The organism is Clostridium zeae (assembly GCF_017312485.1).
Lineage (GTDB): Bacteria > Bacillota > Clostridia > Clostridiales > Clostridiaceae > Clostridium_AR > Clostridium_AR zeae.
Map to the genome: position 1 here is coordinate 1,134,006 of NZ_BMBA01000002.1, position 57,671 is coordinate 1,191,676.

Annotated in this window: 50 protein-coding genes, 1 pseudogene and 1 other annotated feature (2 of these 52 cut by a window edge); of the genes and pseudogenes, 7 read left to right on the forward strand and 44 right to left on the reverse strand. The window is 31.7% G+C overall.

All coding sequences use genetic code 11. The annotated features are described in order from the left end of the window. From J3477_RS14280 to J3477_RS14325, 10 genes are all read right to left on the reverse strand, one after another. Positions 1-2,092, reverse strand: the 5' portion of a protein-coding gene (locus tag J3477_RS14280) for a glycoside hydrolase family 3 C-terminal domain-containing protein (RefSeq protein ID WP_206870613.1). It extends 356 nt beyond the left edge of the window; only the first 2,092 of its 2,448 coding nucleotides appear in the window; the start codon lies at positions 2,090-2,092; its stop codon lies beyond the left edge, outside the window. Positions 2,093-2,330: 238 nt separating this feature from the next. Continuing rightward, positions 2,331-5,222 carry a glycoside hydrolase family 3 N-terminal domain-containing protein gene (locus J3477_RS14285; RefSeq protein ID WP_206870614.1) on the reverse strand — a complete coding sequence of 964 codons (2,892 nt, stop codon included), beginning with the start codon at positions 5,220-5,222 and terminating at the stop codon, positions 2,331-2,333. A gap of 257 nt (positions 5,223-5,479) precedes the next feature. After that, positions 5,480-6,376: a LysR family transcriptional regulator gene (locus J3477_RS14290; RefSeq protein WP_206870615.1), complete on the reverse strand. Its 897-nt coding sequence runs from the start codon at positions 6,374-6,376 to the stop codon at positions 5,480-5,482. A 285-nt stretch (positions 6,377-6,661) separates the two neighbouring features. Then, a complete protein-coding gene (locus J3477_RS14295; protein WP_206870616.1) occupies positions 6,662-7,336 on the reverse strand; it encodes a response regulator in 675 nt (224 codons plus the stop codon). Next, entirely contained in the window at positions 7,329-8,936 is a 1,608-nt protein-coding gene (locus tag J3477_RS14300; protein WP_206870617.1) for an ATP-binding protein, read from the reverse strand. The genes J3477_RS14295 and J3477_RS14300 overlap by 8 nt, the downstream gene beginning before the upstream one ends. 577 nt (positions 8,937-9,513) lie before the next feature. After that, positions 9,514-10,488 carry a 2-keto-3-deoxygluconate permease gene (locus J3477_RS14305; protein WP_206870618.1) on the reverse strand — a complete coding sequence of 325 codons (975 nt, stop codon included), beginning with the start codon at positions 10,486-10,488 and terminating at the stop codon, positions 9,514-9,516. Positions 10,489-10,558: 70 nt separating this feature from the next. Next, on the reverse strand, positions 10,559-11,731 hold the full coding sequence (locus J3477_RS14310; RefSeq protein WP_206870619.1) for an NAD(P)-dependent malic enzyme: 1,173 nt from the start codon (positions 11,729-11,731) through the stop codon (positions 10,559-10,561). A gap of 366 nt (positions 11,732-12,097) precedes the next feature. Then, a complete protein-coding gene (locus J3477_RS14315; protein ID WP_206870620.1) occupies positions 12,098-13,735 on the reverse strand; it encodes a methyl-accepting chemotaxis protein in 1,638 nt (545 codons plus the stop codon). A gap of 190 nt (positions 13,736-13,925) precedes the next feature. After that, entirely contained in the window at positions 13,926-14,147 is a 222-nt protein-coding gene (locus J3477_RS14320) for a NifU family protein (protein WP_206870621.1), read from the reverse strand. A gap of 59 nt (positions 14,148-14,206) precedes the next feature. Continuing rightward, positions 14,207-14,641 (reverse strand): helix-turn-helix domain-containing protein, encoded by a 435-nt coding sequence (locus J3477_RS14325; RefSeq protein ID WP_206870622.1) that lies wholly within the window; start codon positions 14,639-14,641, stop codon positions 14,207-14,209. A gap of 391 nt (positions 14,642-15,032) precedes the next feature. On the opposite strand from J3477_RS14325, the gene J3477_RS14330 reads away from it, so the two are divergent. Further along, positions 15,033-15,845 (forward strand): DUF975 family protein, encoded by an 813-nt coding sequence (locus J3477_RS14330; RefSeq protein ID WP_206870623.1) that lies wholly within the window; start codon positions 15,033-15,035, stop codon positions 15,843-15,845. Between the two features lie 251 nt (positions 15,846-16,096). Here J3477_RS14330 and J3477_RS14335 read toward each other — a convergent pair whose 3' ends face one another. Then, on the reverse strand, positions 16,097-17,203 hold the full coding sequence (locus J3477_RS14335; protein WP_206870624.1) for an NADH:flavin oxidoreductase: 1,107 nt from the start codon (positions 17,201-17,203) through the stop codon (positions 16,097-16,099). 109 nt (positions 17,204-17,312) lie between these two features. Here J3477_RS14335 and J3477_RS14340 point away from each other — a divergent pair, with 109 nt between their 5' ends. Beyond that, positions 17,313-17,645 carry a winged helix-turn-helix transcriptional regulator gene (locus tag J3477_RS14340; protein WP_206870625.1) on the forward strand — a complete coding sequence of 111 codons (333 nt, stop codon included), beginning with the start codon at positions 17,313-17,315 and terminating at the stop codon, positions 17,643-17,645. A 148-nt stretch (positions 17,646-17,793) separates the two neighbouring features. Here J3477_RS14340 and J3477_RS14345 read toward each other — a convergent pair whose 3' ends face one another. The 7 genes and pseudogenes from J3477_RS14345 to J3477_RS14380 all read right to left on the reverse strand — a co-directional run bounded on the left by J3477_RS14345 (position 17,794) and on the right by J3477_RS14380 (position 24,257). After that, positions 17,794-18,615, reverse strand: coding sequence for an SDR family oxidoreductase (locus J3477_RS14345; protein WP_206870626.1), 822 nt, complete (start codon positions 18,613-18,615; stop codon positions 17,794-17,796). A gap of 280 nt (positions 18,616-18,895) precedes the next feature. Further along, a complete protein-coding gene (locus J3477_RS14350; RefSeq protein ID WP_206870627.1) occupies positions 18,896-19,261 on the reverse strand; it encodes a PTS glucitol/sorbitol transporter subunit IIA in 366 nt (121 codons plus the stop codon). Positions 19,262-19,297: 36 nt separating this feature from the next. Beyond that, a pseudogene (srlE, locus tag J3477_RS26125) lies at positions 19,298-20,268 on the reverse strand (PTS glucitol/sorbitol transporter subunit IIB). 39 nt (positions 20,269-20,307) lie between these two features. After that, positions 20,308-20,871 (reverse strand): PTS glucitol/sorbitol transporter subunit IIC, encoded by a 564-nt coding sequence (srlA, locus tag J3477_RS14365; protein WP_206870630.1) that lies wholly within the window; start codon positions 20,869-20,871, stop codon positions 20,308-20,310. 31 nt (positions 20,872-20,902) lie between these two features. Continuing rightward, complete coding sequence (locus J3477_RS14370; RefSeq protein WP_206870631.1) at positions 20,903-21,319, reverse strand: transcriptional regulator GutM; 417 nt, start codon at positions 21,317-21,319, stop codon at positions 20,903-20,905. Positions 21,320-21,322: 3 nt separating this feature from the next. Next, positions 21,323-23,287: a BglG family transcription antiterminator gene (locus J3477_RS14375; protein ID WP_206870632.1), complete on the reverse strand. Its 1,965-nt coding sequence runs from the start codon at positions 23,285-23,287 to the stop codon at positions 21,323-21,325. 184 nt (positions 23,288-23,471) lie between these two features. Then, positions 23,472-24,257, reverse strand: a complete 786-nt coding sequence (locus tag J3477_RS14380; protein ID WP_206870633.1) for a histidinol-phosphatase HisJ family protein — start codon at positions 24,255-24,257, stop codon at positions 23,472-23,474. 350 nt (positions 24,258-24,607) lie between these two features. On the opposite strand from J3477_RS14380, the gene J3477_RS14385 reads away from it, so the two are divergent. After that, complete coding sequence (locus J3477_RS14385; protein ID WP_206870634.1) at positions 24,608-25,312, forward strand: DUF421 domain-containing protein; 705 nt, start codon at positions 24,608-24,610, stop codon at positions 25,310-25,312. A 143-nt stretch (positions 25,313-25,455) separates the two neighbouring features. On the opposite strand, the gene J3477_RS14390 is transcribed toward J3477_RS14385, so the two are convergent. The 9 genes from J3477_RS14390 to J3477_RS14430 all read right to left on the reverse strand — a co-directional run bounded on the left by J3477_RS14390 (position 25,456) and on the right by J3477_RS14430 (position 35,351). Further along, complete coding sequence (locus J3477_RS14390; protein ID WP_206870635.1) at positions 25,456-25,989, reverse strand: ECF transporter S component; 534 nt, start codon at positions 25,987-25,989, stop codon at positions 25,456-25,458. A gap of 32 nt (positions 25,990-26,021) precedes the next feature. Further along, positions 26,022-27,167 (reverse strand): pyridoxal-phosphate-dependent aminotransferase family protein, encoded by a 1,146-nt coding sequence (locus J3477_RS14395; RefSeq protein ID WP_206870636.1) that lies wholly within the window; start codon positions 27,165-27,167, stop codon positions 26,022-26,024. Between the two features lie 199 nt (positions 27,168-27,366). Further along, positions 27,367-27,978 (reverse strand): ABC transporter permease, encoded by a 612-nt coding sequence (locus tag J3477_RS14400; RefSeq protein ID WP_206870637.1) that lies wholly within the window; start codon positions 27,976-27,978, stop codon positions 27,367-27,369. A 6-nt stretch (positions 27,979-27,984) separates the two neighbouring features. After that, positions 27,985-28,746, reverse strand: a complete 762-nt coding sequence (locus J3477_RS14405; protein WP_206870638.1) for an ABC transporter ATP-binding protein — start codon at positions 28,744-28,746, stop codon at positions 27,985-27,987. Positions 28,747-28,870: 124 nt separating this feature from the next. Further along, the gene (locus J3477_RS14410) at positions 28,871-29,773 is read right to left on the reverse strand and encodes a glycine betaine ABC transporter substrate-binding protein (RefSeq protein WP_206870639.1); all 903 of its coding nucleotides are present in this window, start codon (positions 29,771-29,773) and stop codon (positions 28,871-28,873) included. A 26-nt stretch (positions 29,774-29,799) separates the two neighbouring features. Continuing rightward, a complete protein-coding gene (locus J3477_RS14415; protein ID WP_206870640.1) occupies positions 29,800-30,441 on the reverse strand; it encodes an ABC transporter permease in 642 nt (213 codons plus the stop codon). A gap of 49 nt (positions 30,442-30,490) precedes the next feature. Beyond that, the gene (locus J3477_RS14420; protein ID WP_206870641.1) at positions 30,491-31,795 is read right to left on the reverse strand and encodes an O-acetylhomoserine aminocarboxypropyltransferase/cysteine synthase family protein; all 1,305 of its coding nucleotides are present in this window, start codon (positions 31,793-31,795) and stop codon (positions 30,491-30,493) included. 1 nt (position 31,796) lies between these two features. Further along, a complete protein-coding gene (locus J3477_RS14425; RefSeq protein WP_206870642.1) occupies positions 31,797-32,705 on the reverse strand; it encodes a 4Fe-4S binding protein in 909 nt (302 codons plus the stop codon). A 378-nt stretch (positions 32,706-33,083) separates the two neighbouring features. Then, positions 33,084-35,351: a glycoside hydrolase family 127 protein gene (locus J3477_RS14430; RefSeq protein ID WP_206870643.1), complete on the reverse strand. Its 2,268-nt coding sequence runs from the start codon at positions 35,349-35,351 to the stop codon at positions 33,084-33,086. Positions 35,352-35,571: 220 nt separating this feature from the next. Between J3477_RS14430 and J3477_RS14435 the strand changes: the two genes are divergently transcribed. Next, on the forward strand, positions 35,572-36,465 hold the full coding sequence (locus J3477_RS14435) for a helix-turn-helix domain-containing protein (protein ID WP_206870644.1): 894 nt from the start codon (positions 35,572-35,574) through the stop codon (positions 36,463-36,465). A gap of 81 nt (positions 36,466-36,546) precedes the next feature. Here the strand turns inward: J3477_RS14435 and J3477_RS14440 are convergent, their stop codons facing one another. The 11 genes from J3477_RS14440 to J3477_RS14490 all read right to left on the reverse strand — a co-directional run bounded on the left by J3477_RS14440 (position 36,547) and on the right by J3477_RS14490 (position 49,630). Beyond that, positions 36,547-37,104, reverse strand: a complete 558-nt coding sequence (locus J3477_RS14440; protein WP_206870645.1) for a hypothetical protein — start codon at positions 37,102-37,104, stop codon at positions 36,547-36,549. A gap of 136 nt (positions 37,105-37,240) precedes the next feature. Then, positions 37,241-38,206 (reverse strand): polyprenyl synthetase family protein, encoded by a 966-nt coding sequence (locus tag J3477_RS14445; RefSeq protein WP_206870646.1) that lies wholly within the window; start codon positions 38,204-38,206, stop codon positions 37,241-37,243. Positions 38,207-38,210: 4 nt separating this feature from the next. Beyond that, on the reverse strand, positions 38,211-38,741 hold the full coding sequence (locus J3477_RS14450) for a Gx transporter family protein (RefSeq protein WP_206870647.1): 531 nt from the start codon (positions 38,739-38,741) through the stop codon (positions 38,211-38,213). Between the two features lie 10 nt (positions 38,742-38,751). After that, positions 38,752-39,132 (reverse strand): NusG domain II-containing protein, encoded by a 381-nt coding sequence (locus J3477_RS14455; protein ID WP_228731282.1) that lies wholly within the window; start codon positions 39,130-39,132, stop codon positions 38,752-38,754. Between the two features lie 63 nt (positions 39,133-39,195). Further along, a complete protein-coding gene (locus J3477_RS14460; RefSeq protein WP_209016908.1) occupies positions 39,196-41,052 on the reverse strand; it encodes an FAD-dependent oxidoreductase in 1,857 nt (618 codons plus the stop codon). 259 nt (positions 41,053-41,311) lie between these two features. Next, complete coding sequence (menA, locus tag J3477_RS14465) at positions 41,312-42,250, reverse strand: 1,4-dihydroxy-2-naphthoate polyprenyltransferase (protein ID WP_206870649.1); 939 nt, start codon at positions 42,248-42,250, stop codon at positions 41,312-41,314. Between the two features lie 72 nt (positions 42,251-42,322). Next, a complete protein-coding gene (locus J3477_RS14470) occupies positions 42,323-43,369 on the reverse strand; it encodes an FAD:protein FMN transferase (protein WP_206870650.1) in 1,047 nt (348 codons plus the stop codon). A gap of 305 nt (positions 43,370-43,674) precedes the next feature. After that, positions 43,675-44,595: an exonuclease domain-containing protein gene (locus J3477_RS14475; RefSeq protein ID WP_206870651.1), complete on the reverse strand. Its 921-nt coding sequence runs from the start codon at positions 44,593-44,595 to the stop codon at positions 43,675-43,677. Between the two features lie 31 nt (positions 44,596-44,626). Next, complete coding sequence (locus J3477_RS14480; protein WP_206870652.1) at positions 44,627-45,592, reverse strand: tRNA dihydrouridine synthase; 966 nt, start codon at positions 45,590-45,592, stop codon at positions 44,627-44,629. Between the two features lie 207 nt (positions 45,593-45,799). Beyond that, complete coding sequence (locus J3477_RS14485) at positions 45,800-47,848, reverse strand: methyl-accepting chemotaxis protein (RefSeq protein ID WP_228731283.1); 2,049 nt, start codon at positions 47,846-47,848, stop codon at positions 45,800-45,802. A 363-nt stretch (positions 47,849-48,211) separates the two neighbouring features. After that, positions 48,212-49,630 carry a glycoside hydrolase family 1 protein gene (locus tag J3477_RS14490; RefSeq protein WP_206870653.1) on the reverse strand — a complete coding sequence of 473 codons (1,419 nt, stop codon included), beginning with the start codon at positions 49,628-49,630 and terminating at the stop codon, positions 48,212-48,214. Between the two features lie 357 nt (positions 49,631-49,987). After that, positions 49,988-50,251: a binding site (T-box leader), on the forward strand. A gap of 172 nt (positions 50,252-50,423) precedes the next feature. Here J3477_RS14490 and asnB point away from each other — a divergent pair. Together asnB and J3477_RS14500 are read left to right on the forward strand one after the other, a co-directional pair. Further along, positions 50,424-52,013 carry an asparagine synthase B gene (gene asnB, locus J3477_RS14495; RefSeq protein ID WP_206870654.1) on the forward strand — a complete coding sequence of 530 codons (1,590 nt, stop codon included), beginning with the start codon at positions 50,424-50,426 and terminating at the stop codon, positions 52,011-52,013. A gap of 202 nt (positions 52,014-52,215) precedes the next feature. Beyond that, the gene (locus J3477_RS14500) at positions 52,216-52,461 is read left to right on the forward strand and encodes a DUF3243 domain-containing protein (RefSeq protein WP_206870655.1); all 246 of its coding nucleotides are present in this window, start codon (positions 52,216-52,218) and stop codon (positions 52,459-52,461) included. 89 nt (positions 52,462-52,550) lie between these two features. On the opposite strand, the gene J3477_RS14505 is transcribed toward J3477_RS14500, so the two are convergent. From J3477_RS14505 to J3477_RS14530, 6 genes are all read right to left on the reverse strand, one after another. After that, positions 52,551-53,330 (reverse strand): class I SAM-dependent methyltransferase, encoded by a 780-nt coding sequence (locus J3477_RS14505; protein ID WP_206870656.1) that lies wholly within the window; start codon positions 53,328-53,330, stop codon positions 52,551-52,553. A gap of 210 nt (positions 53,331-53,540) precedes the next feature. Further along, positions 53,541-54,395 carry a transporter substrate-binding domain-containing protein gene (locus J3477_RS14510; protein ID WP_206870657.1) on the reverse strand — a complete coding sequence of 285 codons (855 nt, stop codon included), beginning with the start codon at positions 54,393-54,395 and terminating at the stop codon, positions 53,541-53,543. A gap of 42 nt (positions 54,396-54,437) precedes the next feature. Continuing rightward, positions 54,438-55,184, reverse strand: coding sequence for an amino acid ABC transporter ATP-binding protein (locus J3477_RS14515; protein ID WP_206870658.1), 747 nt, complete (start codon positions 55,182-55,184; stop codon positions 54,438-54,440). A 28-nt stretch (positions 55,185-55,212) separates the two neighbouring features. Further along, the gene (locus tag J3477_RS14520; RefSeq protein WP_206870659.1) at positions 55,213-55,896 is read right to left on the reverse strand and encodes an amino acid ABC transporter permease; all 684 of its coding nucleotides are present in this window, start codon (positions 55,894-55,896) and stop codon (positions 55,213-55,215) included. Then, on the reverse strand, positions 55,877-56,539 hold the full coding sequence (locus J3477_RS14525; RefSeq protein WP_206870660.1) for an amino acid ABC transporter permease: 663 nt from the start codon (positions 56,537-56,539) through the stop codon (positions 55,877-55,879). The genes J3477_RS14520 and J3477_RS14525 overlap by 20 nt, the downstream gene beginning before the upstream one ends. A gap of 319 nt (positions 56,540-56,858) precedes the next feature. After that, entirely contained in the window at positions 56,859-57,392 is a 534-nt protein-coding gene (locus J3477_RS14530) for a 4Fe-4S binding protein (RefSeq protein WP_206870661.1), read from the reverse strand. A gap of 221 nt (positions 57,393-57,613) precedes the next feature. Between J3477_RS14530 and J3477_RS14535 the strand changes: the two genes are divergently transcribed. Further along, a protein-coding gene (locus tag J3477_RS14535) for a hypothetical protein (protein ID WP_206870662.1) crosses the window boundary here: on the forward strand, positions 57,614-57,671 show its start. It continues 104 nt past the right edge of the window; only the first 58 of its 162 coding nucleotides appear in the window; its start codon is at positions 57,614-57,616; its stop codon lies beyond the right edge, outside the window.

The following is a 57,671-nucleotide window of genomic DNA, read 5'->3' on the forward strand; positions in this document are numbered from 1 at the left end:
TTGATACAGGAACTTTACGTCCAATTAAAGTTTCAAACTCCTCTTTACCAACATTGTTCGCTTTTCCTGAATAATATGATGGAAGTAACTCTTTGTTATATGGAAGCGGTGCTCCAGTGCCCTCAATAAAAATACTGTCTATCAGTCTTATATCATCACTTGATGCACCAATCAATATTTTATAATCTGACTGTTCTACTTCCCATTTATTTGTTTTCACATTAAAATATCTGAAGGTCTTGTCATCAAAAGGTATTGTCACAGTTTTTGTTTCACCTGGGTCTATAAATACTTTTGCAAATCCCTTTAGTTCTTTTTTAGGTCTAAATATTTCCTTAGATCTGCATCCTACATATAATTGAGCAACTTCCATTCCAGGAACAGTTCCAGTGTTTCTTATCTTAAAAGTAACCTTATCTTTATTAACTTTAATATCTGAATATTCGAAGGTTGTATAACTTAGTCCATATCCGAAAGGGAAAAGAACATCTATATTAGCTGTATCGTAGTATCGATATCCTATATAGACAGCTTCCCTATACTCTACGCTTACTTCCTTTCCCGGAAAATTATCAAAGGAAGGAGTATCTTCATAATGTAATGGATATGTCTCAGCTAATTTTCCTGAAGGATTTACCTCACCTGACAGAACTCTAAGCATTGCACTTGAACCTGCTTGGCCACCTAAATAACCATGCAATACTGCCTTTACTTTTTTTATCCATGGCATTTCTATAGCAGAACCACAGGATAATATCACAACGATATTTTGATTAACTTCATATAAAGCATTCAATAGATCTATCTGATTATCTGGAATCTTCATGTCTTGTCTATCTAGTCCCTCAGCTTCAGTAGCCTCATCTAAACCAATATATAAAAGGATGACATCTGCTTTTTTAGCAAGTTCACATGCCTTCTCTATTTTTTTCTTACTCTTTTTCCCATAACGTTCAAAACCTGATTCATATCCAACACTTATAAATTCTGATTCCTTAAAGCAATCCAATGAATTATGCAACATAGTAGGATTCACGATAGATGAACCTGCACCTTGATATCGTGGTTTTTCCGCAAAGTCCCCTATTATAGCAACTTGCGTTCCTTTTTTTAGAGGTAATATGTTTTCATCATTTTTTAGAAGGACTATTGATTCTTCTGCAACTTTTTGAGCTATCCTATGATGTTTTTCTTTACTAAACTCACTACTAGATTCCTTATATATTTCCTCTGTAGTAAAAATAAGATCAAGTAATCTATCTACACATTGATCTAATACTTCCTCTTTCATTCTTCCACTTTTAATTGCCTGAATTATTTCTTCATTAGTCTCACCTGCAGTTGTAGGCATCTCCAACTCATTACCAGCTATTAATCCCGCTACACGATCGTTGCTTCCGCCCCAATCTGTAATCACTACTCCATTAAAGCCCCACTCTCCACGAAGTATGTCATACATAAGATGGACATTTTCATTTGTATAGGTACCATTTAGCAGATTATAGGAGGACATTATAGATTTGGTCTTACCTTCTTTAACTGCAATTTCAAATGCAGTTAAATATACTTCTCTAAGGGTCCTTTCATCTACAACAGTATCAATTGCCATACGTCTTTCTTCCTGATTATTTACACAAAAATGCTTAACGCAGGCTGAAATTCCTTGAGATTGAATTCCTCTTATGTATCCTGCTGCTATCTTACCAGCAAGATATGGATCTTCACTAAAATACTCAAAATTTCTTCCACATAAAGGATTCCTCTTCATATTAATCCCTGGCCCCAAAAGTACATTAACTTTTTGTGCAACCGCTTCTCTACCAAGATACTCTCCAATCTCTTCTCCTAAAGCTTCATTCCAACTATTTGCTACCGTTGCTGAAGTTGGAAAGCAAGTTGCTGGAATACTTGGATTAAGCCCAAGATGATCTGCAGCTGCAGCTTGTTTTCTAATACCATGTGGACCATCAGACAGAAACATGCTACCTATGTTTAAACGTGCAATATCCATGGATTGCCAAAAATCCTTGCCGGATGTTAGTGATGCTTTTTCTTCTAAAGTCATGCGACTTATTATTTCTGCATATTTCATATCTCACCTCTATATATTGATGTACCACTTCATTATAAAATTTATATTTTGGATTGAAGTGTTTCATCTTTAATATAGATGAACCACTTCATACTTAAATCTATATTTTCAAATTCTCCTCTCAGAACCCAGAAGAGTTTTGAAAATAGATTTCGGATTGAAGTGTTTCATCTTTAGCCGAGACTGCCTTAAGGCAGTCTGGCTGTTTAATTTTTTTATATCAGGAATTTATAAAATTCTAAACTGCAACTTCTTCTTTCTTATTGCTTTTCTTGAAGCTAACAACTAAACCTGCTAATATTGCTAAAACAAGTACAACATCAACACCAATAGTTATCTTAACCCATGTTGGAGTATCTGTGCTTAAACCAGCTGTAATAGCTCCACTATTTGCAACAGTATATAACATATTGTGAGAAGCTTCTCTTAGTGACCATAAAGTATCATTACTCTTAGTATTAGCAGAAGGTACTCCCATTGGTGCTACACCAGTAAGGTAAGTATCATTACCTGCACGAATACCAAGTTCAAACACCATGTATGGATATGAGCTTATGCCTCCCCCATTCATATAGAAGTCAGTGTCTATCATACCTTTAAAGCCCCATTCATTACGAAGAATCTGTTTAATCAGACCTGAACTTGCACCAGCCCAAGTATTACCTACACTGTTGAAAGAAGACATAACTGCTTTAGCTCCACCTTCTTTAACTGCAAATTCAAAAGGCTTTAAGTAAATTTCACGAATAGTTTGTTCATTAGCCCAAGTTAATACGCCGAAAGTACGGTTAGTTTCTTGATCATTTAAAGCAAAATGCTTCATATAAACATATCCGCCCTTACTTTGATATCCCTTAGTAACAGCTGCTGCCATCTTACCAGCAACAAGTCCATCTTCAGAATAATACTCAAAGTTTCTTCCACCAAATGCTGTACGGTGAGTGTTCATAGCAGGTGCGTACCAACCAGTAACGCCATAACTATTAGCCTCAGCCCCAATACATTGTCCCATAGACTCTGCAAGCTTAACATTCCATGTAGAAGCTACTAAAACTTCTGAAGGGAATGAAATACCAGATACCTTTGTCTTAGCAATAAATGAGCTAATAGCTGAAGGTCCATCATAATCAAGAGTTGCAGGCTTACCAACTGAAGTAAGTTCTACTGTCTTATATCCTCCATGTACTACTAAATTAACCATATCGTCAACAGATAGTTGATCAAGTAGAGCATCCCAGCTCTTGTCATTAATATCAACACCAACATAATCTTTTAGCTTCTTGCCATTTTTTGCATCAGTAGTAGGCGCTGAAGTCTTTGTATCAGCAGGTACATCATATCTCTTACTATTAACAAATTTAACAAAACTTGAATCCACTAAAGCACCTTTTACTTTAGATGTAGTCTTACCATCTGCTGATTTAATAGTGTAAGTTTGATTCTTGTCAATATCCTTAAGATTTGCAAAGCCATTTGTTCTTGAAAGATATGTTGTTATACTTCCTTCCCCTGTAACATTGCTATCTAATTGATTTACAGCTGTTTGCTTATCAGTAGAACGAGCTGTAGAATCATAAACAACTTGAGAAAGATTCTTTGAAGCAACATTAGCTATCTTTTCATGAGAGTTATTCATAAGCATAAGCTTGTATTCACCTTGTTCAAGAACATATCCACCTTTTGCAGTGTAAGCTTTATTAGAATCATATGACGCCATATCTTCTACTTTAAATGAAAGTGTAACAGTCTCTGATTCTCCTGCCTTTATTTCACTTGTTTTTGCAAAAGCACCAAGGACAATTGAAGATTTCTCTAACTTTCCAGTATAAGGTGCAGAGTAGTATAATTCTACTACATCTTTTCCAGCAACTGATCCAGTGTTTGTTACTTTTACCTTGACAGATATATCTTTATCATTCCATGATAAACTGTCTGGAACTACTTCTTGCTTAAAGTTTGTGTAGCTCAAACCATATCCAAATGGATACATTACCTTTTCGTCGTAGTTTATTGCGCCTTCTGATGCAGCAGTTTCATAGTATCTGTAGCCTACGTATACACCTTCTGCATAGTCAACATAATTTAGTCCAACTTTACCTGAATCAAATGCTTGTGAGTATGAACCATCTGCATTTTTAACAACATAATCGTAGTTTCCAAAGTTCTTCATTGAAGGTGTGTCTAAAAGATCTGTTGCATAAACGTCTACAGTTCTACCAGATGGATTAACTGTACCTGCAATAACTTTTCCAAGAGAGTTAAATCCGTTTTGTCCTGGACCTCCGATATTTAATACACTTTTAATTTGGCTGTAATTTTTAACCCAGCTGAGTTCAAAAGTATTACTGCTGTTAACAACAAGAATTACTTTATTAAAATTCTTTGTAACGGCTTCTACCATACCTTTTTCTCTATTACTTAGTTCAAGATAATGCTTGCTTGCATCAATATCATCCTTATTACCAAATCTTTGACCTGTTGGTCCTTGTTGGCCGCCTTTTTCATTAAAAGTATCAGCACCGTCTAAGCTAGTTGGAAGATCTGCCCCTTCTCCACCTGAGCGTGCAATAAATATAATTGCAGTGTCAGAGAAATCCTTAGCTTGCTTCATTCTATCTGTTGTATAAAATGATGTTTCTGGCTCAGGAATAGTCCAGTCTTGTCCATTCATACCTACTATTGGTCTTTGCATTTTTAATGCAAGATAATCATTATATAGAGTATCGTTTACTTGGAAGCCAGCAGCTTCTAGCCCTGCTTTTGGTGTAACTGCAGTAGATGTATCTGTTGAACCAGAACCAGTACCACCATAGATAGGATTTGTAAAGCTCCATCCAAAAACGTTTACTTTAGTCTTATTCGTAGTTGTTGTCTTTAAAGGAAGTGTCTTATCCTTGTTTTGAAGAAGAACTACTCCTTCATCTGCGATCTGCTCCACAAGTGTTTTTGATTTGTCACGTGCTGCAACAGATTCTTTGCTAGTAGTGTTCATTGTAGTAAAATAAGATGTAATAATTTCTCTAAATTGATATAATGCAATATTTACCCCGAATATAATTACAAGTAACCCTGCCAATATAGCTCTCGTTATTATACGAGATTTTTTCTTACTCATTTTTTTCTTTCCCATACCTTCTATTCCCCCTAATTATAAGATTAATGATGCAAAAAAACTTTACCTCCCATTAACTTAATCACGCGTTTTCTTCCCCCCCATATTTTTTACTAATCTCATATGATCCCTTACAAATCGCTACTTTGTAAAGCTTATCACCCTTACAAAATTAAATTTAGCACATTATGGTATCAACCTCAATCAACCAAAAGTTAGGTATGTTAACTTTTAGTTGAGCATAGAAAAAGTCGCTTTGATGGCGCACTCGCACATCAAAACGACTTGTTTCTTTCCTTGCTATATTGTTTTATGTAACTTCGAAACAGGGTTACTGTCTTAGACTGTATGTCCCTTTTCCTAGTAATCATATAAATATTTTGAGGTATTTTCTCTTTTAACCTTATTACTTTAAGTTTATCATTTTTAACTGCGTCTTCGATAAAGTCAACTGAAACTGCCACATAGCCATTGGCTTCGCATAATATATGCGCAGCTAATATATTTCCCATTTCATGCTTAACGTAAGGCGCAAATCCATATTCTAGACACTTATCAACTAAACTATGTTGTTTACCTGATTCTATAGACTTTAATACCAAAGGCATATTTTCCAATTCTAATATAGAAATTTCGTTTTTTACTGCCAATGGATGTTTTTTAGAAACTACTATTACTACTTCACCTGGAACAACCAGCTCATACTCACAATTTTCAATGTCCTCATGTCCAAGAACTAAGCCAACATCAGCCTGCTCTTCAAACAATTTATCAATAGGATATTCATCTGGAAATTCTCTTAATTTCATTTTTATGCTTGGATAAACACTAGAAAAACCAAATAACATGTCAGGAGGAACTGCAGATGTTGTTGCATATGTAACAACAACATTCAATAAAATATTTTTTCTACCGTTTATTATACTAATTTCTTTTTTTATGTCTTCCATCAGATAACAGATATGTTTAGCTCGAGCATATAACAATTCACCACATTCTGTAGCTTCCATTCCACGTGATCCTCTACAGAATAACTCAGCTTCCAAGTCCATTTCTAGCTGTTTTATTGTCTTACTTAATCCTTGAGGAGTAATAAATAAATCTTTGGCTGCCAAAGAAACACTTTTCTTCTCGTAAACTTTGATGAAATATTGTAACGCCTCTGTGTTCATACTTTTTCCTTTATACGCGTGTTAAGGGTTGAGATAGTTGATGTAAGTATAACATAAGGCATATGATTTTACAACATATGCCATGCTAATTGATACCAGCTTAATCTCTTTAATAGTCGTTACATTATTCTATAATTTTATTTACTCTCCATAATAGCTACTGCTGCAGCTCCTATTATTCCTGCTCTTGTTTTAAGTGCTGCTGGTACAACTTCACAGCTTTCACTTAAGACTTTAAAACACCTTTCCTTTACTACTTGCTTTACTTTATCAAACAGTATGTAGCTAAATCTTATGATATTTATATTGCGGTCTACCTACCTTACCGTATTCCACTAACTTCTCTATCTTATTATCTTTCTCCATATACTCAAGATATCTCCTAACAGTCACTCTTGCTATCCCTAGTTTCTCTGCGAGTTCTTCTGCTGTAACATCATCATAATTACTTTTTTCTATTTCATCCCATATTGCTCTATAAGTATATTTATTGAGTCCCTTTGCAAAATCATCTTCATTTTGAGAAACATTTGAACTAGCTATTAGCTTATCTAAATCTTTTTGTTCAATCTCATCATTTTTCTTGAACTTATAATACCTGCTCTTAAATTGTATAAGTGATTCCTTAAATCTTTCAAAGCTAAAAGGCTTTATGAGATAATCTACAACTCCATATCTGAAAGCATCCTGTATCCTTTCAATTGATTTATCTGCCGTAATCAAAATAACATCTATATCTATCTCTTCGCCTCTTATCCACTTCAAGAAATCAAGTCCATTTTCTTTAGGAAGATATACGTCCAGCAATATTAAATCTGGCTTCTTATGAGCTATATATTTTTTAGCCTCCTCAAGATTAGAAACTGCTTTATACAAATTAAAGCCTTCTATTCTTTTTAAAAACTTAGAATTTATTTCCCTAACCATCGGATCATCTTCAACAATCATTACCTCAATCAAGATTTCCACTCCTTGCCATAGGTATAGTTATATTCCAACTAACTCCATCCTCTACATTAAAGGTTATAACTCCGTTGTATTCATCAACTATTTTCTTTACAATAAACATGCCATGACCACGCTGTCCGTCCTTTGTTGAGAAACCTTGTTCATATATTTTTTCTCTATATTCTACTGGAATTCCTCCACCATTATCTTTAACTATTATATTTAGAAATCTTTCATTCTCAACTATTTTCACATATATTAATCCTGTACCATCATTTTTAACTTCATCTAAAGAATTTTCTATTAGGTTTCCTACAATAGATACAACTTCTTCAGAGGTCATGTGACTCGGCAGTTTTATAAGTTTTGAATCTTCATCAATTTTAAGTTTAACCCTGCTCTCCTCTGCCTTATTATACTTTGATAGTAATAGTGCTGATAAGGATGCATTTTTTATTTTCTCAGTTAATATATTACTTATATTACTTCTCACTTTAGCTATATCTGATATAAACTGAAGTGCTTCATCGTACTCTTCCAGCTGTATCAGTCCTGAAATTGTATGAAGCCTGTTCATAAATTCATGGTTTTGAGCTCTTAAGGACCAAGCCATTTTTTTAACCCCTGTAAGCTCTTCGGCAATTTTAGTTACCTCTGTTTTATCTCTAAAACTTGCAATAACACCTACAACCTTTCCCCTATTCGTTATAGGAATTCTATTAGTCATTATTATAGTATTATTTATTCTCTGCTCTTCTTCAAACTCAGATTTGCCAGTTTCTAATACAGTAATCATTCTAGTATTAGGAATAACTTCTTCTATATTTTTACCTATAATATCATCCTTATTTATTTTATCTTCAAAATGCAATATACTCAAAGCTGAATCATTTATAAGAGTAATCCTGCCTAGTTGATCAATAGCTACTAACCCTTCGTGAATTGCATCAATTATTCCCATTTTTTCATTATAAAGCTTTGTTATTTCCTCAGGTTCCAGCCCAAGTAAAGTCTTCTTTATGCTATTTGCAAGTAAAAATGCCCCTACTATTCCTGCTGTAAGTCCTCCAAACGTAATTAAAACTATATATATAATTGCAGTATGCTTAGCAGTTTCAATACTGTGAGTAAGAGTACCCACAGAAACAAATCCTATCTCTTGTTTACTTACAGGGTCATATATTGGAGCAAATGCTCTTAAGGCTTTTCCAAGTGTTCCTGTCGCTTCAGATATATAAGTTTCTCCTTTATGTGCTACCCTTTCTTCATCTCCTCCTACAAACTTTTTCCCAATCATATCAGGATTTGGATGAGAATATCTAATACCATCAATATCTACAACAATTATATACTCAATCTGATCTAAGTTTTTTAATTGCATATTAACGTATGGTCCGATCTTTTTGTTTGGATCTTTAATCTTTAATGAATCTACTATTTCGCTTGAATGTGCTACCATCTCAGCAACATTCATAATATTAGTTCTTGCCTTACTTTCAATATTCCCTGTCATCCATGAGGCTACAAAAAATATAATAATGGATATAGAAACACACACCACTGTAATAACTAATAAAGTAATCTTTGTCTGTAGTTTCATTGTTCTTTTCATATATAATCACCTAACCTAAAAATACTTAATTTAGTTATACATTACTTGCTAACAAGTCCATAAAAATAGACTATTAATTCTTCATTGTTTATTTTTATAAATACACTTCAATACATATATTCTACTTTAATGTGTAAATTATTAAAAAAGCTGATCTTAATTATACTGAGAAACTCACATAATATAAACTCAATTATAGCTTTTACACATACATCCAAAATAATCTCACTATAATTGCAAAATTAAAAGCGCAGAATCATAAAAGAACATTTATAACCTAGAAGAATTAACATAGGAATAACTACTTTGCTCCTATTATATAATACTTCTCTAATTATTGTCTTCCACTCTTCTGCACTTAATTTAATATTAGTCCAAAATGTCCAATTTATTCTATTTAACCTTAAAAACTTACCGAGTTATCTATATTATATATTTGTGGGTATATATTTTTATTTGTGGATTTTTTATACTACTGTTGAAATTAAGGTCCTTTTAGGGAGTGTAGGGTTAGGGTATACCTTAATTTCAACTCAATATTTTATCAGATTTAAGTTTTTTAAATTTACATTTACTATTATCCCGTGGCAACTTCGTTATTCATATTTTTCAGTTTCTTATTTCCAAGAACTTTAAATACATAAGATACAATGAAAGGACAAACTATAGCTGAAACTACACATGCTGCAGCAACTTGAGCTGTAGCTACTGTTGCAATTGCAGCTAAAGTTGGATCTGCTGCGGCAACAGCTGCAGGAGTTGCAACTGCATTTCCTGCTGTTGATCCTGTGGCAAGTCCAATTATAGGCTCTTCCTTAAATAATTTTAGAAGAACATAAGCACCTATTCCAGTAAATGCTGCTACAATACCTAATATTATTCCAGGGCCTCCTGCCTTCACAATAGTTTCAAGATTCATTCCTGCACCTAATGGGAATGAGAAGAATGGGATTAATAATAACTTACTGCTTCCAAGGAATTTTCTCATTTCAGAATCAATATTTCCTAAAATCATTCCGATTGCTATTGGTATTAATACTGCTAAAAGTGCTTTAAAAGGAATTTGAGCAAGTCCTGATGCACCTAATGCAACAAGAGTAAAGAATGGACCATCTTTTAAGGATAATAAAGCATAGGCACCTACATCAGTTTCATCTCCATATTGTGAAGCAAGTGATGCGTATAATCCACCATTACAATTTGTTAATGCTGCAAGAATTGCGAGTGGTGATAAGCCGAGTACACCAGCCGTTCCAAAAACTTTTCCTACGAATATACCTATTCCAGCACCTACTATGAATTTTCCTGTTATCAGCAATGCACCTTTTTTCAATGCTTTTGGTGCTAATTTAAAATTGATTTGTGAACCAATCAAAAACATAAAACAAGCAAGTATTGTTGATGATGCTGCTGGACCAAATAATGCTGTTGTAAATCCACCAATCTTCAAGAACTGTGGAAAAAACGTATTAACTAATACACCAAGAAATAATGGAACTACCATCATACCACCTGGTATTTTATCAAGGGTCTTCTTAATTGGAATTTGCATTTTTATACCTCCGTTTATTTTTTATATTTGTTCAAGATTTTTAAAAATTATTCTATTCCTACAGGAGATTCTATACTCTTGCTACTCCGCTTTCTCTTGCTGCCTTCTTTATTGCTTCAGCTACGTTAGCTGCAACAGTTCTGTCCAACGCATTTGGAATTACATTATTCTCATTTAAATCTTCATCTTTTATCATAGAAGCTATGGCATAAGCTGCTGCTATTTTCATCTCTTCATTGATTTCTTTTGCTCTAACATCCAATGCACCTCTGAATATTCCTGGGAAAGCTAGCACATTGTTAACTTGATTAGGAAAATCCGATCTACCTGTCCCTATAACCCTTGCACCTGCCGCCTTAGCTTCATCAGGCATTATTTCAGGAGTTGGATTTGCCATTGCAAATAGTATAGAATCTTTATTCATTGCTCTTACCATATCTTGACTTACTATACCTGGTGCAGAAACCCCTACAAATACATCAGCACCTACTAATGCATCAGCTAAAGTTCCTTTAATGTTATCTGGATTAGTTACTTTTGCAAGTTCTTTTTTAGCATCATCTACATTTTCTATTCCTCTATATAGGATACCAACCTTATCACAAGCGATTAGATTCTTCACACCTAAAGAAAGTAATAGCTTAGCTATAGCAGTTCCTGCAGCTCCAGCTCCATTTACAACAACCTTTATGTCTTCTATTTTTTTATCAACTACCTTCAAAGCATTTATCACACCAGCAAGAACAACTATGGCAGTACCATGTTGGTCATCATGAAATACTGGTATATCTAGTTCTTTCTTCAATCTTTCTTCAACTTCAAAGCATCTTGGTGCTCCTATGTCTTCTAGATTTATTCCACCGAAACCTGGTGCTATAAGCTTCACAGTTTTTACTATTTCATCTACATTCTTTGTATCTAAACATATTGGGAACGCATCAACATCTGCAAATGCTTTAAATAAAATTGCTTTACCTTCCATAACCGGTAGCCCTGCCTTTGGACCTATATCTCCAAGTCCTAGTACTGCTGTTCCATCTGTTACTACTGCAACTAGATTTCCTTTCGAAGTATATTTGTAGACGTTTTCTTCGTTCTCATGAATTTTCCTACATGGTTCTGCAACTCCAGGAGTGTAAGCTAAACTTAAATCCTCTCTTGTTTCAATTGCTACTTTTGATACTACCTCTATTTTTCCTATATTCTTTTCATGTAATTTTAAACTTTCTTCAAAATAATTCATCTTCTCTACCTGCCCTTCATTTTTATATCAAAACTCTGTAATCGTTTGCCATGAATACATAATAACATCGTGTTTGAAACATTAAAATATTATAAACTTTAAAAACAAATTGTGGTCATAAAGAATACTTTGTTATATATTTAACGTACTATTTCCTGATAAATCTCATCAAAATAACCGCCTTTAGCAGTCTTTTTGTAGATAACACTTAAAGTTTTTATGCGTTTGTAGATCCTCTTAAATCGCTGACATACACATTAAAAGAGCGCTTGATCTTTAACTATCAAGCGCTCTTTTATTAGCTTTAATAAATATATTCAATTTAATTATCATTTCTTTTATATATCACTTCTTTCTCATTTAGATTTATATATTGTAACCTTCAACGTTACTTTCTAGTACAGATGATATTCTAACTAGTTTCTTTGCTGTTATGGACATTTCACTTGTTATTGCTGCTTGCTCTTCTGTAGATGCTGTTACTTCTTCAGAAAGAGCTGCAATTTCTTGAGATTTAGCTGCTATACCTTCTACAGTATGTAATATTGTATTACTTGCCTTAGTTGTTTCTTGAAGAACTCCATGAACATCATTTATTTCTTTTGGAATGTCGTTTACTCTTGTGATAACTTCTTTAAAAGAACCAATGGTGTTATTTATATCGCTTCTGCTTTCTTCTACTATCTTAGTTACAAACTCTGTAGTATCATAAACCTCGTGAGTTGCTTGCATTATAGTGTTTACTAATTGAGTTATTCCCTTTGAAGATTTTAATACCTCTTCTGCTAATTTTCTTATTTCATGTGCTACAACTGAAAAACCTTTCCCAGCTTCACCAGCTCTGGCTGCCTCTATAGATGCATTTAATGCTAAGAGATTTGTTTGTGAAGCTACTCCATTTATAACATCAACTATTGAGTTAATCTGACTTATTGTTTCATCTAAATTTTCGACTTTAGTCTTAGCTAACTCAAAGGAATTCAACATTTCGTCTATACTACCAGATAGCTTGCCTATACTCTCTGTACCTTTGTTAGCATCTTCTCTTATGGCCTCGCCATCATTTGATAATAAAGTTAATCTATTATTCACATTGTTCAAATCTAGAGCAAACTTTTGCAAAAGGCTTACGGCTTCCTCTAGAGATTCTGCTTGCTTCATTCCCTCTTGGGATACACTTGTTACTGAAATAGCTATCTCTTCACTAGAAGCAGCTATTTGACCTCCGCCATTTGAAATACTTTTTGATATATTACTTAAACTTTCTGATATAACCCTAGTTTTTCTAACAAGTTCCTTCATATTATTTCTAGTTTTAGTACTTGCAGCTGCAAGCTTTCCTATCTCATCCTTACTTTTAATTTCATATTGTACTGTAAAGTCTCCATCCCCTGCTCTTTCAATAGCGTCTTTAACAATTTCTATTGGCTTTGCAATTCTTCTTCCAATAAATACTCCTGCAATAGCAGATAATGTTAAAACCAATATGGCACAAATTACACTTTCTATAATGGTACTTTTAATAGACTTTTGCATATTGTCAATAGATATTCCCACTGAAAGACTGTATACAACACTACTTCCATCTTTTATTGGAATTTCTACGTTGTATGCTGGAGTTCCCTTCCACTCAAACATATATGAACCTGTATTTCCTTTAAATACATTGTCTAATTCTGAGGAATCGATTTTTTCCCCAATAGAATCCTTTGAAGTTCCTGCTACAAGTGTTTTATCTGTTGATATTACACCTATATAACACAATTCCCCATCAGAGTATTTGTATGTTGAGTCTATTATACTTTGTATTGCATCTATATCTTTTATCCCTGCATTATCTATGCTTGCTCTTATATTATTCGCTAGGGTAAGTCCATCAGACTTCATTTGATTTTGTATCCCATTAATCATTTTATATGTAAGAAATGATGTACAAATAATTATTACTACTGCAGAAATTAAAACAAAATTGAAGATTAATTTTTTTCTTATAGAATTAAACATATTCTCCTCCTACACTCCACTGAATCTTTACTGTATATATTACAATTTTTTTACTGTACCCAAACTTATTTGTAGTGACTAATACTTAAGTTATACATACATTTCGTACGCGTACGAAACATATGTATAATAAACTTCCTTATAGTTAAATCTAATTCAATATATTAAATTTGTATTTAATATTTACTTATTAAACGCCTATAACTTCCTTAACTCCAGGAACCTCTTGCTTTAATCTTTCTTCAATTACCATCTTTATTGTCATCATAGCTCCAGGGCAATTTCCACAAGCACCTTGCATTTTTACGCTTACAACACCATCTTTGCTTACATTTACAAATTCAACATCTCCGCCATCCATTTGAAGCATTGGTCTTACTCTTTCTAGTGAATTAATTATTAATTCCTTCATATAAATCTTTCTCCTTTTTTTCGTACGCGTACGAATATTTTAATTAATAAAAAATGCCTCTAGAGCATTTTTATTATATTTTTAATTGCTTTATCTATATTATTCTCAAAGATTTTCCTTTGATCTACATCAAAATCACTTAATAGTAAATCTAAAAATTCTTTTTCTATAGCTTCAAGTCTATGTTTTATGCTTATAGCCTCAGGTGTTAAACTAATATATACACTTCTTTTATCTTCATTGCATATACATTTATTTACTAATCCTTGACTTTCGTATTTATTTATTATGTCAGACAAAGATGATTTAGATATTTTCCATATACTTGCTACTTCATTAAAAATCATTTTTGATCCATCATCAGGTAAAATACCAAATAATGCTGTGTGATTTTGTAATATAGGCAATCTCTCATCTTTTATTTTTTTTGTCAAAAACTTGTTGGATGCCTCATTAATTTTATTTATTTTACTAACGATGCATTTATTTTGCATTTTTACCACCTCATTCGTTCGGGTACGAATTAATTATAATATCATTATATAGTACTGTCAACATATTATTATTATATCCAAAAACTTATTTTATTAAGTAAAATAGCTGCTGAGCCCTCTTAAGTGACAAAAGAAAAACATAATAAAAGCTTTACAACTTCTTATAACTTAAAAACCATGAGAGAATGCAAGCAATTAAATGCAATAAAGAGATTCAATTTATCCTAAGGATTAAATCAATTAATATGAACGGATTTAATAATTTAATAAACTTGATAAACAGTAATAAATACCATATAATATTTTTAAAGAAAACTTTTAACACCGTATCAAGTTAATATAACTATCAATTATGTAAAATATTAAATTAATAATTTTAGTGGAGGATATCATGTGGACTAGAAAAGAATTAAAGGACAGAGCTAAGGCAATCTTAAGCAAAATATATTTAGGAGCACTTGGGGTTAGTATAGTAATAGCCTTGGCCGGAGGCAGTCCGAGCTGGAGTGGAAGCAGCTATCATTCAAGTAACACAAGAAATGATTTCTACTCAGGCATCAATAATGGTTTTTCAAATAATGTACCGAATAATTTTCATTCAACTATCTCTAATGTTTTTCCTATTCACTACCTGTTGCCATTTTTACTATTTGGACTTATAGCAGTATTAGGAGTAGCTGTTCTACGTATATTCCTTGGTTATTCTCTTGAGGTTGGCGGACGAAGATATTTTATTAAATCAGCCCAATATAAAAATAACAAAGGATGCTTTAGTTTTGGATTTAATGGATATAACTATGGTGGCATAGTAAAAACAATGTTAGTATCAAAAATCTTTATCTTCTTGTGGACTTTGTTATTAATAATCCCTGGTATAATAAAATCCTATGCATATAGCATGGTTCCATATATACTTGCTGATAACCCTAATATAGGAGTTAAGAAGGCAATTGCTTTAAGTAATGAAATGACCAGAGGTCATAAATTTGATATGTTCGTATTAGACTTATCCTTTATAGGTTGGTACCTCCTAGGTGCTTTAGCTTTCGGAATAGGTATAATTTTTGTACTTCCTTATCAAAATGCTACAGCTGCTGAATTATATTTAGTATTACGTAGAAATGCATTAAATAGTGGTTTTTGTACCTACGAAGACTTATTATTAGACAGAGCTGAACCATATGGTGCCGATAATATATGGTAATACAATAATTCATAAAGTATTTACAGTGAAAACCTTATTTATTTTAAAGGAGTGTATTTAGGAGAGCTACTAAGCTACTCCTATTACACTCCTTTTTATTTATATTTTAATACTATATCTATATTCATGCGTATCTTTTATTAATATTTTTGCTATTACTTACAATCAACTTTTTATATTCGCTATAATAAAAATTAATGTTGAATTTTAAGTGTAATTACTGAAAGTACTATTTACTATCTCTAATCTAACTATTTTTTCTGATCAAAAATGCATCTTCTACCATAAATTTTGTAACATTGATTACAAGAAACACATCTAGGTGCTTTGCAATCTCCACTTGCCCATTTATTTATAAGATCTGGTTCACTGATCATTGGACGACCTAATGCGAAGTACAGTATATTTGTACTATTCAGTATTTCATCCATAACTTCAATATGTCTGTTCCCACCAGTTAATATAACTGGAATATTTATTTCTTGAGCAAGCCGTGTGGCATGTTCTCTAAAGTATGATTCTCTATCTTTTGATATTGCTATTTTGGTTCTTGCTGGGCCTAATCCCTCTTTATTTACACTTAAATTTGATTCATCACCACCACTAACCTCTATTCCATCAATTCCTGCTTTCTCAAGAATTTTAGAAACTTCTATACTTTCCTCACTGGTTAGTCCATCTCTTGTAAAGTCCTCAGAATTAATCTTAATAAATATAGGAAACTCCTTTCCTACTACATCTCTAATTTCTTCAAATACTTCTAGAACAATTCTAGCTCTGTTTTTTATGCTACCACCATATTCATCTGTACGAACATTGTAATATGGATTTAAAAATTGGCTAAGCAAGTATCCATGTGCAGCATGAATTTCTACTCCATCAAAACCTGCTTGCTTAACTCTTGCTGCTGCTTTTCCATAGGATTTAACTAGATACCTTATATCCTCCTTACTCATTTCAACTGGTACAACCCCAGTTAACTCATTCTTAATATTAGAAGGCCCCCATATTATAGAACTTGGTGGAACTAAGTGGGTCATTGAACCTCCATATACAATTTGCATCACAATATTAGCTCCATTACTATGAACCATATTCGTTAGCTTTTGATATTCTTGTAAGAAACTATCATCATAAATTCCCATCATCCCTGGATTAGGTTGCTCATTCTTCTCAACAAATGCATAACCAGTAAATATTGTTCCTATTCCACCTCTCGCTAACTCTTCGTAAATATGAAATAATTCTTCTGTCATATGTCCATCTTCTGTGGCAAGGCCTTCCCATACAGCGGCTTTAAAGAACCTGTTTTTTAGTTTCATGTTTTTGATAGCTGTAGCTTCAAATAAATTCTTCATTATCTTCCCTCCAAATCTTGTACTTTTCATGAACCTATTGTATAATCAAACAAATTCAAAAGAAAGTATGCACTTTTTTGTTAGGTACTATCGAAAAGGAGAGTAATAAATGTTTGATAAAAATATTGTGGACATCGAACCATTTTCATATGCTTTGTCATTAATAGATGGCAAATGGAAAATGCATATTTTATTTTGGTTATGGAAAACAAATACCTTGAGATATGGAGAATTAAAAAGAGCTTTAGGTACTGTTACTCATAAGATGTTAAGTAACCAGTTAAAAGAATTAGAATCAGATGGTTTAATTATTAGGCAAGAATATCCTCAAATTCCACCAAAGGTAGAATATAGTTTATCTAACAAAGGCTTATCTCTAATGCCTGTTATGCAGGCACTTTGCAATTGGGGACACGAAAATATAGAAGATACACAACCATAAGTGCAAAAGATGAACCACTTCGATTCGAAATCTATTTTTAAAACTCTCATGAATTCTGGTGAAAAAATTTAAAAATATAAACTTTACTACGAAGTGGCTCATATACTTTTGTTTACTTTATGCGATTATTGTGCTCAACCTACTTAAATTATCCTCTAGTCTTTCCACCAGCAATATTATAAGTAACCCCATGTATATAGCTTGCCCTCTCTGATGCTAGATAGCAAACTAAATCTGCAACTTCTGATAATTTACCGGATCTTCCAAGTGGAGTAGTTGAAGTTTTGGCATATCCAGCTCGTAAATTATCTATTGTAATTCCTCTAGTATAAGATAGTGCAGTTTCATAATCTAAGGTTCTTAATCCAGTAGCTTCTAGTATCCCAGGTGCTACTCCAACAACTCTTATCCCTAACTTTCCTAGCTCCTTTGCCCATGATCTTGTGAAGGAATTTACGGCGTTCTTTGTAGCTGCATAAATGCTTTGACCTTCTGAGCCTTCAAGTCCACTTTCTGATGACATATTTATAATTACTCCTGATCCTTGTTGTAGCATTTCTCTAGCAGCTGCCTGTGCACAGAAAAACACTCCCTTAACGTTTACATTTACTATTTTATCAAAAACAGCTTCATCTAACTCGTACTTTCCATTAGCTTCTTTAGGATCTACTAATAATCTAGGTATATTTATCCCGGCATTATTTACTAGTATATCGATCTTCCCAAAGCTTTCTTTTGTATTTAAGATCATTGCTTTTACACTTTCAAAATCAGTTACATCTATTCTTTGATATAGTAACTTCCCGCTATTATCATTTAATTCAAATTCTGGTGCATTCACACTCATGTCACACACTACCACATTTGATCCGTTATTCAAAAATTCTTGTGCTACAGCTTTTCCAATCCCAGATGCTCCCCCTGTAACTATCACTGTTTTTTGTTCTATATTCAACCATGATTTTGGCATATTTATTCCCCCTATATTACGTCAGTATTACAAGTTTCATTGTTTTGCAGATTTACTAACCTTTTTTTAGTTTTCTCTCTACAATTTGCACTATAATTATATATTTATATCATTATTTAGCTGTCCAATTATAAAATTATATGAATCTTTGATTTTATATTTTAATGAAGTTTAAGCTACACATAATCTACTTGCAGTTCTTGCATAATGAGTTTTAATGCAAATCACTTTATCAATAATTGACTAATATCTTAAAACTTCTTATAATTTAAATAGATAATTAATTTCTGATTATTTTTATGATTGTACCAACGCCAATTGGTGCAATTTCTTTTTTTTCTAGATATAAAGTTCCACCTACCTTAGCTTCTGCTTCTCCTAGAAAGTTATAGGTTATATGGCCTAACTCATTTAAATTTGTATTTACCAATTCGCCTACTGCCTTTATTTTATATCCAATATCATTTAAATAAAGCATATCTTCTGGCTTGATTTCATCTATTAGATTATTTTCATAGTGGATAAAGCAGTATTCCTTCAAATCCTCTGGAGCATCTTCCTTAAAAGTTATAAACATATTTGCTTTAAGGAACTCTTGGGCCTTCTTACCTACATCTTCTATTCTTGTTCTATATATTACCTTCATAACCTTGTCCCTTTCTTACTTAATTCACTGTCATTGTTAACTATATAATCCAAAGCTCACAATCCATGCTATTACAACTGTTGGTGCACCTGTTAAGAATCTTGAATATAATACTGATGGAACACCTACCTGTACAGTATCTGCTTCAGCTTCTGCAAGTCCTAATCCAACTGGAATAAAATCTGCTGCTGCTTGTGCGTTTATTGCGAATAACGCAGGTAAAGCTAAATGTGGTGGTATACTTCCTTTTCCGATTTCAGTACCTATTAATACTCCAACTATCTGAGCAATAACAGCACCAGGCCCTAAGAATGGTGAAAGTAATGGAAATGAGCATATAAGAGATAACACTATTAATCCTCCAACATTACCAACTAGTGGTGTAAGTAGATGTGCTATCCAAGTACCAATTCCTGATTGATTTATAATACCTATTAGTACTGCAACGAATGCCATAAATGGTAATATTGTATGAATAACTGTATCAATAGTATCTCTTCCTGCTTGAAATAATGTACTACTTATATTTCCTAAAGCTATACCTATCTTTCCTACTATTCCACCGGTTTGTTGACTAATTTTCTTTTTTGTATCATAACCCATTGAATTTGCCTCCTTTATTCTAAATATTAAGTTTACTCAACTACTTGAACATCTTGTGGTCTTACTGCCGAAACATATATATCTTCTTTTATAAACATTGCCAAAGGGCCACTTCTACCTGTCTTCATAATATTTACTGTTGGAATCTTCTTCTGTGGATATATGCCACATCTTAATGTTCCTCCACAGTTAATTACGACACAAGCAATCTCATCATCTTTAACCCCTTTTGTAAATCCATCTACCAATTCACATCCTGTTAATTCTGCTATTTTCACAGCAGTTTCTGGCCTAGCTCCTCCAGTGATATAAACTACTTTGCTTCTTTTTTCTGTAGGTTGTATTACTAACGGGCCGCCCCATCCGCCAGATCCTTTACTTATCTTCACTTTTTTGTATTCCATATTGCTTCAACTCCTTTTCTTTTTTAATTCATTTTGATATTAATTACCTAGCTTTACTTCAGTACTTAATTTAACGCCTTGTTGTCTTTCTACATACGCAGTTGTAAAATCTGTTATCCAGCCTCTAAAGAAGTTGGTAACCATACCAACAAGTAGATATCTAATAGCTAAGTCTGTAGTTGAAAATCCTAATTTAGTAACACCTGCTGCAATTCCTAAGAATACAAATAGCTCTCCTGGGTTAATATGTGGAAATAAACCATTCATTGTGTGACAGGAAAAACTTGCTGCTGCATAATAGCTTGGTTTGTATTTTTCAGGCATAAATTTTCCTAAAGATAAAGTCATCGGATTGGCAAAAACAAATGTGCCTATTACTGGTAATATTAAATATCTTGTTACTGGGTTTTTAGAACATTTTGCTGCTAACCTCTCTATTTTTTCATCACCAATAAATTTTATTATTGCATTCATTGTTACAAGTAATGCTATTAATAATGGTACTATACCTGTTACAAAGGATACGAACTGGTTACCACCTGCTCTGAATAAATTCATGAAATTATCTGCGCCTTTTGCTAAAATCTCAAATATTTGTGACATAAATGAACCTCCTGATTTTTATATTTTAATGTTAACCAACCACTCCTGTATTCCCCTGACCTTCACTCACCTCCTTATTTTTAAACGCTTTATAATTCTTTACAGCATCTAAAATTGCTTTTTTGAGTGGTTTGTTAAAATCTCTTACATCGTTCTCATCGAGCTGCCCTATATTCTTGCCTTCCAATCCTTTAAACGCTTTAACTCTTGCAGCAACTGTTACACCTTGCATAATTCTTGACTCTTGAATTAGTCCATAATCATCTATTCTTATTAGCACTATGGCCCCAGATGTAAATCTTCCTTTCTTCCTTCCTATCGCTACCTTCCCCAACCTTCTAAGTTCCATATACTCTTTATTAAAATTTTTAATTTGTAATAATCCGAAGAGAAAATTTAATATCCAAACACTAATTCCTGCTACCATTAAAAAACGAACTGAATTCATTTGCTATCTCCTCCTAAAAACTTCTTCAAATTCATTGTAATTGTTAGTCTTAATCAGATTGTGAACTATCTTTTTGTTATTTGATAGGTTTATTATTTCCTCATAAGTCTTAACAATCATCTCTGTCCTATTTTTATCTTCTGTTGGTATTGCCATTAATATTATAAGTCCAACTTCTTTTCCATCTACTAGAATTAATCTATCTAATATACCATATGAAACTACAACTTCATTTACAATTTCATCTACTGCGTGTGGCAATGCTATATACCCGCCAAAGGCTGTTCCAGCTTTCTTTTCTCTTTCAATAACCCTCTTCTTAAAATCGTTAGATACTATACTTCTTTCTATTAATCTATCTAGCATAACTTGTATATTTTCTATTAACGTATTTTCTTTTAGGTAGAAAACAAGCTCTTTATCTAATATCCTGTCTAAGATATATCTTCCTTCATTAAAAGCCCCTTTATTACTTCTATATAAAAATACCTGACTTTCTATTTCCTCCTTTAGCTGGGCTTCATCAAAAATTGAGGTTATCTTCACTACAACCTTATCTGTTTGTATACTTAAATCTACAGTAGTAAAAATCATGTCATATTCCATTGCTATTTCTGATGAAAAGTCTCCGTCTGAGAATGAGTTAAATTCTATATTTTCACCTAACAGTTTTCTTAACTTTATAATCAATAGTTGAGCAGTACCAAACCCCGTACTACAGATAACTGCTGCTTTACTTATTTTGATAAACTTCTCATTAGCCTTCTCTATATAAGTACCAAAATGCAGTGCTAAATATCCTATCTCATCCTCTCCTACTTTAACCTCATATCTTTCTTCTATTACCATCACTGCTATCTTAGCAACCTCATAAGGAAGTTTGCATTTCTCTTTTATTTCATCTATCATTGGATTTTTATATTTTAAATTAAGCGCTAGCCTATTTAATGCATAGTGCAGATGATACTCCAATGCTTTAACCTGTTTTTCATCCTCTTCTAACCTTAAACCAGTAAATTCAGAAACTCGTTTAAATATCTCTTTTCTTAATTCTGTTATATTTTGTCCTACTGATGAAGTTATTAAGGAGTCATGATAAAGAGGAGCATTTCTCACTAGTAAGGGCATTACTATAAACGTTGTTTCTAAATCGTCAATTTTAGTATTTAAAGCTGCTTCAATTATGTTCTTTATGATTTCTCCAACAAAATACTCTTTAGATTCACTTATTATCTTGTATTGCTCCTTAACTAAACGTATCTTATTGTTATTATTTATTCTTAGCAGCATTACTACTATATATCTAACTAAATTATCTATTAACGCCTCAGTGAAACTGAACTTGATTTTTTTTAGATTGATTTTTATTTCATTTCTTATATTCAATATTTCTTCTTTAGATACAATGTTATTATTTTCCATTAAAATTATTGCATCCTCATATGACTTACATATATGTTCAAGTATTATTAGCCTTAAGTTAATTTCATCTCCTTCAATTTTAATCCCTGAGTTTGTTTTTCTTTTTAAAACTAACCCATATTTACTTAATTGCTTATCCACTTTCTTTAAGTCATTAACCAAGGTTGTCCTACCTACATTTATTTCTTCCGCTAGCTCATCAATCGTTACCATTTCATTAAGTGCAGCCAACCTATTAATCAGATATTCAATTCTTTCTTCAGGATTATTTAATTGAGAGAATTCTTGTTTTTTTCTTCTGTTTAAGTCTAATAACTCTTGAAACCTTTGTTGGTCTCTTATATTTAGCTTATATCTCGAGTTATCATCTTTTATTATCTCTACTACATTACTTGGAATATCATTCTGCAATTGTTTTAGATAGGTTCTAACACTTCTTGTACTTACATCTAGTTCTTCAGATAACTTTTCCAAAGCAATTCCTTTATTTTTAGCCAATATTTCAAGTATTGTAAATAACCTTCTTTCTAATAATACTGTAATCATTTTCATCCCCTCTTTTCACCTTACAAGTCTATATTAATACAATTATATCATCTATTTAATATATTATTTTTCATTGATGGTTTGAAAAAGTTTGTACTAAATTAATTGTAATATTTCTTCTAAAATAATAAAAAACCATCACTTTAAAAGTTATGGTTTTTCATTGCATAAATTCTTTTTATTTTTATAAATCATGAAAAATTGGTTTCATCTTCTCAAAGGTGCAAAATTGTTTGTATCCTAAACTTTTCAATTCTTCTCTTACAAGCTGAATATTATAACCAACATGTTCTTCTTTATGTGAGTCTGATCCTATAGTAATAATATTTCCACCTAACTCTCTATATAGCTTTAATATTTCTCTTGAAGGAGTTAAATCACATAACCCATATCTAAAACTTGAGGTATTAACCTCTATTCCTTTATCATTTGCTATTACATGTTTCAAAATTTCTATCACAATATTTTTTACTTTTTCAAAGGGATATTCTCCAATTTCGTCATATCTTTTAATCATATCCAGATGACCTAATATGCTATAGTCTTCATACTTCCTTATAACTTTTAGTATTTCTTCATAATACTTCTCGTTATATTCTTTTTGAGTTTTTCCCTTTTGAAAATCCTGAGTCCAAAATTCTTTATCATTTACCTGGTGACAAGAAAGTATAACAAAATCAAAATCATATTTATCAAAATCTTTTTGGCATTGATCAATTGTATGAACTTGCATTCCAAATTCAATGCCCAACTTTAAAGTAATTTCATTACTATATCTTTCCTTACACCTTTTGAACTCTTTTATATATTCTATATAATCACAGTTTAAATCCGTCTTTACTCCATAATCCACATGATCAGTAAAACATATCTCATCAAGACCCAAGGATATTGCTTGTTTAATCTCCTCTTCCATTGGATAAGTAGAGTCATCACTAAAACTTGTATGCATATGGTAATCCGCTAACATATGTAATCCTCCCCAAGTATATCTTTTTATATTGTAAAAATCCTTTAAATTTTGTCCACCTCTAAAACAGCTCTAATTTCACTTTCTCCTATCATAATAACATACATAATTCAATTATATCTTATAGATAAACTACTTCAATCCTTAAACTCCAAATAAAGATTTCTATGATTCTATGAATCTTTATTTGGATAAATTCTAATATGAAGTATTTTATTTAAATAAATGTTATGTGACCATAACGAAAAGAGTTTGACAACTTAAATTTCATAATTTTTTTGTCTATTATTGGTTAAAATAATTTAAGTCTAAATCGAGTTTCAAATTCTTAGAATAAAGGTGGATTACAAATGGACTTTTTATACAGCCAGGAATCACTTAGTGTTGTAGAGTGGATCTTACGTGCAATTATTGCTTTTTTCTTTTTGTTGGTTGTCGCTAGAACCTTAGGCCAGCGTGCTATTTCCCAGTTAAGACTCATTGATTTTGTTATTTCTCTAGTAATCGGAAATATTATTGCTCATCCATTATCCGATGAACACCTTGGACTTGAAGGTTCTATGATTACAACAATTGTATTGGTTTTACTTTATCTTGGTGGCATATTTAGTATGCTTGAATTTCCCTATATACGCAAACTTATAAACAGTCATCCAATCATAGTGGTTAAAGATGGTGAAATTTTTTATGAAGGCTTAAAAAAAGCGAGGATCTCTATTGATGTATTACTAGAAGAGTTACGAGAAGCAAAAGTAGAAGATGTGAAAAAGGTAGCTTTAGCAATTTGGGAGGCTAACGGCAAGTTTTCAGTTTTCCTAAATCCAAAATATGAACCTATTACACCTTTGCACTATCAGATAGAAACAGCCCCTTTTAATATGCCTAGATCTATTATTAAAGATGGAAAAATTGATTATAAGGAGCTTGCACATATACAAAAAGATGAGCACTGGTTAGTTTCTAGTTTAGAAAGCTCTTATCAAACTAAAGTAAAAAATGTTCTCCTTGCCACAGTTGATGATGAATACAATCTAAAAGTCTTTTTATATAAATAAACCCTTAATGATAAATATATCTATTTATCATTAAGGGTTTATTTTTAAGGATTACCAATTCTAAAACTAAAGATGTTTTCAAATTCTCACCTCAGAATCAAGAGGAGTTTTGAAAATAAATTTATGATTAAAGTGTTTCATCCTTATATATACTTCACATATCTCTTAATAACTTTCGCCATAGGTAATCCTAATGCCACTCCTATAACAATCTGTGCTACATTTCCAGGGATTGATCCTACCGGCGTAATCCAATTTCCATAAAGGACTCCTTCAGTAATATAATATCCAAAGATCATCCAAATACCAGATAATATCATTGCAACTGAATTTAAGATAAAGCTATCGCCAGATTTATTTTTACTCCAAGCAATAGTTCCAACCATATAACCCATTACTCCTCTTACTACAAAAGTAAATGGTGCCCATAGTGCCCATCCTGAAGATAAATCAAAAATAGCCATCCCAACAGCCCCTGCAATGGCACCTTTTTCTTTACCAAAAACAATTGCTGTAATAAATAGCATTACAGTTCCTAAATGAACTAATCCACCATTAGATAAGAACGGTAATCTAACGTTAATAAATGCTGTTGCTACAAATACTAGTGCGGTTAATAGTGCTGTTATAACCATATCCTTTGTTTTAAATCTACTTTTTCCTCTATTTACTTCCATTTCTTGCCCCACCTTTATTTATTTTTTTAAATTTAATTTTTTAAGTATTTATTAAATAGCCCCACTAAATCTTTTTCACTATTGAAGCCTAAATCTTTTAGCCCTTTATCTATTACATTTAATGCGTAAATAATTTTATCTTCACGAGCATTTTCTCCCATATGTCCTATTCTTAAAATTTCATTATCATATGGTTTCAAAGACGTAATAATTAAGGTATTATATTTCTTTAACATATGTTCTTTAAGCTGCAATGCACCTATACTATCTGGTATCTTAACAGCAGTAACTGTATTAGAATATCCACTTTCTAAAAATAATTCTAGTCCATATTCCTTTATGGCTTCTCTAGTTGCTACAGCAATCTTCTCATGTCTATCAAATACCTCTTGAATACCCTCATCTAAGATGTTGTCTGCTGCTTTACTTAGACCCATGATATCACTTATTGGCATCGTATATGGAAACCACTTATTTTCATAATAGTTTTCCCAAATAGTTAAATTACAATAAAATCCTACAATAGGAGTTTTTCTATTCTTCATTGCCAATTTAGCTTTTTCACTGATGCTCACCATCGTTAATCCTGCTGGGGCTGAAAAGGCTTTTTGTGACCCACCTAAAGCTATATCAACTCTCCACTCGTCTACTTTTATTTCTTCTCCAGCCATTGCTGAAACAGAATCAACAACGGTTAAAATCCCATACTCACTTAATATTGGGCATATCTTAGATAAATCATTTAAAACTCCTGTTGGCGTATCACAATGTACTATTGTTGCATACTTAAAGTTACGATCTTTTTCTAAAAATTCCTTTAACTTGTTTGCGTCTATATCCTTGTTATAATCGTCCGAAAAGTATACGCTCTCTCCACCATACATTTCAACGAAGTCTTTAAACCCTCTTCCATAAATACCGTTATCTAATACAAGAACTCTATCACCTGGCTCTGTAAGAGATGCACATGCTGCTTCTAGACCTAAAATCCCTTCCCCGCTCAATATGTAAACTGGACTTTCGGTTTTTATTATCTTACCTATCTTATCGCAAGTATTTTTATAGAATTCTATAAATTCTTTATCAACATCAGGGTTAGTGGTTTCCCTAGATCTTTCTATTCTCACGTTCTCTTTTACACTAGTAGGTCCTGGCGCATAGACAAATTTATCATTCATTAACGATACCTCCTCTTTTATAGCTATACAAGTTCGATCCGAAATTTATTTTTAAAACTCTCACGTTTTCTGATGAAAGAATTTAAAAATATAAATTCTAATACGAAGTAGTACATCCATAGCTCACTATTTAATATTAATAAGATACCATATAAAATAAAAAAAGCAAATTGTACCGGCACAATTCGCTTTTTAGTATTCAAGTGATTCTTTTCTCAACTACATTAAGTATTGCATTAACTACTATTGCCAACCCTGCTGACATTATGGTTCCCCATAGTATTTTAACAGTATTAACTGTTCTTAATCCATCTAGTAAAACGCTGCCTATACCACCAGCATTGATTGAGGCAGCAATTGTAGCTATACCGATTGTACTTACCACCGCAAGATGAATACCTGCAAATATTGATTTAAGCACTAATGGAAATTTTACTTGAAATAAAATCTGACTTCTACTCATTCCCATACCTGTAGCTGCTTCAATTATAGCTGGATCTACATTATTAAGACCATCAATTGTATTTCTCAATAATATATACTGATTATAAAGTACTAAAACTATAATAGCAGTTACTTTGCCTAACCCTGTTATGGGTACTAAAATCGCAAATAATGCCAAACTAGGAATTGAATATATCATTGAAAATATATTTATTAAAGTTTTGGAAGCTACACTTGAATAAGCTACTAAAATTGTTAATATAGCTGCTAGTACGATGGATATCACCAAAGTAATTAACACAATCTCAATATGTCCTGCAAAGGCCTTCCATAACTTATCTGGATGTCTTTGTAAATATTCAATCATAAATCTTTACTCCTTCCAAAATACTTCTTGGCCTTTTGCTGAATCGATCAATGACTTTACAAAATCATTAGCTGGACTGGCAGCAATATTTCTTGGAGTATCAAACTGTTGTATTTTTCCATTATCCATTATCAATACTCTACTTCCAAGTTTAAATGCTTCATTGATATCATGAGTTACAAACAAATATGTTTTCTTAGAAGCATTATAAATTTTTAGGAGCTCATCTTGAAGTTTTATTCTATTTATTGCATCGATAGCGCCAAAGGGCTCATCTAGAAGCATTACATCTGGATTAACTGCTAAAGCTCTAGCAAGTCCTACCCTTTGTTGTTGTCCCCCAGATAACTGAGATGGATATCTATTCCTAAACTCACTTGGTTCTAATCCTACAAGCGTCAGTAATTCATCAACCCTAGCATTAATTTTTTCTTTAGTCCACTTAAGTATTTTAGGAACTGTAGCAATATTACCTGCAATTGTCATGTGTGGAAATAGACCCACTTGTTGAATTACATAACCTATTTTTCTACGAAACTCAACTGGATCTGTATTTTTAATATCTTCAGAGAAAAATTCAATACTTCCCTCTTCCGGATCATACAAACGATTAATCATCTTAAGTAATGTTGTCTTTCCACATCCTGAAGAACCAAGTATTGTAATAAATTCTCCATGTTCAATAGTAAGACTTAAATTATCTACAGCTCTATGTGTTGCACCTTTGAAATGCTTACTAACATTTTTAAATTCTATTGCTACACTCATTTTAATGTCTCCTTTTAAAGGTTTCCTATCCCGAAACTTAAAATATATAGTTGAGTTAAGAACTGTATATAAAGTTCTAACTCAACTATTTGCCTTAATAATTAATAAAAATTGCCTAATAAATCTATTTTATAGAATTATAAAAATCCTTCGCTACATCTTCATATTCTTTCTTATTTACGTCTACTTCTGCATTCAATTCTGTAACCTTTTTTGTGTCTAGCTTTGAACTAATCTTATTTAAAATATCTGCAATATCAGGGTTAGCATCTAATACTGATTTTTTAACAACTGGTGCGAGATTATATGGAGGCCATACCTTCTTATCATCTTCTAGTAAAGTAAATTCACTTTTTACTAATTGTCCTTCTGTTGTATATGCTGGAGCAACATCCGCTTCATTATTAGATAGTACTTGATATTTTAGTCCATTATCGTATACCTTTGATGATTTCCATGCAAACTTACCATAAACTTTTTCTAAACCTGGAATACCATCTTCTCTTTTATCAAACTCACCTTGTGATGCAAATCTAATTTCACTTGCATGTTTTTGTAAATCAGAAATAGTCTTAATGTCAAGCTTCTTTGCTACATCAGTACGAATTACTAAACCTTGACCATCATTGGCAGCAGAATAATTTAGCCATTCCAATTTAAATTGTTTTTCATATTCTGATTTAACAGTGTCATAAACCTTTTGTGGATCAGTGATTAAATCCTTGTGCAAAATTGAAAGTAAGCCGGTACCTGTATACTCAGGATATAAGTCAATCTCACCATTAACTAGTGAAGTATGAATAACTGAGCTAGCAATATTAGGTACTCTCTCTACCTTATAGCCAGCATTTTCAAGAGCTAGTGCATAAATTTCACCTACAACTAAATTTTCCGTAAAATCTTTTGAACCTAATTTTATGGTTCCTTTTTCCTTGGTTGATGTTTTAGGTTTGCCGCATCCAACAATACCTACAGCAACTACAGTAATTAATAAAGCCCCTAAAATTTTTTTAATACTCTTTTTCATGTTACACTCTCCCCAATCTAAATTTTTTAATTTATATATTTATATCTAACTAAATATTTTTCTAATCTCGACATAATTACATTTGCAAGCATAGATAGCAGCGCTACAGTTATACCGCCAATCAGTAATAAATCAGCTCTATTAAGTCCTAATCCAGTAAAAATTATGTTGCCCACACCACCTCCACCTATATAGGCAGCAAGCGTTGCACTAGCAATTATCTCTACTGTTGCTGTCTTAATTCCAGTTAACAAAAGTGGAGCAGCTAGTGGAATCTTTACCTTCCAAAAACTTTGTGTTTTTGACATTCCCATTGCCTTTGAAGTCTCAATCATAAATTCAGGAATTGTATTAAAAGCAAGCGCCGTATTTAACAGTATTGGTGGTGTTCCTAGTAATACTAATGCTATTAATGCAGGCTTAATCCCTGTTCCTACAATTGGAATCAACATAATAAGCAATGCTAGGCTTGGAACAATTCTCAAAGTATTGAACCCTGTCGTTATTAAGCGATAACAAGTCTTATTTTTTGTTGATAATATCCCAAAAGGAACTCCAATTATAATAGCTGCCAAAACTGACAATAAGCTAATTGTTAAATGTTGCCCTATTGCCTGTAAATAAGTATTCATATCATTTTGAAAATACTCTAAAATATTCTGCCACATATTTTTTTCTTCCTTTTAAACATACAGTTATTAGAAAATTTCTTTGCTTCTATCCTTCAATTGAATCAAGGGCATGCTTAAGATCAACAATCAGATCCTCTGCATCCTCAATTCCTATAGATAACCTTAGTGTATCGTCATACACCCCAGCCTTTTCTCTTTTTTCCTTTGATTGTCCAAAATGAGTTGAAGTTGCCGAATGCACAATCAATGATTTAGCATCTCCTACATTAACCATATAATCAAATAACTTAACTTCTCCCAAAACTTTTTGAGCTGCACTTAGTCCACCCTTTAATCTTATTGATAGAATTGCCCCTGGTCCTTTAGGAAAATACTTTTTAGCCAGTTCATTGTATTTACTGCTTTTAAGTCCTGGATAAGCTACAGAAAGCACTTCTTTATGTCCTTCCAGAAACTCTGCAACCTTTTGAGCATTTGCTATATGCTCTCTCATCCTCAAAGACAAAGTTTCAATTCCCTGAAGAAGATTAAATGCATTTTGCGGACTTAGATGTGAGCCAAAATCAGTTAAATATCTAATCCTTAATCTCTTAGTAAAAATTGATTTATCTAAGGCTTCTTTTCCTATAGTATCCTTGTACTCATCATAGAATTTTTCAAATTGAGGAAACTTGCCATTTAGCCAATTGAAACCTCCCTTTTCAACCACAGCTCCAGCAATAGTTGTTCCATGACCTGCAAGGTATTTAGTTGCTGAATAGCAGACAATATCTGCTCCATGTTCAAAAGGTCTTAATAAATAAGGTGTAGCAAAGGTATTGTCTACAATTAGTGGTATTCCATTTTCGTGTGCCAAATTAGCTACTGCCTCAATATCAATTATATTCATGCCTGGATTACCAAGACTTTCGATATAAATTGCTTTGGTTTTATCTGTAATAAGCTTTTTATATGATTCTATGTCATTTTCATCTTCTACAAACTTTCCTACGATACCATAGTCAGGCAAAATACTATTTAGTAAGGTTGTACTACCACCATATAAGGTGTTTACAGCTATGATCTCATCTCCTGCTACTGCTATATTTAAAAAAGTGTTAGATATTGCAGCCATTCCAGATGCTAGTGCTAATGCTTCTGCTCCTCCCTCAAGGGATGCAAGTCTTTTTTCAAGAACTGCATTAGTAGGATTTGAAAATCTCACATAGGAATGACCTTCCTCTGAATAGTTAAATAATCTAATACACCTTTCAAAATCTCCAAGTTCAAAAGCTGCTGTTTGGTAGATAGGAACTGCTTTTGATCTATGATGCTCTGCTGGATTGTATCCTGCATGTAATTGTCTAGTAGTAAACCCTAGCTTTTCATCGTTATATGCTTCGTAACTCATATTATCCCCTCGCTTCTAAACTCAGTGATTTTGTGGGACAGGTATTTGCACAAATACCGCAGCCTACACACTTTGAAATATCAGCAATTATATAACCATCATTTTTACTAAATACATCAAAATGGCATCTTTTTATGCAAGCTCCACAAGCTATGCACCTTTCTTCATCAAGCTTAATGATTTGCTTTGTTTTTGGCCAAAAACCAACACTACCTCTTTGAGTTTGACTTCTAAACAAATAACAACACTCCCCGCAACAATTACAAATACCATTAGGATTAACAGTATGCATAAGTCCTTTTTTGTCAGTATCTATTACAATTTTCTTAGCTCTTTCCTTATCGATTTTTTCAGATATGCCTCTATGTGCAAAAGTATTTATTCCATCTCTGTAAGTAATGCAGGTTTGAGTAGGTTTACCACAGTCTCCTCTAAGGCTTCTACAATCACAATAATTTAAATATACAGGCCTATCTTGCTCATCAATAAACTCTAACACCTTATCAAGTGGTAATATTTCGTCCTCCGTAGGTCTTGTATTTTTATCAGGATTTAATCCATTATAATAAGCATCAAAATACCAATCATCCATTGCTGTTTGACCTTCTTTTGGTATGCTTCTATAAACCTCCTGTTCAGATACAGCAAAAATATCTAACCTACTATAAAAATTAGCTATCTTGTATTTGTTAGTTAATTCGTCTATTAAAGAAACAACACCTCTTCTATAACTATTTTGTATGAAAGCTGCTGCATTCCCTCCTATAATTTCTTTAGCATCCTGGAGTGTAAATACCTCTTTGTCCATTCTGTCAACAAAATCAATTTCTTCTTTCGTAAATATTTTATCGACGAAAGGCCGTGCCGCTTCTGGCACTTGAAATTTTCTAATAAAATTTTCAATATTCATTTTTAGCCCCAACCTCTTTATTTATTGCTTATTCATACTATTCTTATATATTTAGTATGAATATTTAAATTATATTACCAATATTTATACTTAATGTCAATACTTTTAACTTATTAACCTAATATTACATATAAGTTTAATCATACTTGTACTAAGTATCTTTCACATATTAAAAAGCATACATAAAGATGAATCACTTCAGTCTAAAATCATAAATTTAAAATTCTCTAATAATCCTCTGTAATAAAAAACAACAAAAATCCAATTACTAGATTTTTGTTGTTTTCACATGTTAATACTGCAATATTATATTGTATAATTCTTATTAGAGCTATCCTCTTTAAATGAATGATATAATAAAAAAATTTCATTCTAAACTTAATTTTTATTTATAATCCTTACTTCAAATACTCTTCCTGCTATTTTTTCTTTATCTGAAACAAATTTCACTTCAACTTTAGCTTTTCCTTCAGTCAGCTCCTTAGGAATTGTATAGAACTTATTAAATAGAGATCGTGGTTCACTAGCATTTAACAATTCTTCTGCTATTAAAACTCCATCTACATAAATACTAAACTCTCTGATATATCGTTTACCATCAATAAAGCATTCTTTATCCTCTCCATAGTAGGTTACAACTAAGTTTACTTCATTAGCAGCTTCCACTTTCATCTCATAGCTGAAATAACCTCCATCTAAGGCTTCACGCCAGCCTTTTCCTACTTCACTAGAATAGTCTGAGTTTGAATTCTCACATTTCATGCCATGCTCTATTTCTGGCTGTTGTTCATTTGGATTAACTGAATCTATAGTTAGCTTATCCATGATTTCTTCAAAATCCATCTTACTTAATTCAGCGTGTTTATATTCCTCAGCAGTCATACTTGTCCAATAAATCGTATATCTTTGATGATGAAGATTGTAAAAAGGTATTAGTTTAATCTTTTTATGTCCCGGCTCACCTATAGCTTCAGTTTCAAAAGTCAAGGTACTTCCATAAGCAGGCTTAATGCATTCTTCAACTCTATCTGTTACTAATGTTGGAACTGCAATCCCTGGATAATGATTTAATTTTAAGTGATCATCTAAAATATCAGTTTCTGGAAAGTTTTCCTTACCAAGAGCTCCAGCGAGCACTAATGGTCCATACATAAATGCAATTTTATGAGAGTCATCCTTTGAAGTATAAACATGTACATTCATCTGCATAAATATATCTATTGCATCACCTTTTTTCCAATTTCTTTCTATAGCTATATATCCATTATGTGATTTTGAATATTCTTCACTTCCATTTACTACAACCTTAGCTTCATCATTCACCCAATAAGGCACTCTTATATTTATAGTCATCAACTCTTCAGCTGCTTCTTCAAATACTAGTTTCGTTTTATCTTCTTCTGGGAATTTTGTTTCTTGTCTTAACACTATCCCTTTATCATCTAATCGAAGTTTTGATGCAATAAAAAGATTAACAAACAAATTATCCTTTTCGCGATAATATATATTTCTTATATACCTTCCTGGGTTCTCCATCCCAGTGCCAGTACAACACCAAAAGGAATCATCTGGCGAGCAGTAAATTTTAAAATGTCCTGGCTTAGTTGATACAAAGTAAGTTTTCATACCTGATTCTGGATCTTGAGATGCAAGTATATGATTGTATAATGCATTCTCATAGTAATCAATATATTCACTATCATGTTCCCAAGCATATAAATGTTCTGTAAGCTTTAACATATTATAAGTATTACAAGTTTCAGCTGTTGTAACGCCTAATCTCTCTGTATTTGGTTTACCAAAATGCTCATCTATACTATTTCCTCCTATGGCATAGGAACGACTCTTAGTAACAACATCCCAAAAGTATTTTGCAGCATTTTTATACTTTTCATCTTTTGTAAGCTCATAAAGCCTTGAAGCACCAATCACTTTAGGTATTTGAGTGTTAGCATGCTTTCCTTCCAACTGATCATGATTTTCTGTTAGAGGCATTAAGGTTTCTTTATGATAGAATCTTTTGGCCAAATCTAAATAATCTTCATTTTTAGTAATCTCATAAAGGTTAGCCATGACTTCACACATTCCACCATGTTCACAGTATAGCATCCTGTCAAATTGTTCTTCTGTTAGATTGTCCGTGCCCTTCTTAGCCCAATAAGAGAGCTTTTTAACAACTACAAGTGCCTGTTCATTTTCAGTAAGAACATAAGCATCTATAAGACCAGCAAAAATCTTATGAATGCTATACCAAGGAACCCAGCTGTCGCCAAGCTCAAATCTTGTAACATTAAACTCTCCACTAAAAACTTTATTAAAGCAGTCCTTACCAAATCCACTAACGTAGCCTTCATCATCTAAGCTTTGAAGATATGCAAGCTCAGATACTGCATACTTAAGTTTATCATTTAATCTTTCATCCTTATCCGCAACATACATTGCAGCTAAAGCTGACAAAAAGTGTCCTAAAGAATGACCGCTTATTGGCTTTGCTTCCCAACCTCCGTAATTTGGTTTCTTAGGTATTTTTCCTATAGCTACATAACAAGGTGCTAAAAGTCTGTCAGCGTCTAAGTAGAGAAGATATTCTTTTCCTTTAGCTTGTGAAGTTTTAAATATACCATCTAACAATTCTACCTTTTCCATAAATCTCTTAATTCCCCCTTTAAAAATCAATAATAAGCTTTCTTCTAGTATTTATTCTCTCCTGCTTTTTGTTAGCATAAAAGAAAAAATATTTTATTAAAACAAAAAGTGTACTATATTAGTTTTACTCATTCAAATATATCTTGTACAATATTACTATGACACAATATTAAGACAATGTCGGTAGATTATATTAACAAAAGGTGGCGAATATTGACCAATGAGATATCTTAAAGCAGATATTAGTTATCCTCTAATTTTTTCAAATTGTGGCAGCTTTACCTCTGATAGTAGATGGTTACATATGGAGAGAATTATTGATAACTACGAGCTTATTATAATGAATAAAGGTACTATGTATATACAGCAGGATGATGAAAAATATGAGTTAGGGGAGGGAGATCTTTTATTGCTAGAGCCTGATCATAAACATAAAGGCTATGATTACTCTGATAAGGGAACATCTTTCTATTGGCTTCATTTTTTTTGCAATGACAACTGTAAAATTCACAACGCTTTTGATGCCAGGTCTGAAGTGTCCATCGCTAAGAGCAATCCATATTTTAATGGTTTGAATTCAAGCATACTAATCCCTACTATATGCAAAGGCTTAAATCTAGATAGGATAAACGTGTTATTCAGACAACTGCTTCATCTATCACAATCAGCCTATTATACCAAACATAGTGTGAACTACAGCCTCACATCTCTTTTGATAGAGATTACTGAACAAGTTATATTAAATTTTGATTCTTCTGTTGATAAACCTGATACAGACGATATGTTGCCAGAAATGTTACAATGGATAAAGATTCATATAACCCAAAACATATCCTTGAAAAATGTGTCTCATGAGTTTAACTTTTCAAAAGAGTATCTAGCTCGTTATTTTAAAAAAAGAATGGGAATGAGCATGCAGCAATATATAAATTACCTTAGAATATCTAAAGCAAAGCAACTACTATGCAATTCAAATCTAAATATAAAGGAAATTGCTCATGAATTAGGTTTTATAGATGAAAAATATTTTCTAAAGTTATTCAAAAAACAAGAAAACTTAACCCCTAAACAGTTTAAAAATGCTTATAATATGACTTTTATAAATAATATATAAAAAATAAAAAAAACGGTTAATCTATTGATTAACCGTTTTCTCTTTATAAGTTAGCGTTTTTTATATTTAAGGATTATAAAATTACTTCTTTACTTCTTGCTTACCAGTTACTTTTGAAGTAGCATCCATCTTGAATCCAGCTTTAGCAGCATCGTCTTTGAAGTAGATGTTTCCATCAACTGTAGCATCAACTAATTGGAAATCATTAGTTTCAACATATACATCACCTTTGAAAGTTCCGTGTTGAATACTAGCTACTGGGCTCTTTATAGTTATTTTTGGAGCTGTTAATGTAAATCTAGCTGTTACTTTATGGTTCTCATCTTGAGTGTAAAGAGCTATCTTTCTTTGTAAAGTTTCTTTACCTGCAGCATCTTTCTTACCGTTCTTGAATTCACCTTCTAGTACTAAGTCTTTATCAGTTGTTAAATCCTTAGTAGCAGCGATGATCCATTTTCCATCCTTGCCTATTGTTTTAGCAAAAACGTCAACATTGTCAGTTACTGATGCTGATGCTACTGCATCTGTAGTAGTCTTAGCTGGTTCTTTAGCTGTATCCTTTGTAGCTTCCTTAGAAGCACATCCAGCTAATAGTGCTGCTGCCATAACAGTTGATAATAATAATGCTTTGATTTTCATAAAAAAAATCCCCCTTAAATTGTTTTTAAATTTATTATAATATAATAGATAAAGTGACATCGAGACATCACAATTTATCCTTATTATTATAAGCAATAAATCACTTTAATATTATTTTAGAAATTAAAATCTTTATTTAATAAAATCTTACTAATAACTTTTCAGTTGTTTTTAATAAGATATTTTTATTTTCACCTTCTGGTAGAGTATTAATTAGATTAAAAGCTCTGTTAGTATATCTTTCAGCTAATGCTCTCGATTTATCAATTCCTCCATAGTTTTTTACTATATCAGCAATTTGTCTTAGATCCTTTTCTTCAAGATATTCCTTATCAAGAATTGAAGATAACTCAGGATTCTTTTTCTCAAGTACATATATTAGAGGCAAGGTATAAAGACCTTGTTTTATATCAGTACCAATAGATTTTCCAACTATCTCTTCATTACCTGTATAATCCAAAATATCATCAATTATCTGAAAAGCCATTCCTATATTATGTCCGATGTCAGAAAGCTTTCTAGCAAGCTTATTCTCACATCCACTAGCAGTAGCTCCACTGTAGAAGCTTAAAGAAAAAAGCTCTGCAGTCTTTGAAGATATTCTCTTTAAATATCTCTTTACAGACACCTGCTTGTTGTATTTAGAAGAGAATTGTTCTATCTCTCCCATGCAAATTCTAGACATAACATTTGAGTCTGCTTTAATACTCATTAATGTAGAGTGTTCAGATAGAATTTTAAAACATCTACAGAATAAAAAGTCTCCTATGTATACTGCATAGTCTTTCCCATACTTAGACTGTATTGTTTCTGTTCCTCTCCTAAGCTTGGAGTCATCTACTATATCATCATGAACCAAAGTAGCCATATGAAGCATTTCAAGTACAGCTGCTAAAGGATAAATCTCATCTTTATTAAACTCACCAAATCGTGCTGAAATAATCAAAAATGCTGGTCTAAGAAGCTTGCCACCGGAATTTATAAGCTCTATAATTGCATTTTCAACAAGTTTTTCTTTGCACTTAATATTTTTTTTCATTATTTTAATGACTTCTTCTAAATCATCTTTCACCACTGGATACTCATTCCAAAACTTATCCATGTAATCACCCTTTATCGTCAAATAGTTTAGTAGTTGCGTTTAGTCTGTTGAGATGATTTAATGTATATCTCGCAGTTAAACCAACAAAAAACCCCGTACCTATTCCTGCTATTGTTAAAACGGGAAGATATAAACTTATATTCACATTCTGAACTATCAATGCAGCCATTGTAATTTGACCTATATTATGAAAAACTGACCCTGCGGCGCTAACACCTATTAAACTCACATTATTTTTACCTATTCGCTTTATCAATACCATTATAATAAAACTAAACAATGAGCCAGCGATGCTATATAGTAGACTTGATATACTTCCACCAAACATTGATGCAAGGAATAGTCTAACTATAATAACTAGTAGAGTTTCGATTTCACCAAAGGAATATAGTGATACAACAGTCACAATATTAGCTAAACCAAGTTTTGCTCCAGGAGTTATAAAGGGTACTGGTATCATGGATTCAACTATATGAAGTACCAGTGCCTGTGATACAAGCAATGATAAGAATACCATCTTTCGAGTCTTTTTCATTTAAATCACCTCAAAAGGATTGTTCATCCGTCTCCTGTTCTCCTTCACCGATTACTCTCACAACTACCTTATGTGGTAAACATATTATAGATTCACCTGGTTTGCTGATAGCATGAGCTTTCACGCATATTTTGTCATAACAGTCTGCATCAGTGATTTTTACTTGCCCATCAGTTATTTCAACTATATTTTCTCCTACTTCATTCTTTACAGTAAAGGATACCTTCTCAGATTTTTTTTCCAGAGGAAGTTTTTTAAATAACTTCCCCTGTGAATATACCTCTACATATAAGCTGTCATGCTTGTTAATGTTCTTAACAAACATAACTCCTTCAGGAATGAATGAGATTATAATTAGTGCAACTATTATGATTACATCCCATTTTTTCATTATTGCCTCTTTTCAACACCTTTTTTAAAGTTTATCCGAGGTTCCATTATTATATACTGAGGTTTAATCTTTATATATTGGCTTTTGTTTTCCAAGCCAGAAGTTTCCTAAAACTTTACCAAGCCATGGCATTACATAGTAGTCAAGTCCAGCAGATTTTCCTGCACCAGCCATAAGTGCTATACCACCAAAGAAGAACCAAAGTATGTCATATCCAGCCATTGCTGATAAAACAAAGTTAACTGTTAAGAACGCTGAAGCTGCACTTGCAAGCCAAGTAAATAATCCAGCAAGAAGGCATAAACCTATAGCAAGTTCTGTTAAAACAACAATTCTTTGGAACCAAATAGCTACATCTGGATTTGGTATCATAATTTTCATGATTGCTTTGAAAAATCCTGGCATGCTGCTTAGTATAGGTGTAACTTGAGTAGTTGCTCCTTCTGTTGTAGCAGAAGCACTTGCAGTACCATCTAATAACCAATCAAAAGGCAACTTAATATTTCCATTTCTAAACCAGCTGTCTGAACCAAGACCAGAAGTTATTTTACCAAAGCCTGAAGCATTTGCCCAAGTTTGTTCACCAACTAATTTCTTTAACGCTTCAAGTACCCACATTGAACCTATATATAATCTTAAAGGAATTAACCAAAATGATGGAGATTTAGCTGACGCATGCCCGCCTAATATTGAACGTCTTTCTTTAATATCAAAGAATTCATGGAATAAGTATCTGAATATCAAGTAGAATCCACCAACACCAAATAAATAGTGTAAGTTTACTACATGCTTCATCGCTGTAGCAAGGAATCCTGTTAATTTCATTCCACCTACATCTGCAACTGCATATCTTCCACCAATTGAAACCATGAAACCATGATAATTTGATTTAAATGCTTTTTTCTCTTTATTTTCAATATCAGCTATAATGTTATGTGATACAGTTTCAGCTGTTTGAAGAGCTGCTTCAACTATTTGAGGTAATGGCTTTGAGTTTTCTTCTAAGAAAGCTGCATCCCCTACAACAAAAACATTCTCTTTATCAACTGATTGCATAAATTCATTAGTAGTTACTCTTCCTCTATTGTTTAGAGTTAGTCCAAATTCCTTAGCAAAAGAATTTCCTTGTACTCCACAAGTCCAAATCAATGTTCTTGTTGATATCTTTCTTCCATCCTTAAGACTTACTTCATCTGGAGTAACTCCTGTGATAGCAGAATTCTTTAATATTTCAACCTTATGTTTAAGCATGTAATTTTCTGCTTTTAATGCCATTTTGTCATCTAATATGTTAAGGATACTTCCTAATGCTTCGATAACCATTAATTTAACATCATTTACATCTACATTGTATTCCCTACAAAGCTTCTTTTTCCACTCCATAAGTTCACCAAGCATCTCAATACCAGTAAAACCAGCACCTGCAACAGCAAAAGTAAGCATTGCTTGTCTTTTTTGAGCATTTCTTTCTCTGCTAGCAAGCTTGAACATCTCTTCAATGTGATGTCTTATCTTAAGAGCGTCCTCTAATGACCAAAGAGAAAATCCATTTTCCTTAACTCCTGGTACTCCAAAGTAAGCTGGCTCACTACCTGTACCTAATATTAAATAATCATATTTATATTCGCTAAAGTCTGTAGTTAAAACTTGTTTGTTTACATCCACAGTTTTTACTTCTTCAGTGATAATATTAACCTTAGTCTTATAAAATATCTTTCTTAAATCAACTTGTACTGAATCAGGTTCTACTCTTCCACCAGCTACTTCATGCAACTCAGTCATTAGAGTATGGATCGGATTTCTGTCAATTAGTGTGATTTCTACATCATTATTTTTTTTATATTTCTTACTTAAAATTTTTGCAGCTTGTACACCGCCATAACCTGCTCCTAAAATTACAATATTCTTTTTTGACACCATTTACCACCCCGTATTATTTATTTTTACTCATCAAAACTCTAGAATCATTAAAATATGTTATCTCACCTACAGAAAAGGTTTTCAAATCTAAGCCCTTCAGAGTTTATATTGTTACTATGGTTAATTTAAATAATTTATATTATAATCTTTTATTGATAAAAGATTTTTATTTCTATTTATAATTAAGTATATTTTATCATGAAATCAGTTTCACACTTATTTTCACACATTTTCACATACTTCCACACACTTTTCCATATTATTTTGATATCATTACTATGATTATCATTATAATAGCTTGTGAACCATTTATCAATAAAAAATTTTTAACTGATACGACAAAATTTTCATTTTTAATAGGTTTAGCTTCGAAAAGTTTAATATTTTTATTTACTTTAATTAATGTTATTAGCATAAATAATGAAGCCAATGGAATTACCTTTAATACTACAAGTAAAACTATATTCACGTATCCAATATAATATAATAGCTTAAAAAGCTTCAAAGCCATCGGTCTTCCTATATAATAAGGTAGAGTAAATCTATTATTTTGAATATCCTCTTCTACATCACAAATGTTATTTGCAAGCATTATGTTTGCTATGCCTCCCATAGCTGGTATAGAAAACAAAAATATCCAAACGATTTCTATTAAATTGATGCCAACACTTAAAATATTGTTTTGATATGTAAATGATATTATATTAGTGTCAAAAATATGAATATACACTGACAAGAATATAATTATAAACCCCATAAAAAATCCAGAGAATACTTCACCTAAAGGCATTCTGGAAATTGGAATAGGCCCGAAAGTATAAAATATTCCTACTATAAAGGAAATAATGCCTATTAGTAAAACTATAATGTTTGTATTCAAAGTAAGCATAACTCCAGCTGTAGTAGCAATTACTAATAATGTAAATATTATAAATAATACTTTTGATTTATTTACTCCATATTTAGTAATTAAGCTATTATTGCCTCCATTGTCTTTTGCTTTTGTATGATCAATATAGTTATTAATAGCTGTAGTAGCCATATCGAAGCAAATCAATGAAATAAACATTATTATAAAATTCTTTAAGTCAAAGCTTTTATATCTATAAATAGCGTAGGCTGACCCTAGAGAAAATGGAATCATGCTTGCTAGTTTAGTTTTTATCTCCACTAACTCAAAAAATTTACTGATTGACAAATATATCACTCATTTCATCGTAATTGTATTTCACAAATTCAAAAAATTTGTTTTGTTCTGTATATAAGCTAATTAGTTTGCAAGCTTAAAATCAGTACTTAGATCTTCTATTTTGGTATCCCACTTAGAAGATTTGTATATCTTAAAATCTGTAGTTACGGCCATACAGGAGATTCCTTCTATACTATCAATGATTTTCATTCCTTTTTCTATACCACTTACAAAAGTGACCTTTGTAAGGATATCTGCAAGCATATTGCAATCAGGAATACTACTGTCAATACGTATGGTATCACTCATAACCCCTGCATCTGCTGGATATCCAGTGAAGGGATCTAATATGTGGTGATATCGCTTACCATCCTTTATAAAAAATCTCTGATAATCTCCAGAGGTAGAAAGTGCGCCTTGATTTAGTTTAACAATACCAATATTGCCTTCATTTTTTTCTTTCCTTGGGTTTTGAATCGCAACAGACCAAAGAGTTTTATCTGGTTTTTCTCCAAGCGTATATATGGAACTACCACCAAGATTTATAATAGCGCTATTAACGCCATATTTTTTAAATACCTTTACAATCTCATCTGCTGTAAATCCTTTGGCAACCCCTCCAAGATCTATAGCCATCCCAGCTTTCATAAGCTTAACACTATTGTCAGCTTCATTAATGCTGATATTTTTATATCCCACAAGTGCTAATTTATCCTTAATTTCAGAATCTGCTGGAACTCTCTCTTCGTCTGTACCAATCCCCCACAGTTTTATAAGTGGACTTACAGTTATATCAAAAGCTCCATTGCTTATCTTAGAATACTCAATTGAAGTTTTTATAATCTTAACAATCTCAGGATGCACCTTGACATATTCTTTACCTGCAGCTTCATTAATTTTACTTACATCACTGGTATCTATTGAGCTGCTTGCTATCTTTTCTATTTCATCAACTCTTTTAAAAGCTTCATCTATTGCTTTGCTAGCATTAGGACCATAAGCTGTTAAATGCATAATAGTGTCCATTTTAGTAGCATATTTATCAACTTTTTCATCTTTTTTTGAACAAGAAACCATTGATATGATTAAAAGCATGCTCAAACCAATAGCTAATATCTTTTTTATCATCTGTTGTCCTCCAAAAACATATTGACATCAATATTGCTGCTGAAACTTGTGTTACATCATTAATATTGGCTAAAAACGCGCCAATATATAAACCCTTATTACGTACTATTGTATTAAAAGTTTATCTACTTTAATTATGTAACAAGAACCATATTAGCGCAAGTACTTATTACAAAATTGTTAATTTTTTATCTTTATTTAAATTATATCATAAAAATATCAAAAAAATGCACTGATATCTAACTACCAGTGCTTCATTTTTTATAATTTATTATCTTTTTACAAATGTAACAATTTTCATTTAACTATCTTAGCTTTAAAAATTCTTCTTCATTTAAAAATTTTATATCCTGACCTTTTGTATTTAAATCTATTGCTTTTTTTAGCTTAATACTCATTTCTTCTCTACGTAAGGCTTTTATATCTTTCATATTAGTTACTAAAATCGTTGTATTTTTAGTAACTGAACTTCCCGTTGCCCCCCCAAGCTTTTTGACTAATTTCATTGCTTCATCTCTAGTCATAGAAATTAATTTCCCAGTAAATACAACCAGTTCATTTTTAAACAGATCTCTATCTAAATTTTCAAATTTATTTTTCCTCTTAGATTGACCAGTTCTATTAGAGGTTTTAAAAACTTTTGTTTTAGTAGATGAAGGACTATATCCTTTGTTATCAACAGTTCCAATAGTTACTCCTATTAATTTAGATATTTCATTAATATCTTTGCAGTTTAATTCTTCCGATATATTGAGCAATATATTGGTGCACGCAAGAGCATCGTATAGTGCATCATGGTGCTTAAACTCATATCCTAAAAAATCATTAACTGTATTTAATCTTGCATTTTCAATTTCTTTATAAAAGTTCTTGGAAAGCTTCATAGTACACATATACTTAAAACTTGGAAGCTCAATGCCATAAAGCTCTGCGCTATTTCTTAAAACAGATATATCAAAAGAGGCATTGTGTGCTATTACTAAGTTCCCATCAAAATGATGCTCTATTTTTTGCCATACCTCATCAAACTCTGGTTCATTCTCAACCATACTTGGTCTTATCCCATGAATTCCAATATTAATTGGCATAAATCTCATTTCTTTAGGCCTTATTAAATGATGTACTTTTTCTACAACATGCCCATTTTCAACGACTACAACACCAATTGAGCATGGGCTATTTCTCTTTTCATTTGCGGTCTCAAAATCTATAGCTATAAAATTCATTTTTCTTAATTTGATCTTTTTATAATACTTTTTAATCTTGATTATAAAATAATCCAGCTCCTTCTATAATATCCTGCTCTTCAAACAAACTTAACACAGCTTCATTATAATTACTTAACTTTTCTGACTTTCTTATTCTTTTAATATATTTCTTATTATCGGTGAATATATGGCTCATATATCCCCAGAGTTCTTTCATTCTAAACATTGCATTCCTATCTTCATTAAATAACTCTATGTATTGCTTAAAAATTTCATCATGAAAATCTTTCAATACTTTTTTATCTGTCTTGGTTTCATTTCTTATCAAATCCATTAATCCTGGATTAGCAAGTATACCTCTTCCAAGCATTACTGTTTTCACTTCTGGAAAAGCTTCTGTTATCCTATTGTAGTCATCAACAGTAAAAATATCACCATTGTAGCATACTGGATTAGTACTTAAAGCCAAAGCATCTCTAAACACCTCTAGATTAGGTTTATTGCCATAAAAATCCTTTTGCGTTCTTGGATGAATAATTAATTCTTCTATAGGATATTTATTGTAGATTTTTATTAACTCATAAAATTCTTCTGGAGTATCTTTTCCTATCCTAGTTTTTATAGAAATTTTTATATCATCCATTTTGTATATTTCACTTAAAAATATATCAAGCTCTTCTCTTATAGCTAAAAATCCTGAACCTCTATTTTTTTTCACCACTGTTCCAGCAGGACAGCCTAAGTTTAAATTAACTTCATTATACCCAAACTGTTGTAGTTTTTTAGTAGTATTAATAAAAGCTTCTGAATCGTTAGTAAGTATTTGAGGAACTATGTTCATTCCTTTATTATTTTCAGGTAATACATCCCTTAATTCTCTAGTTTTAAGACTTAACCCCTTATTTGCAACAATAAATGGTGTAAAATACTTATCGATATTATGAAAAAGCTTTTCATAAGTATTTCTATATATGTACCCAGTAATTCCTTCCATTGGTGCTAAGTAGTATTTCATTTAATAACTCCTCATATAAATATTATATTTATTTTGTGACCGATACTAATTTTATAATATTGTCCTTTATAAATCTTTTTAATTATAAATTAAAAAAGCTACTAAAGCGACTATATTCACATTTTTTTATGATTTATTATACAGTAAAAATCCACGATATTTCTATCGCGGATTTTTGGTAGAAACCAAGTACTATTAATTTAATAACTAAACCTGAAACTTTTCTATAAGCGTCTCTAATGCTTGAGCTAGATTATAAAGCTCATCTGCTTGCGCTTTTACGTTTTGCATATCATTTAATTGGTTAGATACGCTAGCATTAACTTCTTCAGCCGCAGCTGCTGACTGCTCAGATACGAAGGAAATGTTATGTATATTTGATGTAAGTATACCACTGTTAGTTAACATTAATTCTATACTTTCATTCATTGAAGTAATTTTTTCTATTATGCTTTCAATGGATTCACTTAAACTAACAAAACTTACCTCTGTAGCAGACATTGCAGAGTTTTGATTTTCCACATCTGCTTTAATATTGTCCATACTCACCGCAGCGGTTTTAGTAGTTTCTATAACTCTAGTTATTATATTTCTTATATTTACAGCAGATTCACCAGACTGTTCTGCAAGTATTCTAACTTCATCAGCAACTACCGCAAAACCTTTTCCAGATTCCCCTGCTCTTGCAGCTTCTATAGCAGCATTTAAAGCCAGTAAGTTAGTTTGAGATGAGATATTTAGTATTGTGCTCAATATTTGCCCAATATCTTCAGTCTCCTTCACTAAAACTCCGATACTTTCGGAAATTTGAGAAACTCCGTTTATAGTGCTTTCATTTTTTGTTTTAAGCTCTTTAAACGCGACCATTGTCTTTTCGCTACTAGCCTCCATCTCTTTGCTTTCTATATTTATTTTATTATTATAATCTTTAATTTTAGATAAGTTGTTATTAAACTCCGTTGCAATTTCAGATGCTTTGTCTACTTCATAGGCTTGTTCTTGAACACCTTTCGAAATTTCGTCAATAACTCTCGCTATTTCTTCTGAAGAACATGTAACCTCTTCTGCTCGTTTAGTTAAATCCTCTGAAAAACTTAATACATTATCAGCAGAATCTTTCACTGACATAACTAGATTTTTAACACTACTAATCATATTAGAAAATCTACTACCTAGTTCACCAAGTTCATCAGAACTATTTATGTTTGTTACTACAGTCAAATCACCAGCTTCACCTTTTTTCATAGCTTCTTTTAAATGATTAATCGGTTTTGTTAAGCTCTTAGAAATCCATAATCCGACCATCAAAGCAGCTAAAATAAATAAAACAAAGAATCCACCCAATATTAGTACATTAGACAGTACTTTTGAGTATACTTCACTTGTGTCCATCATCCCCATCAGCTTCCAACCAGACTTTTCATTACTTATATAATAGATAAATTTATTTGTTCCATTAAACTTAACTTGAACAAAATTAGACTTACCTTCTAATAATGGTTTCATCCAAGACATTTCAGTTTTATCACTAAAAGCGTCTTCTATTTTCTGATCTTTAGTATCTGCATTTGTATTCACTCTATCAGGGTTTAAGTTTTTTCCTAATAAATCTTTATTCTTAGTGGCTAACACTATTCCTGTTCTATCTAACAGCAATATTTCACCTGTTTTTTCAATTGTAGTACTCTTAAACAGTAGTGCTATATTAGTTATATCAATATCTATTCCAGCAACTCCTACAGCTTTCCCTGAATCATCTAATACCTTTTTTGTAGCTGTTACTACAATCTTACCAGTTGCCACATCCTTATAAGCATCCTGCCAAAGTATCATATCATTTGACATTGTATCCTTATACCAAGATTTTTCCGTAGGATTGTACCCTTCTGGAAGCTTAGTCTCAGGGAATATATACATTCCTTTATCTTCAGTTGCAACATAAGCATTTAGAATTTTAGGATTGCTATTAATTACTCCTGTAAGCTCTTTTTTCACTGAGGTTCCACCAGGATTTAAAAGAGCAGCCTTTACAACAGAATTTTCTGTAATTTGGGATAACGAAGCTTCATAGCCATTATAGCTTTCATCTATAACATTATTTACACCTGTTACTGATTTTTCTATGGAGCTAACATAAGAAGCTTTAAGATTATTATAAAGTATAACATTAGAAATAATACCGGTAGTACACATAGGCACTAATATTATCAATATAAAGGTTAGTATAAGTTTTTTCTTGATAGTTTTAATTTTCATCAAATTTGCCTCCGTAAGATTATATATAGATCATCACTTCATAATAAAATTTGTATTTTAAAATCTTCTCACTACAATTCGTGAGAGTCTTAAAAATAGTTTTCTATTGAAGTGGTAAACCTTTATAGAGTTCCTACTCAACTATTAATTTATACATCTCTAAAAACTTCTGATTTTCAAATAAGTATAAATTAAGTTTTCGTAATGGAACCCTTTAGTATTATCGAGGATAATTCGACAAACTAAAGAATCAAATAACAATTCAAGTGAGTTAAAAAGGAAAACCCCTAGAAATTTCTTTCTAGGGGCTTAAAAATTATCATTATGTGTTTACTTTTAAAAACAACTGTATAACGTTCTCTATTAATCCTTTAAATCGTCTCCATTAGTAGCAATAACTTTCTTATACCAATAGAAAGAGTCTTTACGATAACGATTAAGTGTTTTTAAATCAAATTCTTCTCTATCAACATAAATGAATCCATAACGTTTAACCATACCTTCATGAGTTGAAATCAAATCAATAGCAGACCATGGGCAATACCCCATCATCTCTACTCCATCTGTTATAGCTAAATGAAGCTGTTCAATATGTTTTCTTAAATATTCAATACGATATGGATCGTGAATTGAACCATCTTCTTCCAACTTATCATAAGCGCCTAAACCATTTTCAGTTACTATTAATGGTAATCTATATCTTGAATATATTTCACGCATTGTAGCTCTAAATCCTTCTGGATCTATCTCCCATCCAAATTGGGTAGTTAACAAATTAGGATTTTTAAAGCCTTTAAATACTCCTGGTTCATCCATAGCTTTCTGCTGATCCTTTTTACCATCCACAGTAATTTCCATATTGTTCGCTTGCACTGTAGCAGTATTGTAATAGTTAAATCCGATAAAATCTGGTTTTCCTGAAGAAAGAATCTCCATATCCCCTTCTTGAATCTCTGGTACAGCATCAATATCTTCTAAGTATGACCAAACTAGACTATTGTATTTTCCATATACAGCCATATCTAAATATAACCAGTTACGAATTGCATTTAAATTTTGGGCAGCTAAATTGTCTTCTGGCTTACAGCTAGCTGGGTAAACTAATGATATATTTGGTGCAGGTCCAATTTTAGCATCAGGAATCATTTCATGACATAATGCCATAGCTTTTGCTTGAGCAACTAACATATGATGGTTTTGTTGATAAATCTCTTTACGTATATTTGTACAACCTTCTGGTATCATCGTAGTACCAATAACATCACCCATTAATGTTAATACATTTTGCTCATTAATAGTTAACCAATACTTAACCCTATCACCAAAGTTCTCATACATAACTTTTGCAAAGTTTACAAACCAGTCAATTGATTCTCTTTTTGACCAACCACCACGCTTATCTAATGCTGCTGGCATATCAAAATGAAACATTGTAACTAAAGGAATTATATTGTATTTCAAACATTCATCAATTAAATTATTGTAGTATTCAACTCCCTTAGGGTTTACTTCTCCTGTTCCTTCTGGAATCAACCTTGACCACGAGATAGAAAATCTATAAACCTTAAATCCCATTTCAGCCATTAAAGCAACATCTTCTTTATAGCGATGATATTGATCAGCACAGACATCTAATTCTGAAGTTCCTTCTGGTACTTTTTTAATATCTTGGCAAGAAGGTCCCTTACCATCAATTAAGTTAGCCCCCTCTACTTGATAAGCAGATGTTGATGCTCCCCAAAGAAAATCTGTTGGAAAAGATTTTAATTTTTTATGTAACATTTGTCATACTCCTTTACAATTTATTTTTATTTAAAGGCTTTTAACCTTAATGTTTATCTTATAACTGAATCACTTGATAATTAAATTTATATTTCTATTTATAATTTTAAGATTTATTCTTCAATAACACAAACACTACAATCGAAAACTGTATCAATACAGTTCAACGACAATAAAGCTATATAGATAAAAAGCTTTATTTTACTGAAAGAACTATGGTTTTATAATTGATTTAAAATTAATTCAATAGCTAAAAAACTGATTTTTATTTCAAAAAATATTTCATAAACCTATTGACTGATTATAAAATACGAAGTAAAATGAAATAAATTCAAAGTTAAGTTTCAAATAATTAATATAAAAGCCTTGATGGGAAGAGTAGTTATTATGAGGTAGTCAAAGCGAATCAGTGGTGGTGAGAGACTGGTACGAAGCAAATAATGAAGAACATCCCGGAGCTTCCAAACGAAATTTTTTTAAAGAGTAGTCTTGGACGGAGCCAAACCGTTACAGCTTGGACAGTATCGAATTATTTTTATTTATCATTCTGTACTGATTATAAGGGAGCTTTTTAAGCTAATTTAGGTGGTACCGCGGAAGTATAAGTCTTTCGTCCTATTTATATAGGATGAAGGGCTTTTTTTATTCTTTAAAAAATTATAATTCAATTAAATCTCTGGATAAGTATCCATAACAAATTTAAAACTAAATAATAAATCTAAAAATAATTATATTTTATTATAATCAAAATCGCATGAACGATTTTAATATCTAATTGGGGAGGACTATTAATATGTGTACAATTATGTGTTATACAGGTACGGACATGAAACATGAAAAATTTGCAGAGGCATTACAAAGAACTGAGCTTAGAGGACCAGATATGACTGAAATCCTTACTCTACCATCTGGTATCTTAGGTTTTCAAAGACTTGCTATCATGGATTTAAGCTTCAGCGGAATGCAGCCATTCACAAGAAAAACAGATGCATCTATCTGCAATGGTGAAATTTATGGCTTCCGTAAGCTAAAAGAGGATTTAATATCTAAGGGGCATAAGTTTATCTCTGATAGTGATTGTGAAATATTACTTCCAATGTATTTGGAGTATGGACTAGATATGTTTTCGATGTTAGATGCAGAATTTGCAGCTGTTATATACGATGGAGAAAAAAATACTTTCATCGCAGCTAGAGATCCTATTGGAATTAGACCTTTATTCTACGGATACTCTGAGTCAGGTAAAATAATGTTTGCAAGTGAAGCAAAAAACTTAGTTGGTCTTACACACAAAATAATGCCCTTTCCACCAGGACATTATTATGCTGATGGAAAGTTTACATGCTACTGTGATATCGCAGAAGTAGAAGATGACTACTGCAAGGATGATTTAGAAGTTATTTGCAGTAACATCCATGACAAATTGGTAGCTGGTATAGAAAAACGTATGGATGCTGATGCTCCTGTAGGCTTCTTATTAAGTGGTGGTTTAGATAGCTCATTGGTATGTTCAATTGCGCAAAAAATGTATCCAGACAAACCAATTAGAACCTTTGCTATAGGTATGAATGAAGATGCTATAGATTTAAAATATGCTCAAGAAGTTGCAGATTATATTCATAGCGATCATACTGTTGTTTATATGACAAAAGAAGAAGTTCTTGACTCTTTTGAGTATGTTATTAAACTTCTTGGAACTTACGATATTACTACAATAAGAGCAAGTATTGGAATGTATCTTATTTGTAAAAAAATACATGAAATTTCTGACGTAAGAGTACTTTTAACTGGTGAAATTTCTGATGAATTATTTGGATATAAATACACTGATTTTGCTCCAAATGCAGAAGAATTCCAAAAAGAATCTCAAAAGAGAATTAGAGAATTATTTATGTATGACGTTCTTCGTGCAGACCGTTGTATTGCTTCAAACTCTTTAGAAGCAAGAGTACCTTTTGGTGATTTAGACTTTGTGAAATATGTTATGGCTATTGATCCTGAAAAGAAATTAAACAAATACAACATGGGTAAATACCTTTTGAGACATGCCTTTGAAGGCGATTATCTTCCAAACAGTATCCTATATCGTGAAAAAGCAGCTTTTAGTGATGCTGTAGGACATTCAATGGTAGACTATTTAAAAGAATATGCAGAAGCGTATTATACTGATAAAGAATTTGAAAAACTATGTGAAAAATATAGATATCACGCTAAACCATTCACAAAAGAATCATTATTATACAGAGAAATGTTTGAAAAATATTATCCTGGCCAAGCAGAAATGGTTGAAGATTTCTGGATGCCAAACAAAGAGTGGGAAGGTTGTGCTGTTAACGATCCTAGCGCTAGAGTATTATCAAACTATGGTGATAGCGGCAAATAATTCACAACTCCTAATAACCGTCTGTAGAATATCTTCAGGCGGTTATTTTTTCTAATCTTTTTAGTCTTCTTTTAACCTCAACCCTTCTAATAAGCACCTTGAATCCATTATACAAATCTTTATTTGGATAAATTCTAATATGATATATACATATAATTAAAATATTATGGAAAGATACATATAAAAAGTTAGGAGTGATAACATGGCAATCTTAAATGATTGGACTGAATGGAAAAGCACTTTAGGCAATGCCATTGAATTAGGTGAAAATGTTGGTATGTCTGATAATACAATAACTAATGTTGCTGAAAAAGTAGGTACATTTTTAGCTAATAATATTGACCCTAGAAATCCAGAAGAAAGATTACTTAAAGAAATGTGGGATGTCTCAGATATCAATGATAAAAATGTTCTTGCTAAATTAGTTGTAAGAATAACTTCAAAATAGTTTTGTTAATAGAGCTTATTAATAAAACCGTAATAGAAATATATTACGGTTTTATTATGCACTTTACAGTTTATTGATCTTATTGAACTTTATTCTTCTTTTATTAAAATATCTAAAGTATGTGCGCTTGCTCCCAATAAATCATGTCTTTCACAGGTAGTAAGATGATATTTAATAAAAATTCCAAAGGTTTCTTCGTCCATAGCATTCAAAGTAGGTCTCATATAATTAGCCGGTCCATCAGCTGCAATTAATTTCACCCTCTGTAGTCCAGCTTCCTCATTAAACTTATTTATATCATCTATTCTTACATAATCATATAAATCTTCAGGCTCTGATAAAACATGAAAATCTTCGCTAAGCTTACCATTTTCAATACTTGTTCGAATATTATTTTCCTTAAATCCATATGTTATTACACTATATTCATTCATGCAGTAAGCTACTAAAATGACTCCTCCAACCTTTGTCACCCTTTTTGCCTCTTGTAAAGCCTTTACTTTATCTTCAAATTTATATAAGTGATACATCGGTCCAAATACCAAAGTCATGTCAAAAGTATTTTCTGAAAACCTTGATAAATCTAATGCTGTTCCCTGATATGCTTTTACTGTACTCCCCTTTGACTTTAAAACACCTAGATTATGCTTCACAAGTTCAACTGCAGTAACATCATAGCCCTCATTGGCAAGTTCCACAGAATATCTACCAGTTCCTGCTCCAACATCTAAAATTTTTGCATTAGGCTTATTTTCCAAACACTTATGAATATATTTCATGGAAGTTATATATTCAACTTGCCCATGTCTCCTCGTTAGTCTTTTATCTTCACAAAATTTATTGTAGTGTTTCTCTAATTCCTTAGTCATATCTTTATATTCCTCATCCATTATATTAAAATTTATTAAGCATATATATTTCAACAAATATTATACTATATATTACACTTAAAATATAAATTTTGATTAACTAATGCTTAAAATTTATAAAAAACTCCTCACCAATAGAAATGAATCAATCATATCTACCAGAGAGGAGTTGTTTACTCTACTTAAATTTTTATATTTTAATATATAGTTCTATTTAGTCTTTCCACCTTCAATTACAATTTGATCAGCAGTAAAATCATCTGGGAAGCTTGATTTCAATGTACTTTCATAAGCTTTGTGGAAGAATTTCTCATCATTTAACTTACCCTTAATCAAACCATTTACATAATCTAATAACTCATTATTTCCTTTTTTAACTGCACCAGCTATATAATCTTTATTACCTAGTTCTTTTATACCAACCACATACCCTGGATTCTTTTTAGCCCATGAAAGTAGTAAAGTATTATCTTGAGCAAAAGCAACTGCTCTACCAGATATTAGAGCTTGATAACCATCAGTAATTGCATCTATCTTAGTAAGTTTTGCATCTGGCACATTTTTAGTGAAGTATGCATCAGCTGTAGTTCCTGTATTGACAGCTACGTCTTTACCTTTTAATTGATCTACAGAAGTTATAGGTGTCTTTTCACTAGATACAACACCTATTGATACTTTTTCATATGGCAATGTAAAGTCCACACTCTTAGCTCTTTCATCTGTAACTGTAAAATCTGCAAGCATTAAATCAACTTTATCTGTTTGTAGATATGAAATTCTATCAGCAGGATTCATTACTACCCATGTAATTTTACTCTCATCACCAAGTAATTCCTTAGCAACTCTTTTTCCTAATTCTACATCGTAGCCTTTAAAGCTTCCATCTGCATCTTGATAACAGAAAGGTGCGTCATCTGAAAATATTCCTATTTTTATTTTTCCTTCTTTTTTAATTGCATCTAATGAACCTGCTTTTGCAGTTGATGCTTTGCCCCCTGTGTTCGAAGAACAGCCTGTTAGTACAACTAACAATGCTATGCTTACTGCTGTTATAATCTTTTTCACTTTTCCCCACTCCTTAAAATATAAAATTTATTATTTATTTAATTAAATAACATAATTATCAGATAAATTTAAAAATTTTCTTGCCTCAATTGTACCTGGTGAACTGAAAAATTTATCTGGTGTACTTACTTCTACAATATTTCCTTGTTCCATAAATATTATCTTATCAGCAACTTTCTCTGCAAAGTCCATTTCATGCGTAACAACAATCATAGTAAGCCCTTGATCTCTTAGCCCCTTAATAACATCTAGAACTTCCCTAACCATCTCTGGATCTAGAGCAGCCGTAACTTCATCAAACAGTATTATTTCAGGATTCATAGAAAGTGCCCTACAAATAGCTACTCTTTGCTTTTGCCCACCGGATAGTTCTCTAGGATAAGCGAGTTTTTTGTCTAACAACCCTACTCTTTCTAAATGCTTCAAAGCTTCTTTAGTAGCATCTTCTTTTGTTCTCTTTTCCACTTTCATAGGCCCTAATATAATATTATTTAAAACATTCATATGTGGAAAAAGGTCATAGCTCTGAAATACCATTCCTACTTTTTTCCTTACTTCTCTCCAGTGTTTATCTTTAGCTTTAGGCTCAGTTACTAATGTATCATTTAAATATATTTGTCCATCATCAATTTGCTCAAGTCCATTGATGCATCTTAATAGCGTTGATTTTCCACAACCTGAACGACCTAATATGGCAATTACTTCACCTTTTTTAACTTCATAACTAATATTATTAAGTACAACATTTCCTTTAAACGACTTTTTAAGATTTTCCACTTTTAATAGCATATCTTCCCACTCCAAATATTAAAATTCTTTACGACACCGCTAAAACTTTTCTTTCTAAATATTTTGAAAATAACGATAATGGATAACAAATAATAAAGTATATAATTAGTAGAAAGAGATACATTGTAAATGATATATTGCTAGTTGGATTACTATTATATACAACTTGAATAATACTCTGTGAAACTTTTAATACCTCTGGTACACCTATTAAAAAAACCAATGTTGTAGTTTTTATAAGACGAGTAGCTAAATTTACTATTGATGGTGTAATCCGTATTATAATTTGAGGTAAAAGTACATATATATACATTTGAACTTTTGTAAGGCCTATAGCAGCACTAGCTTCAAACTGACTTTTAGGCAAACTTTTTATATAACTTCTTACTAAATCTCCTATTTCAAATGTTCCCCACAATGTGAAAACTACAATTGATACAACTAAATTATCAGTTTGTATGTTAAATGCGTAGGCTACACCAAAAAAGAATATAAATAACCAAATTACCGGATGAATCAATCTAAATGCCTCTAAAAATATCCTTAAAACAAAATTAATTAATTTATTTTTAGTAGTCATAATTACACCAATTATAAATCCAAAAAATATGGATAATAACAATGCTATAATAGAAATTTTTATAGTTATTACAAATCCATCCATTATCCTAGGAAATGCTTTTACTATATAATCAATACCCAAATTCTGCAAAGCGCACCTTCCTTTCTAGTCTAGAAAATACGTAAGACATTGGTATTAAAATAAGCAAATAAGAAACTATCATTATTACAGCTACGGGCAGCATCAAATCAGGACGTAAACTTATAATACTAAAAGCTTGATATACTATTTCCGGCAACAAAATTATCTTCATGGCTGAAACCTCTTTAGTAAGGAATATTGCATTGTTGCTTATTGCTGCAATAGAAATAGAAATGGATTGTGGTAAAATAAGATACCTTATAGTATCAAATTTAGATAACCCTATTGCCATTGCAAGTTCTCTTTGATTTTTGGAAATTGCTTTTGTTCCAGAATAAATAGCCTCACACATGTATGCCCCACCTAATAAGGATAGGACTATTACAGAACACAAAAAGCTATCAAGCTTTACAAATATTTTAGGTAGTCCATAAAAAATAAAATAGGCTTGTATAAGCGAAGGGGTATTTCTAAAAAACTCAACATAAATATATATAATCGCTTTTAAAAAAGGAATTTTATAGAACAGAGTAATGCTACAGATTAAACCTATAATAAAAGCAATAAATATAGATAAAAGAGCTACCTCTATTGTCACTAATGATGCTTTTCCAAAAATTCCAATTAAATCATAGATATTATTTATCTCCATAAGACCTCCTAAATAATATATTAAATTGTCGTTTGTCTTTTATGGATTTTAATTAATTAAAAAAATAATCTTTTTTATTTTTATACACTTATCTAATTAACTTTAACCCCTCTTACTTTTTCATACAAATTTTATAGGTTTACTATGTTTTAAATTATAGTTAAAAACAAATTCCATGTCAATCATAATTTGTAAATTTATTAATTATACTCAATAAATAATGCATAAAGAAAAGTTTTTTAACTTTAAAATTATTATTATATTAAATAATCAACCATTAAATTATCTTTTTAATAAAAAAATCACTGAAGCAACTTCTTCAGCGATTTTTTTTGATTATAATGTCACGAATATTACCTGCACTAAATCCCATTGGGCATATTATACACCAACTTCTAGGCTTAAAAATTATTCCTGTTATAAATGCAATCAATGTGGCTGCTTCCATAAAATAAAGTATTGTTTTACCTAATGTATACACCCCCTTAGGTACAGCCCAAAACATCAATCCAATAAAAGTTCCCATCATAATTGCCCAAAGTATAAATTTAAACCTTTTAGAATGCATCCATGATGGCATAACTCTATTTCCTGAAAAGGCTTTTGTAAACTTTCCTATAAAAGAACCTCTTGGACAAATTCGTGCACAACTCATCTTACCTCTTCCAGATAAAGCTATTATTATTGGAGTAAGCATACAAACAAAGCCATAAAGACCGAAAGGAGGCCATAAGTTGGCTATCAGCATCCAACTTATAGTTATAATCCATGTCCAATTCTGCTGAGATTTTATCCACTTTTTATCTCTACTATTATTTCTTAGCTTATTTAATTGTTTTACTTCTTCATCCAATTGCTAACACCTCCTCCTTGTATATTGATTATAATTTTAAATACTACTAACCTTGATATATCGTAGCTAGTAGCCTGTTATTTTTATTAATATATTCTATCGTTCTATATGTAGTACCACTTTTATAAAATTTGTTTTAAACTGCCAGCTTCTGCAAAGAAAAAAGGTGACATAAAAACTCATTATATGTACAAAATAATTTAGAAGGCGGTGAATATGAAATGGCTAATAAAACTGATAATTCCAATGTAAACCTAGAGACTAAACACTCAAATTCTA

Excerpts from the sequence above, each read along its gene's own strand:
- J3477_RS14385 (WP_206870634.1), top strand. The coding sequence starts at position 24,608 with ATGGACTTTTTATACAGCCAGGAATCACTTAGTGTTGTAGAGTGGATC.
- J3477_RS14405 (WP_206870638.1), bottom strand. The coding sequence starts at position 28,746 with ATGAGTGTAGCAATAGAATTTAAAAATGTTAGTAAGCATTTCAAAGGT.
- J3477_RS14410 (WP_206870639.1), bottom strand. The coding sequence starts at position 29,773 with ATGAAAAAGAGTATTAAAAAAATTTTAGGGGCTTTATTAATTACTGTA.
- J3477_RS14300 (WP_206870617.1), bottom strand. The coding sequence starts at position 8,936 with ATGAAAAGAACAATGAAACTACAGACAAAGATTACTTTATTAGTTATT.
- J3477_RS14450 (WP_206870647.1), bottom strand. The coding sequence starts at position 38,741 with ATGAAAAAGACTCGAAAGATGGTATTCTTATCATTGCTTGTATCACAG.
- J3477_RS14340 (WP_206870625.1), top strand. The coding sequence starts at position 17,313 with ATGTTTGATAAAAATATTGTGGACATCGAACCATTTTCATATGCTTTG.
- J3477_RS14515 (WP_206870658.1), bottom strand. The coding sequence starts at position 55,184 with ATGCTATTAAAAGTGGAAAATCTTAAAAAGTCGTTTAAAGGAAATGTT.
- J3477_RS14505 (WP_206870656.1), bottom strand. The coding sequence starts at position 53,330 with ATGACTAAGGAATTAGAGAAACACTACAATAAATTTTGTGAAGATAAA.
- J3477_RS14395 (WP_206870636.1), bottom strand. The coding sequence starts at position 27,167 with ATGAATGATAAATTTGTCTATGCGCCAGGACCTACTAGTGTAAAAGAG.
- J3477_RS14370 (WP_206870631.1), bottom strand. The coding sequence starts at position 21,319 with ATGAATTCAGTTCGTTTTTTAATGGTAGCAGGAATTAGTGTTTGGATA.
- J3477_RS14310 (WP_206870619.1), bottom strand. The coding sequence starts at position 11,731 with ATGAATTATTTTGAAGAAAGTTTAAAATTACATGAAAAGAATATAGGA.
- J3477_RS14350 (WP_206870627.1), bottom strand. The coding sequence starts at position 19,261 with ATGAAGGTAATATATAGAACAAGAATAGAAGATGTAGGTAAGAAGGCC.
- J3477_RS14500 (WP_206870655.1), top strand. The coding sequence starts at position 52,216 with ATGGCAATCTTAAATGATTGGACTGAATGGAAAAGCACTTTAGGCAAT.
- J3477_RS14430 (WP_206870643.1), bottom strand. The coding sequence starts at position 35,351 with ATGGAAAAGGTAGAATTGTTAGATGGTATATTTAAAACTTCACAAGCT.
- J3477_RS14420 (WP_206870641.1), bottom strand. The coding sequence starts at position 31,795 with ATGAGTTACGAAGCATATAACGATGAAAAGCTAGGGTTTACTACTAGA.
- J3477_RS14480 (WP_206870652.1), bottom strand. The coding sequence starts at position 45,592 with ATGAAATACTACTTAGCACCAATGGAAGGAATTACTGGGTACATATAT.
- J3477_RS14290 (WP_206870615.1), bottom strand. The coding sequence starts at position 6,376 with ATGAACACAGAGGCGTTACAATATTTCATCAAAGTTTACGAGAAGAAA.
- J3477_RS14475 (WP_206870651.1), bottom strand. The coding sequence starts at position 44,595 with ATGAATTTTATAGCTATAGATTTTGAGACCGCAAATGAAAAGAGAAAT.
- J3477_RS14400 (WP_206870637.1), bottom strand. The coding sequence starts at position 27,978 with ATGATTGAATATTTACAAAGACATCCAGATAAGTTATGGAAGGCCTTT.
- J3477_RS14490 (WP_206870653.1), bottom strand. The coding sequence starts at position 49,630 with ATGTTACATAAAAAATTAAAATCTTTTCCAACAGATTTTCTTTGGGGA.
- J3477_RS14380 (WP_206870633.1), bottom strand. The coding sequence starts at position 24,257 with ATGTTAGCGGATTACCATATGCATACAAGTTTTAGTGATGACTCTACT.
- J3477_RS14390 (WP_206870635.1), bottom strand. The coding sequence starts at position 25,989 with ATGGAAGTAAATAGAGGAAAAAGTAGATTTAAAACAAAGGATATGGTT.
- J3477_RS14330 (WP_206870623.1), top strand. The coding sequence starts at position 15,033 with ATGTGGACTAGAAAAGAATTAAAGGACAGAGCTAAGGCAATCTTAAGC.
- J3477_RS14335 (WP_206870624.1), bottom strand. The coding sequence starts at position 17,203 with ATGAAGAATTTATTTGAAGCTACAGCTATCAAAAACATGAAACTAAAA.
- J3477_RS14305 (WP_206870618.1), bottom strand. The coding sequence starts at position 10,488 with ATGCAAATTCCAATTAAGAAGACCCTTGATAAAATACCAGGTGGTATG.
- J3477_RS14415 (WP_206870640.1), bottom strand. The coding sequence starts at position 30,441 with ATGTGGCAGAATATTTTAGAGTATTTTCAAAATGATATGAATACTTAT.
- J3477_RS14485 (WP_228731283.1), bottom strand. The coding sequence starts at position 47,848 with ATGAAAATTAAAACTATCAAGAAAAAACTTATACTAACCTTTATATTG.
- srlA (WP_206870630.1), bottom strand. The coding sequence starts at position 20,871 with ATGTCACAAATATTTGAGATTTTAGCAAAAGGCGCAGATAATTTCATG.
- J3477_RS14460 (WP_209016908.1), bottom strand. The coding sequence starts at position 41,052 with ATGGTGTCAAAAAAGAATATTGTAATTTTAGGAGCAGGTTATGGCGGT.
- J3477_RS14375 (WP_206870632.1), bottom strand. The coding sequence starts at position 23,287 with ATGATTACAGTATTATTAGAAAGAAGGTTATTTACAATACTTGAAATA.
- J3477_RS14470 (WP_206870650.1), bottom strand. The coding sequence starts at position 43,369 with ATGATAAAAAAGATATTAGCTATTGGTTTGAGCATGCTTTTAATCATA.
- asnB (WP_206870654.1), top strand. The coding sequence starts at position 50,424 with ATGTGTACAATTATGTGTTATACAGGTACGGACATGAAACATGAAAAA.
- J3477_RS14325 (WP_206870622.1), bottom strand. The coding sequence starts at position 14,641 with ATGCAAAATAAATGCATCGTTAGTAAAATAAATAAAATTAATGAGGCA.
- J3477_RS14345 (WP_206870626.1), bottom strand. The coding sequence starts at position 18,615 with ATGCCAAAATCATGGTTGAATATAGAACAAAAAACAGTGATAGTTACA.
- J3477_RS14445 (WP_206870646.1), bottom strand. The coding sequence starts at position 38,206 with ATGGATAAGTTTTGGAATGAGTATCCAGTGGTGAAAGATGATTTAGAA.
- J3477_RS14440 (WP_206870645.1), bottom strand. The coding sequence starts at position 37,104 with ATGAAAATCAAAGCATTATTATTATCAACTGTTATGGCAGCAGCACTA.
- J3477_RS14525 (WP_206870660.1), bottom strand. The coding sequence starts at position 56,539 with ATGGAGATAAATAATATCTATGATTTAATTGGAATTTTTGGAAAAGCA.
- J3477_RS14320 (WP_206870621.1), bottom strand. The coding sequence starts at position 14,147 with ATGAAGGAATTAATAATTAATTCACTAGAAAGAGTAAGACCAATGCTT.
- J3477_RS14455 (WP_228731282.1), bottom strand. The coding sequence starts at position 39,132 with ATGAAAAAATGGGATGTAATCATAATAGTTGCACTAATTATAATCTCA.
- J3477_RS14315 (WP_206870620.1), bottom strand. The coding sequence starts at position 13,735 with ATGTTTAATTCTATAAGAAAAAAATTAATCTTCAATTTTGTTTTAATT.
- J3477_RS14285 (WP_206870614.1), bottom strand. The coding sequence starts at position 5,222 with ATGGGAAAGAAAAAAATGAGTAAGAAAAAATCTCGTATAATAACGAGA.
- J3477_RS14425 (WP_206870642.1), bottom strand. The coding sequence starts at position 32,705 with ATGAATATTGAAAATTTTATTAGAAAATTTCAAGTGCCAGAAGCGGCA.
- J3477_RS14435 (WP_206870644.1), top strand. The coding sequence starts at position 35,572 with ATGAGATATCTTAAAGCAGATATTAGTTATCCTCTAATTTTTTCAAAT.